The sequence below is a fragment of the Acidocella aluminiidurans genome, assembly GCF_055383125.1.
Map to the genome: position 1 here is coordinate 2,070,777 of NZ_AP031589.1, position 56,937 is coordinate 2,127,713.

The following is a 56,937-nucleotide window of genomic DNA, read 5'->3' on the forward strand; positions in this document are numbered from 1 at the left end:
CGCCGAACGCCTCGATCAGCTGGTTGATCCGGCCAAGCGACGCCTGGATGCCCGGCACACAGAGCGGCGAGTCAGGCAGGGCGTAAATATTTTGAACGTCAATGACGAGCAGCGCGGTGTCGGACATAAAAACTCCCCGGAAGTGCGACCTTCCGGGGAGCCTAGCACTTAAGCGGCCTCGGCGAGATGACCGCCGATCACTAAACCATCCGGCGAGCCGGACACTTTCACGTTCTCGCCATCCTTCACCGCCCCTTCCAGGATCAGCCCCGCCAGCGGGTTCTGCAGGTTGCGTTGGATCACGCGCTTCAGCGGCCGCGCGCCATAGACCGGGTCATATCCCGCCTCGGCCAGCCAATCCCGCGCGGACTGGTCCAGCTCCAGCCGGATATTACGATCCGCCAGCAACGCCTCCAGCCGCTTCAGCTGGATGGAGACAATCGCCCCCATATCCGCCCGCTGCAGCCGGCCGAACAGCACGATCTCATCCAGCCGGTTGAGGAATTCCGGCCGGAAATGCTCGCGCACCCGCGCCATCACCCCGGCCTCGGCCAGGCGTACATCCTCGCCCTCGGTCTGCGCGGCCAGAATGTCCGAGCCGAGATTGGAGGTGAGCACGATGATCGTGTTCTTGAAATCCACCGTGCGGCCCTGGCCGTCCGTCAGCCGGCCATCATCGAGCACCTGCAGCAGCACGTTGAACACATCCTCATGCGCCTTCTCCACCTCGTCGAACAGCACGACCTGGTAAGGCCGCCGCCGCACCGCCTCGGTCAGCACGCCGCCCTCGTCATAACCGACATAGCCCGGCGGCGCGCCGATCAGCCGCGAGACCGCATGCTTCTCCATGAACTCACTCATGTCGATGCGCACCATCGCCCGCTCATCATCGAACAGGAACTCCGCCAGCGCCTTGGTCAATTCGGTCTTGCCGACACCGGTGGGCCCCAGGAACAGGAACGATCCAATCGGCCGGTTCGGATCCTGCAGCCCCGCGCGCGCCCGGCGCACGGCGTTGGAGACCGCGACCAGAGCCGCCTCCTGCCCCACCACCCGGCGGCGCAGATCATCCTCCATGCGCAGGAGCTTGGCGCGCTCGCCCTCCAGCATCTTTTCCACCGGTACGCCGGTCCAGCGGGAGACGACGGCGGCGATGGAATCCTCGGTCACCGCGTCATTCACCATCTGCCCGTCCTGCTGGGCGGCGAGCTGTTTCTCCAGTTCCGGAATCCGGCCATACAGCAGCTCGGATGCCTTGCCGAGATCACCCTTGCGCTGCGCCAGCTCCACCTCGTTGCGGGCCTGCTCAAGCTGCTCTTTCACCTTCTGCACGTCGGTGAGCTGCGCCTTCTCGGCCTGCCATTTGGCGGTCATCTCGGCGGAGCGCTCTTCCAGCTCGCCCAGCTCGACCTCCAGCTTCTCCAGCCGCTCGCGCGAAGCCGGGTCGGTCTCCTTCTTCAACGCCTCACGCTCGATTTTTAACTGGATCAGCCGGCGGTCCAGCTCGTCCAGCGCCTCGGGCTTGCTGTCCACCTGCATGCGCAGCCGCGAGGCCGCCTCATCCACCAGGTCGATCGCCTTGTCCGGCAGGAACCGGTCGGTGATGTAGCGGTTGGAGAGTGTGGCGGCGGCGACCAGCGCGTTATCCGCGATCCGCACGCCGTGATGCAGCTCGTATTTCTCCTTGATGCCGCGCAGGATGGAGATGGTATCCGCGACACTCGGCTCGTTCACGAAAACCGGCTGGAAGCGCCGCGCCAGGGCGGCATCCTTCTCCACATATTTGCGATATTCATCGAGCGTGGTGGCGCCGACGCAATGCAGCGCGCCACGGGCCAGCTCGGGCTTGAGCAGGTTGGAGGCATCCATCGCGCCGTCGGACTTGCCGGCACCGACCAGCGTATGCATCTCATCGATGAACAGGATGATCTCGCCCTCGGCGGATTCGATCTCCTTCAGCACGGCCTTCAGCCGCTCCTCGAACTCGCCGCGGAATTTCGCCCCCGCCACCAGCGCGCCGAGATCCAGCGCCAGCACGCGCTTATTGCGCAGGCTCTCCGGCACATCGCCATTGACGATGCGCAGCGCCAACCCCTCGACGATGGCGGTCTTGCCCACGCCAGGCTCGCCGATCAGCACCGGGTTATTCTTGGTGCGCCGTGCCAGCACCTGGATGGCACGGCGTATCTCCTCGTCGCGGCCGATCACCGGGTCGAGCTTCTGGTCGCGCGCCAGCTGGGTCACATCCTTGGCGTATTTTTTCAGGGCATCGAATTGCTGCTCGGCCGTGGCGCTGTCCACCTTGCGGCCCTTGCGCATGTCGGCCACCGCCTTCTCCAACGCCTGGGCGGAAACGCCAGCCGCCTTCAGGGCGCGGGCAGCGGCATTATCGCCACCAGCCAGCGCCACCAGCATCCGGTCCTGCGCCACGAAACTATCGCCGGCCTTCTGCGCCGCCTGCTGGGCGGCATCGAGCACGCGCACCAGATCCGGTGTCACGCTCGGCTGGCCGGCCCCGGCCCCCTGCACTTTCGGCAATTTCGCCACAGCGCTATCCACGGCCTGCTTCGCCGCCTGCGGATCCCCCCCGGCAATACGGATCAGCCCGCTGGCTGCTCCTTCCTCATCATCCAGAAACGCCTTCAGCAAATGCTCCGGCGTGATCTGCTGGTTATATTCACGCATCGCGATGGTCTGCGCCGCTTGTATGAAGCCCCGCGCCCGCTCGGTGAATTTCTCAAAATCCATATTCTTGCTCCTTCATCGTCCCTGCATCCCAGGCAACGTTCAGGTCCCGCCCCTCAATAGGCAACGTAACCTTGCCAACCCAATATGGGCAAAGCCATGATCTGTCTCAAGTGGATTTTTGGGGTCGTTCAATGCACATCGCCGCGCTCTATCGCTACCCGGTCAAGGGCCTGACCCCGGAGCTTCTGACCGCCACCCAGCTCTCGCCAGGGCGCTGCATCCCCTGGGACCGGGCCTTCGCGCTGAAACAGGGCGACGCCGTGCTGGACGAGGCGAACCCGGCCTGGATCTCCAAGATGAATTTCATGTGCCTGGCCAAGACCCCCAAAGCCGCCCTGCTGCGTACAAGGTTCGATGACGCCACCCGGATGCTGCATATCGAAGGCCCGGACGGCCCGCTCATCGCCTCGCCGCTCACCCCGGAGGGCCAGGCCGCGCTCACCGCCTATTTCACCGCCTTCCTGGGCGAGGAGGCGCGCTATGGCAGCGAGGGGCAGGCACCGCGCTTCCATTTCTTCCCCGGCCATAGTTTCTGTGACCACAAGACCCAGGTGATCAGCCTGATCGGCAGGGCCTCGCTGGCCGCATTGGAAGACGCTGTCGGCGCCCCGCGCGATGCCCGCCGCTTCCGCGCCAATCTCTATCTGGAGGGCACGAAGCCCTGGGAGGAATTCACCTGGCTCGGCCGCACCCTGGCCATCGGCGAAGTGGAGATGGTGGTGCGCGAGCGCATCGATCGCTGCGCCGCCACCATGGTCAACCCGGACACCGCCGCGCGGGACGCCAACCCGGTGAAAGAGCTGCGCACCCATTTCGGCCATATCGAGCTGGGGATTTTCGCGGAAGTGACCAAAGGCGGCGAAATCCGCACCGGCGACACGCTCAGGCTGATTTGAGCCGGGTTTCGTTCGGCGGGTAGAGGCGCAAAATCACCAGCAGCAGCGCGATGCCGGGTAGCGCCGCGAAGGCGCAGATGACGAAGAAGCTCACCAGCCCGGTGCGCGCCGCCAGGAAGCCGGAAGCGCCGGCGATGGTGTGCAGCGCCAGCGGCGCCAGCGAGGAGAGCAGCGCATATTGCGTGGCGGTATGCTCCGGATGGCACAGCCCTGACAGATAAGAGAGGAAGGCGGTATCCGAAAACGCGTCGGTGAACGCCTCCACCGCCGAGATGATCAGCAGAATATAGGGCAGATGCGGATAGAGTCCGAGCACCGGGTAGAGGCAGAGCGCGGCCACCTGCAGCAAGGCGGTGAACAGCAGCGCCCGCCCCACGCCGATCCGCATCACCAGCAAGCCACCCAACCCCGTTCCCGCAATGCCGCAGATGAGCGAAAGCGGCCCATTCGCCACCGCGATATGGGCGCGGTCGAACCCCAAAGCGGTATAATAAGGTGCCAGCATCGTCCCGCCCAGCGCGCCGCCGAGCCGGAACAGCACGATAAAGCCGATGATCACCGCAATCCCGCGCCGGCCGAGAAACTCCTGCAAGGGCTCGCGCACCGCCTGGGAGAAGCGCGCCGCCAGCCCTGCCGGATGCGCCTCCCGCGCCACCTCCGGCTCCGGCGCAAACAGCACCGCCAACGGCCCCAGCAGCGCCAGCACCGCCATCAGCCCGAACGCCCCATGCCAGCCGAGCCCGATGGAGAGCGCGATCACCCCGGCATTGGAGACCTGATAAGCCACCCGCCAGCCCCAAACCTCGCAGGCCAACGCCGCACCTTGCAAATTCGGCGCAAACGCCTCGATGCGCCAGGCATCGATGATGATGTCCTGGCTGGCGGAGAGAAACGCCACCAGCGCCCCCAGCCCCAGCGTCAGCCAGACATCCTGGCCAGGGTCGCTCAGCGCCAACGCCGCGATGGCCAGCGCCAGCGCGATCTGCACCGGGATCAACCAGCCGCGCCGCCGCCCGAAGAAAAACGGCTTCGCCTCATCGAAAAACGGCGCCCAGACGAATTTCAGCAGATAAGCGAGGCCGATATTCGCCGTCAGCCCGATCATGCCTAGCGGCACGTGCTCGCCGGACATCCAATAGCGCAAGGTCGGCCCGGAGAGCGCCCAAGGCAGGCCGGAAGAAAACCCCAGCACCGCCATGATGCCGAGCCGCCCGAACGCCAAGCGGCTGAACGAGCCCCGGCCGGCCTGTCCGCTCAAGGCGCGTGGTCGTTGATATTGCCCGCCTTGACGAAGACGCCGTCGCGCATGCTGCCTTCATCCCCCGGCGCCATCCCGGCCGGGCACGGGCCCTGCCATTGCAGGTCGGAGACCATCGACATCTCGCCTGAGCTGGTGCTGAAATCCGCTTTCAGCTGCACGGATTTATTACTGGCATAATCCAGCGTCTCATGAATCTTCACAGTCCCGGCCGGCTGCACGCAGGTGCCCGAAATCGTGTAGGTGGCGCCGGAACCGGTAATGCTGAGCTGGCTGCAGCGGCTCTGGCCGGAAAGCAGGAATTTCCGGTCGGTCGCCGGGTCCACGCAGGTCAGCGTCACCACCCCCTGGGCATTCGCCATTGGCGCGCCGCCCGGGCCGGTCACGTTGGTTGTGCTCTGCCACAGCCCCGCCGCGCGGGACGGCAGCTCCGCCGCCTGCGCCAGGCCGCCCAAGGAAAACGCCAGAACCAAGCCAAACGCCAGATTTTTCGTCATGGCCGGCAAATTACCGGGCCGCGCTGGCCGGCGCAATGGTCGGATGGAGCAGGGCTCACGACAAGCTGGGATAGATAATTTACCAAAACGATACTAATGTGAAACCAAATCTAAGGGGCGGAACAATGACCATCTGGTTCGATGTCGAAGATCTGATCAATTTCTTCCAAACCGCGCGCCGCCCCACCGGGATCCAGCGTTTCAGCTTCGAAACCTGCGCCGCCGCCGCCCAACTCCGAGGCAGCACTTTCGATATCGGCTTCTGCCGCCGCAATGAGCGCGGCACCCGCCTGCTGGCCGTGGATTTCGGCGCTTTGGAGGCACGTATCCGCGCCACTGCGGACCAGGAACCATCCGTCCCGGAAACCGCACCGCCCCCGCCCACCGTCAAGGCACCGAGACCCGGACGCCTATACCAGGCGGCGCGCCGCCTGCCGCCCGCCTACCGGCTCCCGCTTGGCGAACTCTACCGGGCTGGCCTGGCCGGTGCCAAAGCACTCAAAGCCCTCGCCCGGGCTGGCTTGGCGACACTCAGCCCGCCGGCGCAGACACCCCCAACGACGACACCCTCGCCTGCCCCGGACACACCGCCAATCACCCTTGGCGCTGGCGATTGGCTGATCCATCTCGGCGCCTCCTGGGAGCGCCCCTACGCACCTGGCTTTCTCAACAGCCTGACCGCCGCCGGGGCGCGCCTTGGCCTGTTCGCGCATGATATGATCCCGGACCTGTTTCCGGAATGGTGCACCCAATCGATGGTGCGGGATTTTTCCCTCTGGCTGGACGAGCAGGTTCCCCGTGCCGACGCCGTCTTCGCGATTTCCCAGAACACGCTGACGGATCTGCAATCCAGCCTGGAGCGCCGCAATCGCCGTGTTCCACCGCAATCACGCCTGCCACCCGGCGGCGCCGGCAAGATCATCGGCACGAGGCTGGCGCGCCCGCTGCCGGACCCATACATTCTGATGGTCGGCACCATCGAGGCGCGCAAAAATCATGGCGGCATGCTGCGGGTCTGGCGGCAATTGCTGCACACCCCCCCGGCCAATGGCGTGCCCCGCCTGGTGTTTGCCGGCAAGGAAGGCTGGTTGACCAAGGATCTGATGCAGCAGCTGGAGAATTCCGCCTATCTGGACGGCCGCATCCTGTTCGTCGATCAACCCAGCGAAACCCAGCTCGCGGCGCTCTATCAGCATTGCCTGTTCACCCTCTACCCATCTTTCTACGAGGGGTGGGGCCTGCCGGTGACGGAATCCCTTTGTTACGGCAAACCGGTCCTGGCCTCCGGCAGCTCGGCCATTCCGGAAGCCGGCGGCCCTTTCTGCGGCTATTTCGATCCCGACGATCTTGCCGCGGCGGAAGCGCTCATCCGCTCCTGGATCGATCACCCTGAACTCGTCGCCCAGGCACAGGCGCAGATTGAAGCGGACTTCATCCCGCCCGCCTGGCAGAACACGGCGGCGGCCTTATTGGCACGATGCCAGCCGCAACAGACTCCTGCCAGCGCGCAGATCCACATCCTCAACCGCCGCGGCGCCCCCACCGAGAGCAACATCCGATAAACGGCATCGTTTGATCGGATAACGTTGCTTGCCCAAACAAAAAGCTGGAGCATGTTCCGCCCGCCGATGGAAACGGAATAGGCTCTGGCGTCATGATTTCAGAGCGTCGGTGCAACTTGAACGCTCCGGCTTTGTTTCAGGCGCGCCTTTCCAGCCCTCATGCTGACGCCGGCACGTCGGACAGACAAATCTCTCGCCGGATTTTATCAGCCATTCTTATAACGGCCGCCACAAAGCGGACGCTTCGTCTTGGCACCGGTATCGCTAAGCAGCCGGCCGCAAACCTCTGATAAACCATATCCTCGCTATAACCCTCCACGAGCCGCAACCTGAGATTAATAATTTTATAAACTATGTCTTACTTTTTACACCCTGTGCGGGATTATTAAATAAATTTATTGACGATTACCCCTCTTGGTTGTATTCGTTCGGCGAACATAACGGAGGCAGCCATGAAGATACTCTCTTTTGAGACGATATCGAATAAAAAAGATCTTTTTACTGCCTTTCTCCGCTCGCGCATGGCCATCGTCGACGAGACCAGCGATCCGGAGGAGGCTCTCGATCTGGTCAAGTTTTATGATTACGACGCCATTCTGCTGCGCTTGTCGGAAACCAGGCTGGGTGACCTGGAATTGGTTCGCAAGCTGCGTCTGGCACGCGTGCGCGCACCGGTCATCGCGGTCGCCCGCGGCATGAGCGAGGCCGTGCGGCTGCGGGTGCTGCAAACAGGCGCGGATGATTTGATCGTCGATGCGCTGTCGCACGAGGAGGTTTTTATCAAGGTGCAAAATCTCGTGCGCCGTTCCCGTGGGTTCCAGGAAAACGCGCTGCGCATCGGCCAGGTCGAGATCAACATGAACGCGAAAAAAATCTACGCCAACGGCAAGCCGGTGACGCTGACCAAGAAGGAATATCAGATCGCCGAGATCCTCGCTCTGCGCAAAGGCGTGGTGCTGAGCAAGGAAGCCATTCTCGATCATCTCTATGGTGGGCTGGACGAGCCGAACCCGAAAATTATCGATGTATTCATCTGCAAGATTCGCAAAAAGCTGCAGGCGTTGGGGGTGGATGATTTCATCGAAACCAACTGGGGCCGCGGCTATATGGCGATCGACCACCGCCAGAGCGCATCCGTACAGGAGACCCTGCCAACCTCACCCAACCCGATGCAGCCGCGCGTTGTGGCCTGAGTCCCTTGGCCGGCAAAATGCCGCCAGTCTTTTCTAGTTCGCATGCAAAAATAGCATAACTCGCGCCGAGCCTAATGGCTTAGAGCATTGTTTGTTCAACCCCACTTGGGTTTGTCCGATGCATCGCACGTGCCGCGAACCTGGCAAGCCAGGTACAGTAACGACGAGACGCATCCTGGTAGGTCGAGAGTCGGTTTCCCCGGAAGCCGGGATCAATTGGGAGAGTTTTGATGTTGCTTTTAGAGCGGAATATCGTGATGCGAAGTCCTCAGACCAGCATCTGATCGAACCGTCTGAATTCAGGCGCTGACGGCTTTTAACCACTGCCGCTCCCTGGATTTTCTTTCGCTTCAATTTTTGGCGGGCCTATAATGCCTGCCGTCGCATGCCGGGGACTTTCCATAATGAGCCTAATCGAAAACCGCGCGGCCGTGGGCCCGCTGCACCGCCACATCTCGCTGCGTGGCGACGTGAAAATCCTGCCGACCGTCAGTGAGATGGTCAAAACGCTGCGCCCCGAGGAGCCGCTGCATTGCGTGCGCCCGAATGTGATCAGCGCCACCACCCGCTCCTTCGCCACCGCCTTCAATGGCGACGTGCTCTATGCCGTGAAGTGCAACCCGGAACCGGCCGTTCTGCGCGCCGTATGGGATGGCGGCGTCCGCCATTTCGACTGCGCCTCCATCTCCGAGGTGCAACTGGTCCGCCGCCTCTTCCCCGGTGCGGAGATTCATTTCATGCACCCGGTGAAATCCCGCACCGCCATCCGTGAAGCCTGGATGCTGCACAGCGTGCGCGATTTCGTGCTGGATTCGGAAAGCGAGCTCACCAAGATCATGGATGAGCTGAACCGCCCGGAGACCGCTAAGCCCGAGACCAAACCCGGCCTGTTCATTCGCCTCGGCCTGCCCGAGACCGGTGCCGCCATCAATCTGTCAAAGAAATTCGGAGCGGATGCTGACGCCGCAATCAACCTCCTGCGCGCCGCCCGGCCGCTGGCCGGCAAGCTCGGTCTGGCCTTCCATGTCGGCTCGCAATGCCTGGACCCGCTGGCCTGGCGCGATGCCATGCAGCTGGCCGGCGAGGTGATCCGCGCCTCTGGCGTGCTTGTGGATGTACTCGATGTCGGCGGCGGCTTCCCGGTCGCCTATCCGGACATGGACCCGCCGCCGCTTGGCGCCTTCATGGCCGAGATCGACGCCGCCTATGACGCGTTGGAGATGCCCTGGCTGAAGCTTTGGGCCGAGCCAGGCCGCGCGCTGGTGGGCGGGGGCGCCTCCGTGGTTGTGCAGGTGCAGCTGCGCCGTGGCGAGATGCTCTATATCAACGATGGCGTCTATGGCGCCCTTGCGGATGCCGGGGCGTTGCGCTTTCGCTTCCCTACACGCCTGCTGCGCGCCCGCGCCAGCCACGGCGCGCCGGACATGGCCTTCGGCTTCTTCGGCCCAAGCTGCGATTCGCTGGATGTGATGCATGGCCCCTTCCTGCTGCCCGGCGACGTGGCGGAGGGCGACTGGATCGAAATCGGCCAGCTCGGCGCCTATGGGGCCTGCCTGCGCACCGCTTTCAATGGCTTCGACCGCGCCGCGCTGGTCGAGGTCTGCGACCGCGCGATGCTGGAAACCGCAGGCTACGAGCCGCCGGAGGAGTAACCTCTCGCGCCTACGGCGGCTTGGCACCCATCTGTCAAGCCTTTCGCGTCTGCCCAAACTTTGCCACAGTCGCGTTACCATGCTTTGGCACGCCTCCTGTGCCGCCCGGCAAAGCCAGCCGGGTGGCGACGCTTTGCTGCTCCTCGGGCCATCCGGCGCGGGGAAATCCGACCTGTTGCTGCGTCTGATTGACCAGGGCTTTACCTTGGTCGCGGATGATCAGGTCATTGTGGAGGACGGCATGGCAAGCCCCGCACCGGGCCTGGCCGGTCTGCTGGAAGTTCGCGGCCTCGGCCTGTTTCATTTCCCCTTCGTCGCGCCGGCAAAGCTGCGGCTGGCGGTGACACTCGGCGCGGCACCGGCGGAGCGCCTGCCGGCGCCGCGCCGCCATGCCCAGCTGGACCTGCCGGAAATCACGCTGGATGCCTCCTTTCCCTCTGCCGCCGCGCGCGCCGCCTTGGCGCTGGAAGCGGCCTGCGGGCGCGTGAGCCAGCATAAAGGCGCCTTCGCGGCATGAGCACGGCGCCCGACAAGCTGCAGGTGGTGCTGGTCACCGGCCTTTCGGGCGCAGGCAAGAACTCTCTGCTGAGAACGCTGGAAGATCTTGGCTTCGAGACGGTGGACAACCCGCCGCTCGACACGCTGGAAACCCTCACCGGCCAGGCCCAACAGAATCTCGCCATCGGCGTGGATGCGCGCTCGCGCGGCTTTTCGGCCGAAAACGTGCTGGAGGCGTTGAAACAGCTACGCCAGCATGACCGGCTGGACCCATCACTCGTCTATACAACTGCCGGCGACAACATATTACTGCGCCGCTATTCCGAAACCCGCCGCCGCCACCCGCTGGCGCAGACCGGGGCCATCGCCGATGGCATCGCGCTGGAGCGCGAACTCACCGCCCCGCTGGCCCGCGCCGCCGACTGGCTGCTGGATACCTCAGCCCTGCCGCTGCCCAAGCTGCGCAATCTGGTGGAAGCTCGCTACGGCGCCACCAATCCCGGCCTTACCGTGGCGCTGGTCTCCTTCTCCTACGCCGCCGGCCTGCCGCCGGAAGCAGATCTGATCTTCGATGCGCGCTTCTTAAAGAATCCGCATTACATCCCACATCTGAAACCACTTTCAGGGCTGGACCCGGAAGTTGGCAGCTTCATCGAAGAAGACGCTGATTTTGCGGAATACTTCGAGAAAGTTCTGAACCTCATCGAATTTTTACTGCCGAGATTCGTGCAGGAAGGAAAGAAATATGCAACAATATGTGTCGGATGCACCGGTGGACAGCATAGATCGGTTTATATGGTCGAAAAATTGAATATTCCTTTGGCCCAGGCGGGCTGGCGGATCGGTGTCACGCACCGGGAAGCGCCGAAATTTCTCAGCCTGCGCGAAGGCTCGGTTGATCCGGGGAAGGGCTGAGCGAGAACCTATGATCGGTCTTGTTATCGTTACCCATGGCACATTGGCCCTGGCCATGCGCGACGCCATGGAGCATGTCGTCGGCAAACAGGCACAGCTGGCGACCGTCTGCATCGAATCCGATGCGGCGTTTGAGGGCCAGAAGGCGGAAATCGCCAAACGCATCGCCGAGGTGGATAATGGCGACGGCGTCATCCTGCTTACCGACATGTTCGGCGGCACCCCCTCCAACCTCGCCATGTCGATGTGCGCGCAGCCCAATATTGAAATCCTCGGTGGGGTGAATCTGCCGATGCTGGTCAAGCTGGCCAAGATCCGCGGCCAGATGACCCTGGCCGAGACGGTGCAGATCGCCGAGGCGGCCGGCAAGAAATATATTTGCAACGGCCATGATCTGCAGCCCCAGGCCCCGGCGGCCACCTGCAACGCGGCGGAGTAACAACAAAATGGACGGCTCCGTGATCACCGCCGAAATCGGCATCGTCAACCGGCGCGGCCTGCATGCGCGCGCCGCCGCCAAGCTGGTGACGCTGGCCGAGCAATATTCCGCCAATGTGGAAGTCGCGAAGGACGGGCAATCCGTATCCGCCCGCTCGATCATGGGGCTGATGATGCTGGGGGCTGGAATCGGCAGCAGCGTCACCCTCTCCGCCGAGGGTTTCGACGCACGGGAAGCGCTCGACGCCATTACGGCGCTGATCGAGGCCGGCTTCCATGAAAGCGACTAAGAAACCCGCCGCGCCCAAGGAAAAGCGGCTGCACGGCAAGCCGGTTTCAGCCGGCATCGCCATTGGCCCGCTGCATGAGGCGGCGGAACCGGCGCTGAATATCAGCCGCGACAAGCCCGCCCCGGAATCGATCCCGTCCGAGCTGGAGCGGCTGGACGAGGCCGTGGCGCGCTCGCGCAAGCAGCTGCAGAAGCTGAAATCCCGCCTGTCGGCGATGCCGAAGGACAGCCAGGCCGAAATCGCCCCGCTGCTGGACGTCTATCTGCACATGCTGGGCGCCTCGCGGCTGATGCGTGGCATCAAGGCCCGTATCCAGGAGGGCGAACTTGGCGCTGAGGCCGCTACCCATGAGGAAGCGGAGGCGCAGGCGGCATTGATCATGAGCCAGGCCGGCGGCGACAAGGCCAGCCGCACCCGCCGCGCCGACGAGGTGCAGGAGCTGGCCCGCCGGCTGATCCGCAACCTCACCCGCCAGCCTTTCCGGTCTTTCGAAGGGTTGCCGCAGGGCAGCATCCTCACCGCCCAGGATCTGCGCCCGGCCGAGGCGGCCTTGATCCAGCCGACGCGCTTCGCCGGTATCGTCACGTCCGAAGGCGGGCTGGACGGGCACACAGCGGTCATGTTGCGCGCGCTGGGCCTGCCCGCCGTGCTCGGCGTTGAAGGGCTGCTGGAAAAGGCCGCCCCCGGCTGCTTTGCCATCATCGACGGCGAGAGCGGCGATGTCATTCTCAACCCCAGCAAGGCCAGCTTCGATGCCGCGCGCAAAAAGCTCGCGGCGCAGACCCGTGCGCGGCGCAGCCTGGCCCGGCTGCAGCATCTGCCCGCGCAGACGCGTTGTGGCGTGCAGATCGAGCTGCAGGCCAATCTGGAACTGCCCTTCGAGCTGAAAATGATCGCCGAATCCGGCGCGCGCGGCATCGGGCTGCTGCGCTCCGAATTCCTGTTCATGAACCGCGAGAGCGCCCCGGACGAGGAGACGCAGTTTCGCATCTATCGCGACATCATCGAGGCGATGGATGGCGAGCCGGTGACCATCCGGCTGCTGGATTGGGGTTCGGACAAAGAGATCGACGTGCTCTCCCGCCTGCTGCCCGAGCATCCCGAGCCGAATCCGGCCTTGGGGCTGCGCGGGGTACGGGCCCTGCTACAATTCGAGGATCTGCTGGAAACCCAGCTCGCCGCCATAATGCGCGCCGCCATTGCCGGGCCGGTAAGGATCATGCTGCCGATGGTGACGGTCGCCCAGGAAATCATCGAGACGCGCGAGGTGATGCGCCGGGTCTGGCGGCGGCTGAAGCGGCGCAAGGCGGTGGCGTTGCCCGAGGCGATGCCGCCGCTCGGCATCATGGTGGAAACCCCCGCCGCCGCCCTGGCAGCCCCCTTGCTGGCCAAACATGCGGAATTCTTCGCCATCGGCAGCAACGACCTCACCATGTACACGCTGGCGGCGGACCGCTCCTCGCCTGGCGCGGTGAAGCTTTATGACCCGCTGGAGCCGGCGGTGCTGCGGCTGCTGCATCTCACCGCCAGCTTCGCCGCCGCCAGCAGCATTCCGGTCTCGCTCTGCGGCGAGTTGGCAGCCCGCCCGGCATTCACCCCCTTGTTGCTGGGGCTGGGGCTGCGCCAGCTTTCCATGCATGGCAACGCCGTACCGCTGGTAAAACAGGCCATCCGCGCCACCACCCTGCTCGCCTGCGAGGAACTGGCCAACCAGGCGCTGGCGGCGCCCGATGCCAAGTCGGTGCGCGAAATCCTCTCCCGCGCCCAAGGCGGCTGACCGGCCCCCGCTTGCAAAGCCGCCCCCACACGGTCATTTGAATCTCATGTCCGGCTTCCAACCCCGGGTGAAGGCCGTGCTCGGCCCCACCAACACCGGCAAGACGCATCTCGCCATCGAGCGTCTGCTCAGCCACGCCACCGGCATCATCGGCTTCCCGCTGCGCCTGCTCGCCCGCGAGAATTACGACCGCATGGTGAAAGCCAAGGGCATCAAAGCCGTGGCGCTGATCACCGGCGAGGAAAAGATCGTGCCACCCGGGGCGCGCTGGTTCTCCTGCACGGTGGAAGCGATGCCGCTGGACCGCAAGGTGGAATTCCTGGCGGTGGACGAGATCCAGCTCTGCGCCGACCCTGACCGCGGCCATGTTTTCACCGACCGTCTGCTGAACGCGCGCGGCCTGGTGGAGACGATGTTCCTGGGCGCCGACACCATCGCGCCGCTGATGCGCAAGCTGGTCCCCGGCGTTGAAATCGAAACCCGCCCGCGCCTGTCTCAGCTCACCTTCGCCGGGGCGGCCAAGCTCTCCCGGCTGCCGCCGCGCTCGGCCATCGTCGCCTTCTCCGCGGCCGAGGTTTACGCTATCGCCGAGGCGGTGCGCCGCCGGCGCGGCGGCTGCGCGGTGGTGATGGGGCGGCTTTCGCCCCGCACCCGCAACGCCCAGGTGGCGCTGTATCAGGATAAAGAGGTGGATTTCCTGGTCGCCACCGATGCGATCGGCATGGGGCTGAACATGGATGTGAACCATGTCGCCTTCGCCGGCATCCGCAAATTCGATGGCCGCCAGCCCCGCCTGCTCACCCCCTCAGAGGTCGCCCAGATCGCCGGGCGGGCCGGGCGCGGCATGCGCGACGGCAGCTTCGGCACCACCGCAGAGTGCCCGCCCCTCTCGGAAGAGGTGGCCGAACAGGTGGAATCGCATGAGTTCGAGAAGCTGGAGCAGATTTTCTGGCGCAACAGCGCGCTGGATTTCGCTTCCCCGCAGGCGCTGCTGGCCAGCCTCACTTTGCCCTCCAACCGCCAGGGGCTGGTGCGCGGCAACGAGGCGGCGGATGTGCAGACGCTGGACGCGCTGACCCGCGATGGCGACATCCAGCGCCGCGCCCAGGGCCGCGCCGCCACCCGTCTGCTCTGGGAAGCCTGCCAGATCCCGGATTTCCGCAAGCTCGCCACCGATACCCATGTCAAACTCGTCGCCAAGGTGTTCACCCACCTGCTGGCCAAGGAAAATCTGCCGGAGGATTGGGTTGCCCGCGAGATCGAAAATCTCGATCGTCTGGACGGCGATATCGATACGCTGATGCAGAGGCTGACGGACGTGCGCGTTTGGGCCTATATAACGGCGCGGGCGGATTGGATGAAGGATGCTGACACATGGGCCATGCGGGCCCGGGCGGTCGAGGATCGGTTATCCGATACGCTGCATGTGAAATTGATGACCCGGTTTGTTGATAAGAGGGCGGCACATTTGACGAGACGTTTGGAAGAGGCTGAGGCGGAGGAGCTGCAGGCCATCGTGGCACCGGATGGTCTGGTGAGCGTGGAAGGCCATGAGGTCGGCCGCATCGAAGGCTTTCTGTTCCATCCCGATCCCGCGACGCAGGGGCCTGAGAAGAAAATCCTGCTGCGCGCCGCCCGGCGGGTGCTGGCCCAAGAGATGCCCAGGCGCATCCTGGCGGCCGAGACCGCCGCCGACGAGGCGATCAGCCTCTCGGATGACCGGCATTTCGTCTGGGACGGGGTGAAGATCGCCCGGTTGAAAAAGACCGAGATCTTCCTCAAGCCCGGCGTCGAAGTGCTGCATTCGGAATTCCTGGACGGTCTGGCGCGCGAGCGCATCCGGACCCGTCTGGCCGCTTGGCTGGCGGCGGAGACTGAAAAGCGCCTCGGCGCGCTGCTGAAGGCCATGGAAAACCCGCCCGCCCCGCTGCGCGGCATCGTCCATCGCCTCTCGGAATCCGGCGGCGTGCTGCCGCCCGAGCCCTTCACCCCGGAGCTGCGCCAGGAGGCGAAGAAATTCGGCATCGATATGGGCCGCTTCGCCATGTATCTGCCGGCTGCGCTGAAGCCCGGCGCGGCGCGCCTGCGCGCCCTCTTCTGGGGTGTGTGGTACGACCGCAATCCGCCCGAGCTGCCCACACCCGGCCTGGTCTGCGCGCCGATGCCGGAGAATTGGAGCAATGAATTCGCCCTGGCCATGGGCTGGGTCCGTGCCGGGGACATCATGATCCGTCTGGACGTGGTCGAGCGTGTCACCCGCGAGCTGCATTATCTGATGCGCAAGAGCCAGATTTTGCTGCCGCCCAATCTGGGCAGCCGCATGGGGCTGAAGCCGGAGCAGCTGGGCCCGACCCTGAACGTACTGGGCTTCCGCCTCTTCCCCGCCGCCGAGGCGAACGAGAAATTCTACGGCCCGCCCGCCCCGGCAATGCTGGGCCGGCGCAAGCAGGACCATCACCAGGCCGCCCCGCAGCGCAACGCCCAAGCCGCACCGGCCGCGCGCCCGAACCGCGAGCCCAAGCGCGACGCCAAGCCGGAGAAACCAATGGAGATCGACGCCGACAACCCCTTCGCCGCCCTGGCGGCGTTGAAACTGGCCCGGCGCTGATTTGACGGACCCAGGAACAGACTGGCTGCGGCTGGACAAGTTCCTGGTTTTCGCGCGCTTCTGCAAAACCCGTTCGGTGGCGGAGGCGCTGGTGGACCAAGGCGGGGTGCGCATCAACCGCCAGCCCACCGACAAACCCCATGCCAAGCTCCGCCCCGGCGACGTGCTGACCCTGGCGTTGCCGCAAGGGGTAAAAGTGGTGGAAATTCTGTTCCTGCCTGAACGCAGAGGCCCCGCGACGCTGGCGCAGGCGCTGTATCGGGAGATTGGCTAATCCGCCGCCTTGACCACCCTCCCCTCCCACGCGCATAGGGGATCAAAATTCTTACGCGAGCTTTCAGGAGTACCCGATGACCTACGTGGTCACAGAGAACTGCATCAAGTGCAAATTCATGGATTGCGTCGAAGTCTGCCCGGTCGACTGTTTCTATGTCGGCGAGAACTTCCTGGCCATCAACCCGGATGAATGCATCGATTGTGGCGTCTGCGAGCCGGAATGCCCAGCCGAGGCGATCCTGCCCGACAGCGACGACCGCGCGATGGCCTGGCTGGAGCGCAACCGCGAGCTCTCCAAGAGCTGGCCGAACATCACCCGCAAGGGTACCCCGCCGGCCGATGCGAATGAGTGGAAGGACAAGCCGGGTAAAGAGGCGCTGCTTTCGCTGGAGCCGGGCACGCCCTGATCCGTTCCGCCCGGCGGGTGACGGGCGGCTGAATTTATGGTATGGATGTTCCATGTCAGCCGGGTGCGGGCGGCCGCGCCCGGCCTTCATATTTTGGCGGCGCCCCGTGGCGGGTGCCTCCCAGCGGAGTGGTGATGACGGATAAGCAGAAGAGCGGCGCTTCCAGGAAGGCCGCGAAACCCGACCAGGACGAAGCCGTGGCCGCGGCGCCCACCCCCGAAACCCCGAAAGCAGAGACCCAGCCCCCCGTGGTGATGCATGGCGGCGTGCCAGCCGGGCCGATCCGCCCGCTCGCCCCGCCCCGCGCCCCGGCCAAGGCGGAAATCTTCAAGGAAGGCGATTATGTCGTCTACCCGACCCATGGCGTGGGCAAGGTGGACCGGATCGCGGTGGAAGAGATCGCCGGCCATACGCTGGAGCTGATCTGCATCACCTTCGATGAAAACCGCATGACCCTGCGCGTGCCTACCACCAAGGCCCGCACCGCCGGCCTTCGCAAACTCACCTCCAAGAAGAGCTTTGACGAGGTCCTGGCGGTGCTGAAGGGCCGGGCGCGCATCAAGCGCACCATGTGGTCACGCCGGGCGCAGGAATATGAGGCGAAGATCAATTCCGGCGACCCGTCGGCCATCGCCGAAGTGGTGCGCGACCTGCACCGCAATGCCGGCCAGCCGGACCAGTCCTTCTCCGAGCGGCAGATCTATGAATCCGCGCTGGACCGCCTGGCCGCCGAATATGCGGCGCTCGAGCAGGTGGATAAGCCCACCGCGATCGAGAAGCTGCTGGCGCATCTGAAATCGGAATAAGAAAACAGGGCCGCGAGGCCCTTTTTTCTTGGCTCAGCGCGCGCCATCCAGGAATAACCTGACGATTTCCTTCACGCGGTCCTCAATCTCCTCGGGGCCAGGGGTTTCGCGCAAGCCCAGCACGCATTCAGTGTGCAAATTGCCGATCAGCATGCCGGCAAAGGCGGAGGCCGCGTAATCCGGCCGCGTCAGGCGCAGCGTGCCGCGTTTCACCTGCCCGGCGAAATAGCCTGTCAGCAGCCTGCGCAGCGCTTGCGGCCCGGCCCGCCAGAACGCCTCGCCCACCTCCTTCATCGCCGCGCTCTCAGCGAACACCAGCCGGTACATGCCCAAAGCCGCAGGGCAGGTGATGGTGGTCAGAAACCTCACCCCCAATGGTGGCAACACGTCTTCTGGTGGCCGCCCGTCCAGCTCATCGCCTTCGAAATCCCCGAAAATGGCGCGCACCCGCTCCGTCACCAGCGCCTCGAACAGCCCCTGCTTGCCGCCGAACAGCTGATACAGCGTCTGCCGCGAGCCGCCGGAGCGGGCGATCACATCATCGAGCGTGGTGCCGGCATAGCCTTTTTCCAGAAAGGTTTGGGCCGCGGCGTCCAGAAAAGCCCGCCGCCGCGCCTCCAGCCGGGGCCGCGCCGCCGCATCGTGAGGGTCTTTTTCAACGCGTTCGTCCTGCATCATCATCCCATAAACAGCGCATTACAGCATCGTAAAACCAGGCGGGGTTTCATGCAGGCCAGGGCTGCATATGTCTCATGCAGATCGCCACCAAGGCGGCTTCCCTTCATCGACAAGAAATGTACTGTCTGATACAGTACATTATTGTCAAAAGCTAGTGTCAAAGACCGTCTCGAAATTACGGAGCAGCAGGTGGCGAACGAAAATGGGCAGACGGATCAGGGCCAGGACAAACCGGCCCCCACGCAGCAGAATGACGCCAACACCGAGCAGAAGCCGCGCAGCAAACTGCCGCTGATCATCGCCGGCATCCTGCTGGTGGTGGTGATCATCGCCGGCATCATCTATTGGCTGGCGACGATGGGCGAGGTTTCCACCGACGACGCCTATACTGACGGCAACGCCGTCTCCATGGCCACCAACACCTCCGGCTACGTCACAGCGCTCTATGTCAACGACAACAGCTATGTGCATAAAGGTGATTTGCTGGCGGTGGTGGACCCGCGCGCGAACGAGGCGCAGCTGGCTCAGGCGCAAGCCAATCTGCAGCTCGCCAATGCCAACCTCACCGCCGCCCAGGTCAATCTAAGGGAAGAACAGGTTCGCGCCCCGGCGCAGCTTGAAACCGCGCAGGCGCAGCTGGCCCAGGCCAAGGCGCAGCTCTTGGACGCGCAGCGCAATTACCGCCGCCAGCTCTCGGTGGATCAGCGCGCCACCGCCCAGACCGATATCGACCAGAGCAACACCCAGCTCGCCAGCGCCGAGGCGCAGGTGAAGCAGGCCGACGCCAATTTGAAAACCGCCTCTCTGGTGCAGGACAATATCGACACCGCCCAACAGCAGGTGGCGCAGCGCGAGGCCGATGTGGCGCAGGCGCAGGCCAATCTGCGCGCCGCCAAAACCGCATTGTCCTACAATTATATCCGCGCCCCGCAGGATGGCTGGATCACCAAACGCAACGTCCAGCTCGGCACCTATCTGCAGGCGGGGACGCAGATTTTCTACATCGTGACCAAGGATTTCTGGGTCACCGCGAATTTCAAGGAAACCCAGCTCGCCCACATGAAAATCGGCGACAAGGTGACCATGGGCATCGATGCCTACCCGTCGATCACCCTGCACGGCCATGTGCAAAGCATCCAGCAGGGATCGGGGGCCGTGTTCACCGCCTTCCCGGCCGAAAACGCCACCGGCAATTTCGTGAAGATCGTGCGCCGGGTCCCGGTGAAGATCGTCATCGATAGCGGCCTGCCTGCCAACATGCCGGTGCTGCCCTACGGCATTTCTGTGACCCCCACGGTGCATGAATAATGCCCGCGGCCGCGCAGACGCGCCCGGCCAATCCGTGGGCGATCGCGCTCATCGTGACATTGGCGGCTTTCATGGAGGTGCTGGACACCACCATCGTCAATGTCTCGCTCACCCACATCGCCGGCTCGCTCTCCGTCTCCAACGATGACAGCGCCTGGGCGTTGACGACCTATCTGGTCGCCAACGCCATCGTACTCACTTTGTCCGGCTCGCTCTCACGCCGCGTCGGGCGCAAGCGCTTCTTTCTCATCTGCATCGGCGTGTTCACCCTCGCCTCGCTCGGCTGCGGGCTGGCGGTCAGCTTCACCCAACTACTGCTGTTTCGCGCCATCCAGGGATTTTTCGGCGGCGGCCTGCAACCTTTGCAACAGGCCATCATCCTCGATGCCTTCCCGCCGGAAAAACGCGCCGCCGCTTTCTCGCTCTCCGCTATCGCCATCGTCGTCGCCCCGGTGCTGGGCCCGCTGCTCGGCGGCTGGCTGACCGACACCTATAGCTGGCATCTGATCTTCCTCATCAATGTTCCCGTCGGCATCTTCACCTTTCTCGGCGTGATGAATTTCGTGCAGGATTCAGACGATGTGAAGCGCGACAAGGAAACCGCGCCACCCTTCGACTATATCGGCGCCATCTTCATCGCCTTGGCGCTGGGCTGCTTGGAAATCGCGGTCGATCGCGGCGAGGATTATGATTGGTTCGGCTCGCACTTCATCGCCATCATGCTGGGCATCTCCGCCCTCGCCTTCATCTTCGGCAGCCTCTATCTGCTTTATACAAAACATCCGGCAGTGGATCTGCGGGTGCTGAAGGATCGTAATTTCGCCTTCGGCTTCACCCAAATCGGCATCATGGGCCTGGTGCTCTATTCCTCCGCCGTGGTCATTCCGCAATTCGCGCAGATCGAGCTTGGCTACACCGCCACCCTCTCCGGACTGGTACTTGCCCCCGGCGCTGTCGTCATCATCATGCTGATCCCTTTGGTGCAGCGTTTAATGAAGGTGATTCCGGTAAAGTTCATCATCGCCTTTGGCGGGCTGGTGCTGGCGAGTTCGCTGTTCTACTCGATGCATCTGATCCCGCAGGAGAGCTTCGACCGGCTGGTGGAAATGCGCGCCGCGCAAACCGCCGGGCTTGCCTTCCTGTTCGTGCCTATCAGCACCGTCGCCTACTACACCTTGCCGCGTGAGGTGAATGGCGACGCCGCGGCCTTGTTCTCGATGAGCCGCAACGTCTTCGGTGGCATCGGCATTTCCATCTCAACCGCCATCGTCAGCGAACGCGAGCAGATCCATCAGAGCTATCTGGTCGATCATCTCAGCGGCGCTTCCACGCCCTACAACAATCTGCTCCGCCAGATCGCGCAATCGATGCAGAATCACGGCACCGCCTTCGCCCAGGCGCTGGCCGCCGCGCCGGGGCAGGTGGACCGGATGCTGGCCACCCAACGCGCCGTGCTCGCCTATAACGATTTGTTCTGGTATACTGGCCTGCTGGCCCTGCTGCTGATCCCCACGGCGCTGCTGATGTCCTCCCGTCAAGTCCGCAAGAAGAAGGCCTCATGAAACAGACCAAACGCCTCCCTCTGAGCCTCGCCTTGCTGCTCGGTGGCTGCACGCTGGGGCCGAATTTCAAGCCGCCGGCGCCGCCCGCCGGCACCGCCTACAATAATAGCGCCCCCGGCGTGGCGCAGAACGCCCCCAACCCGAACTGGTGGGCCGGCTTCAACGATCCTGTTCTCACCAGCCTGATGCGCGAGGCCATCGCCGGCAGCCCTTCCTTGCAGGAGTCGCTGCTGCGCGTCGAACAGGCGCATGAAAATGTCGTCACCAGCCGCGCCGCCGGCCTGCCGACTCTGGGCGCCACCGGCTCCTTCAAGCGCGAGCAGGAAGGGCTGAAAGGTCTGGCGGAATCTGGTGGCGCCTACAGCCAGCTGAACCAGCTCGCGCAGCAGGCCAACAGTATCTCGCCCGGCAGCGGCGCCACACTCAGCAATGGCGCCAGCAGCGCGCTGGATTCACTGGGCCAGCCGATCAATCTCTATTCCTACAGCCTCTCCTCGAGCTGGGAGCTGGATCTGTTCGGCAAGGTCCGCCGCCAGGTGGAAGCCGCCAAAGCCAATGCTGACGAGGCGACGGATGCGGCGCGGGAATCTCTGGTGATGCTGGAATCCCAAATCGCCCAGGCCTATTTCCAGCTGCGCGCCGCCCAGGCCGCGCTGGCGCAGCAGCAGCAGAACGTCCGGGCGACAGCGCTCACCTTGCAGCTCACCCAGAGCCAGGCCGCCCATGGTCTCGCGCCGCAAAGCGATGTCGAGCAGGCCCGCACCGCCTATCTCGGCCAGCAGGCGAAACTGCCCACCTACATCAAACAGGTGGCGCAGGATATGACGCAGATCGACATTCTCACCGGCAAGCCGCCCGGCGCGCTGGATGCACAGCTGGCGCAGGCAACGCCCTTGCCGACTCCACCCGCCTTGATCGGCACCGGCGTGCCCGCCAGCCTTGCCCGCCGCCGCCCGGATATTCGCGAGGCCGAAGACAATCTCCACGGCGCCACCGCGCAGATCGGCGTTGCCGTCGCCAGCTTCTATCCGGATATCTCGCTGACCGGCAGCGTCGGCTTCCATGCACTGGATGCCTCCTACCTCACCAACTGGGCCAATCTTTTCTACGCTTTCGGCCCCTCGATCTCGCTGCCGATTTTCGAGGGCGGCAAGCTCTCCTCCAATCTGCGGCTGGCGCGCATCTCCCAGGCCAACGCGGCGCTGCAATATCGCGCCACGGTGCTGAACGCCCTGGCGGAGGTGGAAAACGCCCTGGTCGCCTACCGGGAGGACCAGCAGGCCCTGGCGGATGCGCAAGGCACCGCCCAGGCCGCGCAAATTTCCTTCAACCTGGCGCAAAGCCGTTACCAGCACGGGCTCGCCAGCCTGCTGCCGGCCCTGCAGGCGCAGGACAGCCTGGTGTCCGCCAACCAGCAGGAAATCCAGGCCCAGGCGCAGCTCGATGTCGATGCCGCCACGCTCTACACCGCTCTCGGCGGTGGCTGGCAGGAGAGCGAGCAGGCGGTGACGCCGCCGCCGATCAACCCTGCCCCGCCGATCGCACCGGGTGCGGCGGATACGCTGGCAGACCCGCGCTAAAGCGATAGGGGTTTAGATTGACGCGCCAGCGTCAAGATAAACACCAGAAATTGCTCGCCAAAACAAAATTCAGAGCCTCAAGCTAAAAGCTTGAGGCGCTAAGCCTCCGGCACCGAGCCTGCCGGCGGCGCCGGTTGGCGCTGCGGTGACGTGCCTGCCTGCTGGGCCGCGGCGTTCAGCGCCAGCACCTCACCCAGCGCCTGGGTCATCGTCGTCGGCACCAGAATCGTCGCGCCGCGATCCTTGTTCATGTCGTAAATCAACCCCATCTGCCGGATCTGCAAAGCCACAGGATTTTCCTGATAGATTTGCGCCGCGTCGACAATCTGCTGGGCGATGGCGATCTCCGCACTCGCCAGCGTCACCCGCGCCTGTTTCTCTTTCTCCGCCTGGGCGTTGCGGCTCATCGCATCGTTCAGCTCACGCGGGATTTTCACATCCCGGATCTCCACCGCGATATCCCCCAGCCCCCAGCCATCGGATTTGCGGCGGATCAGCGCCTGCAGCCTCTCATCCATCGCCTCGCGGTTGGAGAGAATATCGCTCATCGTGGTGGCGGAGATCACCTCGCGCAGCGAGGTCTGCGCCACCTGGGCGATCATGTTCTGATAATCCGTCAGCTCGGTGGCGGCGCGTTTCACATCCACTACCCGCCAGAACAGGATGGAATCCATCGTCACGGACACCGCATCGGCGGTCAGCGTATCCTCGGCGGAAATGCGCGTGCTCTGCCGGCGCGTATCCACCACGGCATAGACGGTCTCGATCGCCGGGATCAGGAAATACAGCCCCGGCCCGCGCACCCCGGCAAAGCGGCCCAGCCGCAGCACCACCGCGCGCTCCCATTCCGCCGCCGTGCGCAGGGTCAGCGCCAGAATGACGGCAATGACGATGAAGACAGCGCCGATGCTGTAGGCATGCGAAACATAGCTGATGGCCACGCCAATCAGCGCGACGATAACGGCAATGACGGTCACGGCATTATTCATGTCCAGCTCCTCCAGCCTGGCCCCAGCCTAGCAGATATCGCCCTGGCCTGCGACTCGGCCGGCTTTGGTGCTAGCCTGCGCGCATGGATACCTTGCTTCCCGCCCTCGCTCTGCTCGCCGCCCTTGGCGCCCTGGTTTTCGCTGGCCTCGCCTGGCGCGCCGCGCATGGCGCGCCACTTCGTTTGAAGCTGGAGCTGGACAAGCTCCTCGCCGGCAGCCGTGCCGAGGCGGAATTCACCCGCTCGGCGCTGGCCGCCATGGAAGGCCGGCTGGCCCAGGCGATCCAGAGCGGCACCACCGACGCGCTGGCGAAATCCTTCGAGCAGATTTCGGTCGCCACCCAGAATGTCGCCGCCACCATCGATGGCTTGCGCCGCCAGGCGGGCGAAGAGGCGCAGAAGACCATCCAGACCATCGAAACCCGCCTCGCCGCCATCCAGACCAGCGTGAATGAAAAGCTGCATGAGGCGGTGGAGCAGCAAATGACCGCCTCCTTCGCCCGCGTGCTGGAGCAGTTCGCCCAGGTGCAGCAGGCGATGGGCGAGGTGCAATCCGCCGCCAAGCAGGTCGGCGACCTCAAGCGGCTATTCTCCAACGTGAAAACCCGTGGCGGCTGGGGCGAGGCGCAGCTGGCTGCCCTGCTGGAGCAGATTTTGCCCCCCGGCACCTACCAGCCGAATTTCGCGCTGAAGGATACCTCCCGCGAGCGGGTGGATTTCGCCTTGCGCATGCCCTCGCGCGAGCTGCTTTGGCTGCCGATCGACGCGAAATTCCCGACCGAGGATTATGACCGGCTGCTCACCGCCGCCGATGGCGCGGATGCCGAGGCCGAGCGCGCCGCCCGCGACGGGCTGGCCCTGCGCATCCGCGGCGAGGCCCGCAAGATCCGCGAGAAATATATCTGCCCGCCGGAGACCGTGGATTTCGGCGTGCTCTATCTGCCGTCGGACGGGCTTTTCGCCGAGGTGGCGCGCATTCCCGGCCTCATCGACGATGTCCGCGCCCGCGAGCGCGTCATCGTGCTCGGCCCGTCTCTGCTGCCGGCTTTGCTGCAGACCATCCATCTCGGCCATGTTACGCTCGACCTTGAAAAGCGCGCCGGCGAGATCGGCCAGATCCTCGGCGCCACCAAGACCGAGATGGTGAAGATGGACGACGCCCTGGCCAAGCTTGCCGCCAATGCCAGCACGATGAGCAATAATATCGAGAAGGTCCGCACCCGCACCCGGGTGATGCACCGGGTTCTGAAAACCGTGGAAGTGGTGGAGGCCGGCAGCGCCCAGGCGCTGCTTGGTCTCTCCGAAGAGAGCGAGGATTGAGCATGAAATTTTCAGATATTGAGGCGACAACCCCAACCCGCGAGAGCCTCGCCGCCACCTATGCGGCGCTGAATGCGCGGCTGGATGCCGGGGATCTCGCCGCCGCCATCGGCGATTGGGAAAATGCCCGCCGCGCGGCCGAGCAATGGAGCGCGCTCACCCATCTGCGCTTCGAGCAGGACACCCAGGACGAAGCCCGCAAGGCCGCCCAGGATTATCGCGACGAAATCGCCCCGGTCATCACCAACCACGAAACCGCCTTCAAAACCCGGCTGCTGGCGCATCCCGACCGGGCCAGCGTGGAAAAACTGGCCGGCGCGCATGCGCTGCGGCTCTGGGAGACGGATATCACCACCTTCTCCCCCGCGATCGAGGCCGATCTGCAGGCGGAAGCGAAATTGCAGGCCCGCTATGTGGCGCTGCTCGCCTCGGCGAAGATCGAGATCGACGGCAAGACCACCAACCTCTCCGGCCTCGCCCCCTACCAGCAAAGCCTGAACCGGGAGATGCGCCACGCGGCGGAGGCAGCGCGCTGGCGCTTCTTCGCCGAAAATGCCGCCGCCTTCGACGAAATTTACGACGAGCTGGTCAAGCTGCGCACCCAGATGGCGCAAAAGCTCGGCTTTTCCAGCTTCACCGAACTCGGCTATCGGCGTATGCGCCGGGTGGATTACAGCGCCGCCGATGTCGCCACCTACCGCGACCAGGTACGCCAGCATGTCACCCCGCTGGTCGCCCGGTTTTTCGAGCACCGCCGCGCGCAGGAAGGCTGGGAGCGGCTCTTCGCCTGGGACGAGCCGCTGGTGGACCCGCAAGGCAATGTCGAACCCGCCGGCGATGAAGCCTTCCTGCGCACCCAGGCACAGGCGATGTTCGAGGCGATGAACCCGGAGCTGGCCGCCTTCTATCGGCTGATGAACGAGAACGGCTTTCTCGACCTCGATAACCGGCCAGCGAAAGCCCCTGGCGGCTTCTGCACCTCGTTCCCCGTCGCCGGGCTGCCCTTCATCTTCGCGAATTTCAACGGCACCCATCACGATATCGACGTGTTCACCCACGAGATGGGCCACGCCTTCCAGAATTACCGCTCCCGCACCCAGCCCAGCTTCGACTATCTCTGGCCGACCTGCGAATCCGCCGAGATCCATTCGATGAGCCTGGAGCATCTCGCCTACCCCTATATCGGGCTGATGGTGGGGGAGGAAAATGCCGCGCGCTACCGGCGCATGCATCTGATCCAGTCAATCGCCTTCCTGCCCTACGGTGTCTGCGTCGATCATTTCCAGCACGAGATCTACGCCAACCCGCAAGCCACCCCCGCCGAACGCCATGCCATGTGGAAGCGGCTGGAAGCGCTCTACATGCCCTGGCGCGACTGGGGGGACCTCGCCTATCCGGCGCAAGGCGGGCGCTGGCAGGCGCAGGGCCATATTTTCGGCTCGCCGTTTTACTATATCGACTACACGCTGGCGGAATGCTGCGCCCTGCAATTCTGGGTGAAAGCAAGGGCGGATTATGAAGCCGCCTTGCAGGATTATGTCACACTCTGCGGGCGCGGCGGCTCGGAACCGTTTCTGGGGCTGACGGCCTCGGCCGGGCTCACCTCGCCCTTCCAGCCCGGCGCGCTGGAAGAAGCGGTGCGGGCGGCGCAGATGGTTCTCGATCTGTAGAGCGAGATGGGTTCACACCCACTCGCTCTACTCATCCTTTGGCGAGCAATTTCATGTGTTTATCTTGACGCTAACGCATCAAGATAAACACATATTGCTCTAAGCCTTGCCACTCGGCAGGGGCTGGCGCAGAACATGAGCATGCTGCGCCGGTCCCTGCTTCTCAGCCCCTTGGCCCTTGCCGCCTGCCATCATCAGCTCTCCGCCCAGGATGTGAATGTGCGCGGGCTGGTGCCCGACCTCGCCTTCACCATGACCGACACGAAAACCGGCAAAACCGTGACCGCGGCCGATTTCGCGGGCGATGTCGTGCTGCTTTATTTCGGCTACACCAACTGCCCGGATGTCTGCCCGACCACGCTCTACAACCTGCAACGTGTGCAGAAGGCGATGGGCGCATCGGCCGCGAAGGTGAAAATCCTGTTCGTCACCGTCGATCCGGACCGCGACACGCCGGGCGTGCTCAACCAATATGCGGCCTTGTTCGGTGATAACGTCATCGGGCTGCGCGGCAATGCGGACCAGCTCTATGATCTGGCGCGGCGCTATCGGGTGGTGTTCTCGGTGGTCAAGACGCCGGTCTATACCGTCACCCACTCCGCCGCCATCTATGTGTTCAACGCCAAGGGCGCGCCGGAATTCATCATCGCCGGGCTGGACACGGCGAAGCCGGATATCGAGGGTGTGGCGCGGGATCTGCGCGCGGTCGCGCAGGCTTAGTGCTGCGGCGTCATGCCAAGCTGGCCGCTCTCTGTTAGCTTGCCTTCATGGATGAAGATTGGCGCAAGATCAGCCTCTGGTGGGACGGGCTGGATGACCCCCTCACCCCGCGCCCGGCGCTGTCGGGTGACCTCACGGTCGACATCGCCATCATCGGCGCCGGCTATACCGGGCTCTGGACCGCCTATTACCTGAAAACCCGCGCCCCGCATCTCAACATCGCGGTGCTGGAGGCCAAGCGGACCGGCTTCGGCGCCTCGGGCCGCAATGGCGGCTGGGTGATGGGGGCGGTACTAGGCGAGGACCGGCTGGTCGGGCATCTGCCCGAACCGCAGCGGCGCGAAAGCTGGGCGCTGCTGCACGCGATCCCGGACGAGGTTGGCCGCGTCACCACCCAGGAAGCCATTGGCTGCGATTTCCGCAAAGGCGGCACGCTCTATTGCGCGGCGCGCTATCCAGAGCAGGAAACCCGGCTGCGCGGCTGGCTGAACGAGCTTTACGCCGAAGGCTATCAGGAGTCGGACGCCTGGTGGCTGCCGCCTGAGGAATTGTCCCAGCAGCTTCGGCTGCAAGGTGCGCTGGGCGCGCTCTACACCCCGCATTGCGCCACCATCCAGCCGGCCAAGCTGGCGCGCGGCCTGGCCGTGGCGGTGGAGCGGCTGGGGGTACGGATCTATGAGCATACGCCCGCCACCGGCTGGGCCCCCGGGCAGGTACAAACGGCGCAGGGCAAGGTGAGCGCCGATTGGGTGATCCCGGCGGTGGAAGGCTATGCCGCCAGCCTGCCGCCTCTGGGCGAGTATCAGCTACCGGTGCAAAGCCTGCTCATCGCCACCGAACCGCTGCCCGCCGATATCTGGGCCGGCATCGGCCTGTCCCACGGCCAATCCTTCAGCGAATTCTCCCGGCAAGTGACCTATGGCCAGCGCACGGCAGATGACCGGCTGGTCTTTGGCGCACGCGGCGGCTACCGCTTCGGCGGCAGGCTGCGCACGGATTTCACCCTCACCGAAGCCGAGGAAGGTTTGCGCCGGCATCTCCTCACCGATTTGTTCCCGCAGCTGCGCGATGTCAAAATCACCCATCGCTGGGGCGGCAATCTCGGCATGTCCCGCCGGTTTCAGCCGCATATGCTGCTGGACCGGCGCAACCGCATCGCACTCTCCGGCGGCTATGGCGGGGAAGGTGTCGGCGCCGCCAATCTCGGCGGCCGTACTTTGGCCGATCTGATCCTGGGGCGGGATACACCGCAGACGCGCCAGCCCTGGGTGATCCAGGACCGCCCCCTGCGCCAGGCCTTGCGCCGCTGGGAGCCGGAGCCGCTGCGCTGGCTCGGCTATAACGCCATCATCGTCAGCTTCACCCATGAGGACCAGGTGCTGGCCAACCCCTCCAGCCCGCCTTGGCGCCGCCAGCTGGCCCAGGCCCTGGCCGCGCGCATGGAAGCGCTGATGCGCTGAGCCGGTTACAACATCTCACAAAAAAGGCCCCTTCCGGGGCCCTTTTTCAGCTCCGGTAGGAGCCGTTAATGTCGATATAGCCGTGGGTGAGATCGCAGGTCCACACCGTGGCATGGCCCTCGCCCAGCCCGATATCGACCACCAGCTCGATCTCGCGGCCTTTCATATGCGCCACCACCGGGGTCTCGTCATAGCCCGGCACCACGCCGCCAGCCTTGGCCATCCAGACACCGCCAACCGCAACACCCAATTTGTCCCGGTCCGCCGGCTCGCCGGCCTTGCCGACCGCCATGACAATCCGGCCCCAATTCGCGTCCTCACCGGCGATGGCGGTTTTCACCAGCGGCGAGTTGGCGATGGCGAGCGCGATCTTCTTCGCCGAGGCATGGCTCACCGCGCCTTCGACCTTGATTGTCACCAGCTTCTGCGCCCCCTCGCCGTCGCGCACCACCAGCATCGCCAGCTCATGCAGCACCTCGTGCAGCGCCCGGCGGAAATCCGCCAGCTGGCCAGGGTCTTCGGTCGGCTTGTTGCCGGCGGCACCGGTCGCGAACAGCAGCACCGTGTCCGAGGTCGAGGTATCGGAATCGATGGTCACGCAATTGAACGTGCTGTCCACGCTCTTGCTCAGCATCGCCTGCAGGGCGCCGGCGGGAATGGCGGCATCGGTGAAGATGAAGCTCAGCATCGTCGCCATGTCCGGGGCGATCATCCCCGACCCCTTGGCGATGCCGTTGATCCGCACCTCCACCCCGCCCAGTTTCGCGGTGCGTGTGGCCCCTTTCGGGAAGGTATCGGTGGTCATGATCGCCTTCGCCGCGTCGGCAAAGCGATCCTCGGCCAGATCCGCCTTCAGCTGATCCATCACCGCGACGATCCGCTCCGCCGGCAGAGGCTCGCCGATCACCCCAGTGGACGCCAGGAAGACCTCGCCGGTCCGCGCCCCCAGCGTGGCGGCGGCGGCCTTCGCCGTCGCCTCCACCGCGCGGGCGCCGGCGGCGCCGGTGAACACGTTAGCATTGCCGGCATTCACCACCAAAGCCCGGGCGGTGCCGCCGGGCAGGACTTCCCGGCACCAGGTGACCGGCGCGCCGGGGCAGAGATTTTTGGTGAATACCCCGGCGACGGCCGTACCTTCCGCCAGCTCGGCCAGCAGCACGTCGGTTCGCCCTTTATAACGAACCCCCGCCTCCGCGGTCGCCAAACGCACACCGGCGATCGGCGGCAGCACAGGCATAGGGAGCGCCAAGGGCGAGACGGGCAGCTGGCCGGCCATCTCGGCTTACTTGCTCTTGTCGGCGCCGGCGGCGGGGGCGGCCGGGGTCTGCGGCACCGGCTTTCCATCCGGCCCGAAGACCTGGATCTTCACCTGGCCGCGCACCTGATCCAGCACGTTCTGCACCGCCTGGTCGGTCAGCTTCTGGCGGATATCCTGCTGCACATCGGCGAGCGCCGGGGTCGGCGCGGTGCGGTGGCCTTCATTCAGGATCACGTGCCAGCCGAACTGGGTCTGCACCGGGGTCTTGGTGTATTCGCCCTTCTTCAGCGCAAAGGCGGCATCGGCGAAGGCCGGCACCATCTCATCCTTGGAGAACCAGCCGAGCTCCCCGCCATTCTTGGCGCCGGGGTCGATGCTGTCCTTCTCCGCCAGCTTGGCGAAATCCGCGCCCTTGTTGAGCTGCTTGATGATGTCCTCGGCCTCGGCCTTGGTCTTCACCAGGATATGGCGGGCATCCACCTGCTCCGGGCCGGGCTTGTTGGCGTAATGCTGGTCGTAATAGGCCTGCACGGCGGTGTCGGTCACCTGCGCGGCGACGGCCTTCTGCACATAGGCGTTTTCCAGCTGGATATTGGCGGCATCCTGCATGCGCTTGGCCACCTCGGGGTCCTTCTGCAGGTCCTCCTTCTGGGCGGCGATCAGCAGGGCCTTGCGGTCGATTTCCTGGTTGACGAGCATCGGCAGCAGCTGCTCGGGCGGCAGTTGCTGGGCTTGCGGCGGCAGGCTCTGCGCGTCGGCCTGGATTTCGCTCATATGGATCGGCGCGCCGTTCACGGTGGCGACCACCGGGTTGGCATCGGCCGGCGCGGCGGGGGCGGCAGCCGGCGCGGCGGGCGCGGTGGTTTGCGCGTGCGCGGCCGGCGCGGCCAAGGCCAGCGCAAGAGCCAGAGCGGAGAGCGTGGACGAATGGCGCATCTATAAAAACCTTATTTTGCGATGTCGCTCCTATGAGCCAAAGCCCCGCGCCCGGCAAGACTGGCCCCGGCCAGGCGTCCGGTGTAGGAGGCCGGCCATGATTGTCCGCCCCCGGCCCACCGGCTTTGGCCTGATCTTCCTGCTGCGCGGCTCGGTGCTGCCGACCATCGCCCCCCGGCTCATCTTCGTCGGGCTGATCGCCATCCTCGCTGTGGGGCTGCACCATCTCTGGCCTGGCCTGATCGGCGTCCCCAGCCCGGCGCCGTTCACCATGCTGGGCATCACCGTGCCGATCTTCCTCGGCTTCAGGAACAATGCCTGCTACGATCGCTGGTGGGAGGGGCGCAAACAATGGGGGGCGCTGATCGCCGCCGCGCGCAATTTCCTGCGCGACCTCACCGCCTTGTTGCCGGAAGAAGACCCGCTCCACCGCCAGGGCGCGCGCCTGACCGCCGCCTTCGCCAGCCAGCTCCGCCACGAGCTGCGCGGCACCGCCCCGGCCAGGCCCGGCCGCCTGCTGACCGAACTGGCGCATAATTTCGGCGCCCGCCAGCGCGACGGGCGGATCTCCGACATCACCTACCGGCTGTTTTCCGACCATCTCGGCACCATGGCCGGCATCCAGAGCGCCTGCGAGCGGCTGCGCGGGGCGCCGATGCCCTTCGCCTATTCGCTGATGCTGCACCGTATGGTCTGGCTGTTCTGCATCCTGCTGCCCTTCGGCATGGTGGATACGCTGGGCATCTGCACCCCGATCCTCAGCCTGACCCTGGCCTATTCCTTCCTGGGGCTGGATGCGCTGGGCGAGGAGCTGGAAGCCCCGTTCTCCGACACCGCCAACGGCCTGCCGCTGGATGCGATGGTCCGCGCCATCGAGATTGCCGTCGCCGAGGCGCTGGGCGAAACCCCGCCGGAGCCCTTGGCGGCCAAGGATTTCGTGCTGCTCTGAGGCGCGGTTATTTGACCCTGCCAGCCCCCGCGACTATGTCAACGCTCGTCCTTTATCATCAGCCGTGCGGATTTTCTGTCCATCATGCTCTCCAGCCTCGCCCGCGCCGTTTTCGGCTCCAGCAATGACCGCGCCCTGAAAAGCTTCAAGCGCCGGGTCGCCGCCATCAATGCGCTGGAGCCCGCCCTGCAGGCGCTGGACGACGCCGCCCTGGCCGCCAAAACCGCCGAATTCAAAGCCCGGATCGAAGCCGGCGAGAGCCTGGACGATCTGCTGGAGGAAGCCTTCGCCGTGGTCCGCGAGGCCTCGCGCCGGGTGCTCGGCATGCGCCATTTCGATGTGCAGCTGATCGGCGGCATGGTGCTGCATGAAGGCCGCATCGCCGAAATGAAGACCGGCGAGGGCAAGACGCTGGTCGCCACGCTGGCGGTCTATCTGAACGCGCTCGCCGGCAAGGGCGTGCATGTCGTCACCGTGAATGACTACCTCGCCAGCCGCGACGCCCAGCAGATGGGCCAGCTCTACGGCTTCCTCGGCCTGTCCACCGGCGTCATCATCCCCGCCGTCGAGGAGCAGCACCGCCGCGCCGCCTACGCCGCGGACATCACCTACGGCACCAACAACGAATTCGGCTTCGATTATCTGCGCGACAACATGAAGTACCGGCTGGAGGACATGGTCCAGCGGCCCTTCTTCTACGCCATCGTCGATGAGGTCGATTCGATTCTGATCGACGAGGCCCGCACCCCGCTGATCATCTCCGGCCCCTCCGATGAGCCCACCGGCCTCTACGCCCAGGTGGATGCGGTGGTCGAGGCCTTCCTCGCCCGCGGCCAGCTCGCCGAGGACGGCAAGCACGAATATTACGAGAAGGACGAGAAAGCCCGCACGGTGAACATGACCGAGCTGGGGGCCGAGACGGTCGAAGAGATGCTCCAGCAGACCGGCCTGCTCACCGGCGGGCTGTATGACCGCAGCAATGTCGCCCTGGTCCATCACGTCCAACAAAGCTTGCGCGCCCGCACCTTGTTCGCCCGCGATGTCGATTACATCGTCCGCGACGGCAAAATCGTCATCATCGACGAATTCACCGGCCGCATGCTCGAAGGCCGCCGCTATTCGGATGGCCTGCACCAGGCGCTGGAAGCCAAGGAGCGGGTGGAGGTTCAGCAGGAGAACCAAACCCTGGCCTCCATCACCTTCCAGAATTATTTCCGCCTCTACCCCAAGCTCTCCGGCATGACCGGCACGGCGATGACCGAAGCGGACGAGTTCGAGCAGATCTACAAGCTCAGCGTCGTCGAAATCCCCACCAACGTACCGGTGGCGCGCGACGACCAGCATGACGAAGTCTATCGCTCGGCGGCCGAGAAATATGAGGCGGTTGCCAGCCTGATCCAGGAATGCCGGGAGCGCGGCCAGCCGGTGCTGGTCGGTACCACCTCGATCGAGAAGAGCGAGATCATCTCCAACCTGCTCACCGCCAAGGGCATCCAGCACAGCGTTCTGAACGCCCGCTTCCACGAGCAGGAAGCCAAGATCGTCGCCCAGGCCGGCGCGCCGGGCGCCATCACCATCGCCACCAACATGGCCGGGCGCGGCACCGACATCAAACTCGGCGGCAATTACGAGATGCGCCTGGCGCTGGAGCCGAATATCGACCCCGCCGCCCTGCGCGCCGAGATCGAGGCCAACCATGCGTTGGTGAAGGCCGCCGGCGGCCTCTTCGTCATCGGCACCGAGCGCCATGAGAGCCGGCGCATCGACAACCAGCTGCGCGGCCGCTCCGGCCGCCAGGGCGACCCCGGCGCCTCACGCTTCTTCCTCTCCCTGGAAGACGACCTGATGCGCATCTTCGGCTCCGACCGGATGGGCGGCATGCTGCAGAAGCTGGGGCTGAAGGATGGCGAGGCGATCATCCATCCCTGGATCAACAAGGCATTGGAGAAGGCGCAGAAGAAGGTCGAAATCCGCAATTTCGACATGCGCAAGAACGTGCTGAAATATGATGACGTAATGAACGACCAGCGCAAGGAGGTCTACGCCCAGCGCCGGGAGTTCATGCGCGCCGAGGATGTCTCGGACATCGTCACCGAGATGCGCAACGATGTCATTGCCGCGATGGTGGAAAACCGCGTGCCGGAAAAGGCGTTCGCCGAGCAATGGCAGACGGCGGAGCTGGCGGCGGACATTGCCCGCGTGCTGGGGCTGGATCTGCCGGTTGCCGACTGGGCGGCGGAAGAGGGCATCGACGAGGTGCATCTGCGCGAGCGCATCGAGCAGGCCGCCGCCGAGGCCGCCGCCGCCAAGGCCGCCGGTTTCGGCCCGCAGCTCACCGCCTATATCGAGAAATCCGTGCTGCTGCAGACGCTGGATACGGTCTGGAAGGAGCATCTGCTGGGCTTGGATTATCTGCGCCAGGGCATCGGCCTGCGTGGCTATGGCCAACGCGACCCGCTGAATGAATATAAGCGCGAAGCCTTCTCGATGTTCGCCGCCATGCTGGATGACCTGAAGGAACGCGTCACGGTGGCGATGGCGCATGTGAGCGTGCAGATGCCGGCCGAGCCGCAGGCCGAGGCGACGCAGGAGCTGCACCCGGCCCCCGGCGCCCCGGCGCTAAGCGACCCGGTGGTGGAAGGCTTCTCCTCGGACGAGGTGGACCCTGCCCGCCCCGAAACCTGGAACGCCACCCCGCGCAACGCCTTCTGCCCCTGCGGCTCCGGCAAGAAATACAAGCACTGCCACGGGCGCCTTTAAAACTAGCGCTTATCAATAGCTTACGTCGTAGGAAACGCTTCCGCTTGCCTATACAGTGCTTAGACAGTCCCTAAACTTATCAACGGGTTGTCTAGGCACTTCTAGGCAAAAGCTAGGCAAAATTGAACGAGAAAATACGTTTGGAAGGCGGCAGGCTTGTGCTGTCGCTGCGTGGACGAAATTATGAGGCGCGTATCAGCCTCGGTTCTGGTGAATATCTCTGGCGTGGCCTGAAGACGGGCGACCTTGATAAAGCCAAGCAAATTGCTCTGAAGTTGCTGCATGAGGTCGAGTTTAAGCAGCAGCATGGGTTGGTGATTCAGGATCGCACCCTCAACGAGGTCATTGATGAATATGTAGCGCTGCGCCAACGGCAACATGACGGTGCAGGGCTGAAGCAGAAAGACGAGCATTACACCTCCCCTGCTATGCTTAGGCAGATCAAGCGCGTGGTGAAGTTCTGGCGTGCCTATGCTGGCGATAAGCCCGTCAGCAGTATCGGAGATGCACAGCTCAAAGGCTACATTGATTGGCGTCGCGCCTATTATTCGAAGATGAAGGTGCTACCAAAGAACGCCAGGCTTCATCCAACAGATAAAACCATTCTTTGGGAAAGCACACTTGGGCGTACACTTTTGAGATTTGCGACTGAACGTGGTTATCGGGGCAAAGAGCCGATGCCATCATATCGCTTCAAGATGAAAACGCATCGTGTCAGGCCAGCATTTACACCTCATGAAATTGATATCTTGTTGAATAAACTGGAGTACTGGATTGAAGAGTGCAAAAACGATCAGTGGCGATACTCGAGGATATTGCTTCGTAACTATGTTCAAGTTTTGCTCAACAGCGGCATGCGAGTTGGTGAAGCGAACAATTTAAGGCGGCGCGACGTTTCGTCATTCATAGATGCAAATGGGCGGCTCAATTATCGCTTTCTTGTAAGGGGAAAGACGGGCGAACGAGAAGCCATTCTGCGGAGCATTGCTAGCCAGTACGTCGAAAGCTGCCCGACGGCTATCTAGATGGCAGCGGCAAAAGCAGGCTTTCTTCCTGGTAACCCCGAATTGCAATCCCCCCTCAAGCATAATATTATCATTTGACTAGATTGCCGATGCGGTAGGAATACTGATCATGCCCGAATGGACGTCGTACGGATGCAAAATTTCTTTATCGAATCGTCTACGCCCCGGTGATTGCGCTGCTTTAGAAGATGTGTGCCATGTTGCGCACGTTTCTGACGCTCGTAGGATCATTGAAGATAGGAAAGTCAAGGCTAGATTAGTATATGATGAAAGCAGGCTCAACAAAACACGGATGCATGTTTCTTGGGTCTCTGCCAATTATTGGGCTACGGGATCGATTTATGGCACGGTTTCGTTCAACTTCCGATGGGCCGATCTCGTAAAGGATAAGCAGATTTATTGGGTGGAAGCCATGGCCGCTTACCGCCCGCATGCATATCGTTTTCTTGTTACAAATCGCGACCCCAGCACTCTCAAACACGTCATCGCATATGATCCAGAGACCGAAGACGGCCCGTTGAGAAAACAGGGAAATGTTTGGCTTTGGAGAAGACGGCCCGTTGAGAAAACAGGGAAATGTTTGGCTTTGGAATGGCGATTACACTGCCGAATTTATGATAGACGACGACATACCACTAAAGCTTTGTAAGAATTTGGAATTTATTGCCCATAATAGGAATATATGCAGGCTTTTTAAATCGTCATGTGGAGAGCGAAGCCAAGATTGGACAGAGACTTCGGCTCAGCTGTTGGGATACCTAATCGGTACGGATAATAGAAGTATCAATGATGCTCTAATGCCAGACGTTGGGCTCCCCAACGGTAAACGCGCTATGACAATGGTAGAAGGAGGGTTAAATAGGTTGTGGTTGAAGCTGTCGAAAAATAAAGCCCACTTATTTTGCGGCCCTGTGAAATCAGTGGAATCCGCATTGCTTATTGTTCGGTCAGCGGTCCTGCAATATGGATTTGGAAATATTGCAGGTGCACACGATCTAGCGTGCATGTTAAGCAACATTCAACTATTCGAGACTGCTCTGGAGCGGATTGTCCAAGAGCATTTTAATATACCGGATTATAAATTTAACTAATGCAATTCAAAAAGCGACATGAGGAATTGAGATTTTTAGTTATATAGTTGACTTAACAATTTTTTGTAGCGGGTTTTTGTTGTTATAGTTTCGTGTTTTCGTAACAAATATCACTTCAAAATTCAGAAGGTAGTACATTCATGAGAATGTCTAAGTGAGACAAATCCGCCCAGCTTTGTGACCAGGAAGGGCGTAAATCTGCTACACTAGTAGCCCGCATCTTCCCATGATTAGAATGTCCGGTTTCGTGTATTTGACGAGAGCTCCGGAGCGGTGACGGCGCGTACCGTCCGTCTAATACTTTGGACGATTCGGACCTAGAACTGCCCGGCGGCTTTGAAGTAACCAGCGTTCACAAGCGGACATTCGTTCGGATCAGCTGAGAAGAACTGGAATGACGTCAAAATTATCGGGCAGGACACCGTTTGGTACGTTTCGGTCATATCTTATGAAAGAGAATAATCCTCTGAACTGCCCGGGCCAGCGAAGTTTGCAAAACTGTTGTGTCAAATAGGGGCTGGCGAGACTTATGTTTTCGTTATGTTGGTTTTCACCAGATCACGAACAAGCGTGAAGTCGGGTGCTTCTGGCCCCAACCCAGGATTAGGTGCTGCCAAGAGAGGCTTTTGGGCTACGTAAGGACGCCAGGCTGAAAATAGAGGAAGTTGCAAAAAATGTGATTGTTTCCAATACTCATGTGGGTTTGGTGGCTGTGGGAGTACATTTTCTAGCCGTTTGGCGTGCATCAAAGCCAACCTCAGAGGGTGAATACCTTTTGGCACGGTCAGGGGAGGAACAATTTGACCGGATCGAATCCCTTTGGCGGTGTCTTCTAAATCCGCGACCAACTTTATTTCATCCGGTGTCAGCGGATCTCCAAATAGATGAATATCAGCCACCAGATCGTCGATCTGCGCCGCGATAACCGGGAAATGCCGAGGCTTGAGCAAGCCAGGGCCTTGCAAGATACGCTTTAACTCCCCCAAGGCTTTGGCGATTTCCTTGGTGTCATCTACTTCGCAAGAGCCGAGAACATAGCAGAGCGTACTGATCCAGCTCTTATGCACGGGAACAGGCAAGCGCTGCGCGTCGATCTCCTGCTTGAGCCAGCGGAGCTGATAGACCACGCGGCCATGCGCAGTTTCGTTCGAGGCGGGGTAGTCCTTGAAGGCGTCGAGCAGGAAGGCGATGCGCTCCATGGCGTCGGCATATTCTTCTTCAATGCCAGGGCAAATGGCTTCTGGTCCTTTCAAAGCCCTCAAAGTGAGGTGTTTTTCTTTGGAGTCGGCCATAAATTCTCTGCGTCAATAATGCCTTCTGCTATTTTTTTTATATCCGTGATCGCGGTATCCACTTTCGGATAGTTATACCAATCAACGGTATCATATAGACCACGCGCCATTTGAACGATGCTCATCAAGGCACCAAATCTAGTGTTGGGCCCAGAAGCTTCGTAAAGGTTTTTTAGCTTGTTCTCAATGACATCAAGGTATTCCACGCAGTTCGTAACCGGCTTGTAGGGTTTTTCGAAATCAAATGTGGCAAGCATGAGTTTTTTAAGATTTTCGATTTTTATGCAAAGCTCTTGATATTGCAAGTTTTAGTTTCCCGCATCGTTCCAAGGCGTTGGAATCGGACTTGACGGAGAAGCCGAATCCCTTGGTATCCATATTTGTTGTCCATTGCCAAGCAGGACACTCGATCCATCACTTGACATTTGTGGCGCTGCTGGTCCTATCCATCCTCTCAAACCTTTAGTTGACGATATCACATATCCCCCATCGCCGTTCCAATCGTTCTTGACGGCAAAATCTGAGCGCCACTCAGCCTCGGTATTAGGCGCATCAATACCTTCTGCCCAGTAAGACCCATTGGCCGACTCTTCATCACCAATAACTCGATTAATAATATCATATCCGTTTTCTGGATCATCACCATTCCAAGGAACCGCGTCCGAGAAGGTCTGAGAAACGTTAGTGGGCAAGTCTGGATAGCCAGGTGCGGACTCTCTTGGTGGTCTTGAAGCTGTCCTCGATCTCCCCCGGTCGCATTCCACCTTCTGCGTAGGCAGAACCTTGACGACCTCCGCCCAACCCTGGTCTTCGACTTTGACCAGTGTCTCGATTGATGTGCCGACGGGACAGCAAGCCGCGTGTCCAGGGGCCGTGATTAGCGTCATTAAATTCTTCAGCGTCCAGCGTCGCCAACTCGAGATAGCACCAGTCAAAAAGGCCCGGCCCTTTGGTGGCGCCGCCACGGGCCGGAATCATCCGCCGCCTCCGTACGCATCCACCCCGTCTTGCGCGGCTCGCCATCCAGCAGCCTAGCCAAAAACAGCCCCCATTCTCCGCCGTCCGCGATTGCGCGAACAGCGGGCTAATACGAGCCTTCACATCTCGCAACGACGACGCCAGCAATTTCCACCTCGTCTCAACAGGCGCAAAACCGCTCTATGAAACCTCAAGCGGGGTAACAGGTGTGCAGCGCCTGAACCTTTCCGATAACCGCACGGGCCACATCAGATAAACAGCCTTTCAGACCCTCCAGGCTCTTCGTTTCACCCTTGATCGCCACCAGAAACCGGCAGCACACTGCCGGTGATATAGGCGGCTTCATCCGAGGCAAGAAACAAAATTGGTCCGGCCTGCTCCTCCAGCGTGCCGTAACGTTTCATGTAAGTGGAGGCCGTAACCTGCGCCACGGCTTCGGCCATCCAGCCCTGTTCCTGGTCGTTGTCACCATCCGGGTTGCGCGGCACGCGGCGCGACGGGGCCTGCGTGCCCCCCGGCGCTGCCGCCACAACGCGGATACCCAGCGGCCCATATTCCATGGCCAGAGAGGCCGTCATCGCGTTAATCCCCCCTTGGCCGCCGAATATGGCACACGCCTTATGCCGCAAGTCGCGGTGGACGATATATTCACAATGGTCCCACGCCTTTGCGCCAGCATCACCGGCAGCGCGGCATGGCAACACCAGAGCGTGGGCATTAAAGACCGCCGGATCTCCGCCTCAATCTGCCCGGGCTCAAACGCGTGGAAAGGCCGCATACGGATCGCGCCGCCAACATTATTGATCAGCACATCAACACCGCCCAACAAGGTTCGTGCCTTGTCCATAGCCGCTTCGGCCCCGCATAGCCTTCCAAGTCCGCGACCAGGCCATAGGCCTCGCCATCCGCCTCCGCTGCGGTTTCGCTCACAAATGGCGCGCGGTCCACCAGCAGCACCCGCGCGCCCTCTGAAGCGGCGCGCAGCGCCACCATTTTGCCAATGCCCTGCGCGGCGCCCGTCACCACCATGGCCTTGCCCGCGAAGCGTCCCGAAAAAATCATGCCGCCGCACTCACCGCAAATTTCTCATATAGGAACCGGGAGGGCGTGAAGCCGCGTACCGCGAAGCTCTGGCGTACCGCCTCCACCATCGGCGGCGGCCCGCAGAGATACACATCGCAATCTCCTGCCTCCACCGGTGTTCCGGCGAGATGCTCGGTGACATACCCCTTGCGCGAGTGCGTGCTCTGCGGGTCCGCAACGCAGCTTGTCCAGCTGAAGCTCGGCAGCCGTGCCGCCAGATCATCCAGCCGGTCGGTTTCCACCAAGTCTCCGTCGCGTGTTACGCCATAGATCAGATGCAGTTTCTGGTCGGTGCCGTTTTCGGCCAGCAGCTCCAGCATGGACAGCAGCGGCGCCAACCCGGTGCCGCCCGCCAGCATCAAAACCGGGCGCTCCACCGCGCGCAGGTAAAAGCTACCGAACGGACCGGTAAAGCTCATTTTATCGCCCCGCTTCGCCCCCGCGCTCAGCCAGCCACTCATCCTCCCGCCCGGCACATTGCGGATCAAAAACCCCGCCTCCTTGGTGCCAGGCTTCGTGCTGAAGGAATAAGCACGGCTCTGCGCCGTGCCGGGGATGTCCAGCTGCACATATTGCCCGGCCAGAAACTCAGCCGGCTGCTCGAGGGCCAGCTTCAGCAGAATGGTGCTGGGCGAAAGTTGCGCCACCTCCATAATGCTGCCGTGCTGCTGCGCGGGTTTGATCTTGCAGGCGCTGGAGGCCATCGGCACCGCGACCGTGCAATCGCTTTTCAGCACCATCTGACAAGTGAGCACCATACCCTGCGCCGCTTCATCCGCTGTCAGCGCCTCGTCAAGATACTCATCGCCCAGCTCGTACGCGCCGGTCTCGCATCGGCATTTACACGTGCCGCAGACACCATCTGAACAATCCATCGGCAGATTGATCTTATTCCGGTAGGCGGCATCGAGCAGTTTTTCATCATCTTTCACGTCGATAAATCGCGTGATGCCATCCTCAAAGTTCAATGCGACACGGTAGCTCATGGTTCGTTTCCTGAATTCTGGCTCTAAATATGATAGATATCTATGACCTGATGAATATAGTCGTTCTTCAGAACCACTTTCTTGTTTGCAATCTTTGGCGTGCCATCGCGCAGGGTCAGCGTGTAATAGCTGGCGCCAAAAAACTGATCGGTCTTTTTGTAGCGGTGGCTGAGCGTGTGCCAGTTGAAGCGCAGCTTAACCTCATCCTGCTGCAGGCTCAGAATTTCGATGTTGCTGATATTGTGGCTGGTGCGCGGCTCTGGGCTGGTGGCGCCGGAGCGCTCGGTCTTGATGCGGAACACGCGATCCTCCAGCCCCTCCCGGTTCGGGTAATAGATCAAGGAAATCTGGCTTTGCGGGTCGTCCACAAGCGTATCATCATCATCCCAAGCCGGCATCCAGTACACCGCATCCGGCGCATAGCATTGCAGCCACTCCTCCCAGGCGCGATCATCCAGCAGCCGCGCCTCACGGTAGAGAAACGCCGTCACCTCATCCTGGCTCATAATCTTGTCCAGCACCGCGCTCATGCCACCGCCTCCATCGCCGCGGCGCCGGTTTCAACGACCGCCTGGCGCAGCACGTGCGCCCAATATTCGTGCTGACGGACAAACAACCCCTCATCTTCGCTGCGTTCACCGCTCAATATTGGCTTTAGCCCCATGGCCAGGGCATTTTCATCCGCCCCGTCGATCCAGCGCGTCGCCCCGCGGCTCAGATCATTCCACAGCGCCCCGGCGCCTTCATAAGCACCCTGGCACGCACGGAATTCTTCCAGATCGTCCGGCGTCCCCATGCCGCTGACATTGAAGAAATCCTCATATTGCCGGATCCGCAACGCCCGGTCCTTGGCGTTTTCACCCTTGGGCGCGAAGCAGTAAATCGTCACCTCGGTCTGATCGACACTGAGCGGCCGCACCACGCGGATCTGCGTGGAGAACTGATCCATCAGATAGACATTCGGATACAGCCCCAGATTGCGGGTTTGCGAGACGATAAACTCAGCCTCCTTATCCCCCACACGTTCGGCAAGGGCCTGACGCTGCGCATAAATCGGCCTGACCTCAGGATTCAGCAATTTGGTCCAAAGCAGAATATGTCCGTGCTCAAACGCATAGACGCCGCCAACACTCTTCGACCAGCCATTCGCATCGACCGTCCGCGTGCCCTCCGCCTCATAATTCCGCCGCCCCATGGTCGCGGAATAATTCCAGTGCACGGAACTGACATGATAGCCATCCGCCCCGTTCTCCATCTGCAGCTTCCAATTCCCATCGTAGATATACGAGGAACTGCCGCGCAAAACTTCGATCCCTTCCGGGGCCTGTGCAACAATCTGGTCGATAATGCGCTTCGCCCCGCCCAGATGTTCCTCAATCGGCAACACAGTCTCGTTAAAGCTGCCGAACAGGAAGCCGCGATAATTGGCAAAGCGCGGCACGCGCGCCAGATCATGTGAACCATTCTGGTTAAAGCTGGCCGGATATTCCCCCGTCTTGCCGTCTTTTACCTTCAACAGCCTGCCGGTATTGCTGAACGTCCAACCGTGGAAAGGACAGGTGAAGCTGCCTTTCTGGCCATGCTTGCGGCGACACAGCGTGGCACCGCGATGCGCGCAGGCATTCACCATGGCGTGCAGCGCACCAGTTTTATCCCGCGTGATGACAACCGGCTTGCGCCCGATCCAGGTCGTGAAATAATCGTCGTTTTCCGGGATCTGGCTTTCATGCGCCAGATACACCCAGTTGCCTTCGAAGATATGTTTCATCTCCAGCTCGAACAGAGCCGGCTCGGTAAAGACATCCCGACGGCAACGGAACACACCGTTCTGCCTGTCGTCGACGATTGCATTGTCGAGATAGTCTAGAATTGCGTTGCCCATTGCCGCGCTCCTATATGATCAGGCTGCCTGGGCGCGGGCGCGGGATGAGAATTCCTCATCATCCTCGGATTTCGCCAGCGTCAGGGTAAAGTCGAACTCGATTTCCGCGAAAGGCTCGTTCAGCCCGGCTTTATGGATCGTCGCCGGGTCAGAATGACGCGTCACCGGCGGGATCAGCCCGTCGCGGGTCGCGAAGGCGAAATCGTCATGCACCAGCGGATCACCTTCGATATTAATCTGCGTGGTCAGCTGACGATGCCCATGCGCGGTGACGAAAAAATGGATATGGGCGGGACGTTTGCCATGGCGTCCAAGCGCCGCCAGGAACCGCTCAATGCCAGAACCTTCCGGGCAGCCATAGCCGGAGGGCATGATGCTCTGGAACCAATAGCGGCCATCCGCATCGGTCCGGATCCGGCGACGCATATTATAATCGCTCTGCGTCTTGTCAAAGTAAGAGTAATTGCCGAGCGTATTCGCGTGCCACACATCAACGATGGCATCCGGCACCGGCTTGCCATCTGTGTCGCGTACCTGGCCGCGCATCATCAGCACCTCTCCTTTGTCGGTGCCGTCATCCAGCCGGCCACCGCCTTCCAGCAGCGGCGCGCCGGCGACATAGAGCGGGCCTTCAATCGTGCGCGGCGTGCCTTCGGGAATCCCGGCAGCGCGGTCGCGGTTGTCCATCTCCACATCCAGGAAATGCTCAAGCCCGACGCCTGCCGCCCAAAGTCCGAATTCCGGCGCCGACGCGGCCATATAATTCAGCGCCTTCCAAAACTCATCCTCGGTGACTTGGAATTCGTGAATCGTATCGAACAGATCCCCAATGATCTTGGCCACGATCTTGTTCAAGCGGGCATCGGCATGCCCCTTGAGATTGGCGATCTTGCCGATGAAAGCTTCCATATCTGGCGTTTTTGAAATCTTGGTCATTCTGTTCCTCTTTTCAAGTTTTAACGTTCATTTTGCGGAAATTCAGCGGTCGTCAGCATAGGCTGAGGATGGGTGCCGACAGAGCGGCGTCACCCGCACCGTCATGAAAGGATAAAGCGGAAGCGTGGTCAGCAATTCATGTAAGGTCGCGTTATCGGGTACATCGAAAATGCTGAGATTGGCGTAGCGCCCCACAACCCGCCAGATATGCCGCCAGGCTCCGGACTTTTGCAGTTCCTGAAACCGCGCCTTTTCCGCCGCCTTCAATTTCGCGGCTTCCTCCGGATTAAACCCCAGAGGAATATTCACATCCATCTCAACCTGAAACAGCATTTGCCTCCCCTTTCTTGGCAACGGCATGCAGAAGCGGCGCCGTACGGTCACGGCGGAAATGCGCGACCTTTGCTTCGTCGAGTTGCACGCCCAGCCCCGGGCCGTCCGGCACCTGCAAGCTGAAATCCGCATAGCGGAGCGGCTCCGCGAGAATATCCTCCCGTACCAGCAGCGACCCAAAAAGCTCCGTGCCCCATTCAAGGCTTGGAAAGGTGGCGCAAAGCTGCGCGGAGGCGGCCGTCCCAACGCCTGCTTCCAGCATCGTGCCGCCATACAGCCCCAGCCCCGCCGCGTGGCCCATCCGCGCCACATCACTCGCCGGGAACAACCCGCCAGACTGGGCGATTTTAATCGCGAACACCCGCGCCTGCGCGCCTGCCGCCACCGCGAATCCGTCCCGCGCCCCGTGCAGGGATTCATCCGCCATAATCGGCACGTCATGCCGCGCGGAAAGCCGCGCCAGCGCGCCTGAGCCGCGCATAACCGGCTGCTCCACCAAATCCACACCGGCTTGCGCCAATAACCGCATCCCTAATTCCGCCTGCGTCTCGCTCCAGCCCTGGTTCACATCCACGCGCACGCTGGCCCGCTCACCCAGGGCTTTTTTTATCGCCTCCACATGCGCCGCGTCCGCGCGCACATCGCGCTTGCCAATCTTCAGTTTGAAAACATTATGCCGCCGGGCGGCCAGCATGGCTTCGGCTTCCTCAATGTCGCGTGCGGTCTCGCCGCTGGCCAATGTCCAGGCGACCGGCAGATGCGACCGCACCCGCCCCCAGCAATCAGCTCCGAAGCCGCCACGCCCAGCCGCCGCGCCTGCGCGTCCAGCAAGGCCGTCTCCACCGCGCATTTAGCGGTATTATTGCCCGCGACGTGTTTATTGATCTTCGCCATTACCGCGCCCACGCGGGTGAGATCCTCGCCTTCCAGCAGCGGGGCAATATAGCGGTCGATGACCAGCTTGATACCTTCCGGGCTTTCCGGCCCATAGCTCGCCCCGCCAATCGTGGTGCCTTCGCCAATCCCCTCCACGCCATCGCTGTTGGTCAGCCGGACCAGCACGATGCTCTGCACACGCATCGTCGCCATCGCCAGCACATGCGGGCGGATTGTCGGCAGGTCCAATAAGACCGTTTCAAGTCTGGCAAGTGTGAGCGCCACATCGTTTCCAATCATGCTTTCTTGCTATGACGAGACGGCTAAACCTCTCAAAAACCTTTTGCCAACACTAAATATATCTAATATTCATACCCAAGAGGTATAGTCATGGATTTGCGCCAGCTTCGCTATTTCATCACCGTCGCCACCGAGCGGAATTTCACTTCTGCCGCGCAAAAACTGCGGATCGCGCAGCCACCCCTCAGCCGGCAGATCCAGCAAATGGAAGAGGAGATCGGCGCCCCGCTGTTCGACCGCTCAAGCCGCCCCCTGCGCCTCACCCCGGCCGGAAAGCTGCTTTACGACCAAGCCAAACAGGTCCTCAACCGGGTTGAGGAAATGCAGGAGATGCTCAAGCGCGCTCTGGCGATGGAAAAACGCCGTTTCCGCATCGGCTTCGTTGCCTCCACAATCTATGCCCGCCTCCCGCCGTTGATCCGGGCTTTCCGCGCCGCTGCGCCGCATATCGAGATCACCTTGCAGGAACTCACCAGCCTGGAGCAGATCAACGCCCTGAAGGAGGGAAGGATTGATATCGGGTTTGGGCGCATCCGCTTCGATGACGACGCTGTGCGCCGCATCATCCTGCGGGAGGAGCCGCTCGTGGCCGCCATTCCCTCAGCCAGCCCGCTAAACGGTGACGGACCCGTATCGTTGCAGGATTTAGCCACTGTTCCGCAAATTCTCTATCCGCGCAGCCCCCGCCCCAGCTATGCCGACCAGGTTCTCGGCCTGTTTCAGGACCATGGCCTCAGCCCCGCCGTCGCGCACGAAGCCCGCGAACTGCAAATTGCCATCGGCCTTGTCGCGGCTGAGGAAGGCGTGTGCATCGTGCCGGAATCCGTCCAGAAATCGCAGGTTGATGGTGTGAGCTACAAAGAGCTTGTCGAGACCATCACCTCCCCCATTATTCTCAGCCACCGCACCGGCGATCATTCTCCGGAACTGGCCCTCATGGCGCAAATTATCGCGGAACGTTATGCGGAATGGGGCTATGGCGTGCCTGAAGGGCTCGAACGCCTCTGACCCAGATTATCACGCGGCCACGGAACAAACCTGCACGGTCTCACAAAAATACTTTAAAGGTATCAAGTGTGGCGCTTTTGCCGCAACCCGTAGCAACATCGCTCGGTTCAGTGGCTTTTCGGCTGCGTTTGGCTTTTCATCACTTGCGCTTCATCCTTAAAAAATCATAATCTTTTTAAGCATCGGGCAGATGTTAAAACCTCTGCCCCCATTCTGGAGCGCCCACAACAAAAGCTCCATACTTAAAACGGGGGAACAACTATACCTTGGTGAAATAGTAGATTTCGCTCGCCGCGCCGGCGTGCTGCTTCATCGGCGCCACAGCCAGGCCGGTAAGGCGCGGCTGATTTCATGGCGGCGAGCCTCCTACCCGCATCCGCCCGACACCACCGCGCCTCGGCCCCACGCCGGAGAGGCGCCGGCGCGCGGCGACGTCACAACATATTCAAAATTGGGGAGTATAAATGCGATATAATAAAAAACTGTCCGTTCTGTTTGGCATGACCGCACTCTATAGCTGCATGAATTTCGTCAGCGCGAAAGCCGAGGAATTATGGGACCCTTATCTGCGCGGCGTGTTTGAAGGCCTTCCCGCCGGCGCTCTGCCCCCGCCGGGTCTCTATGGCGAACTTGACAATTATTACACCAGCTACAGCAGCTTCGATAATAACGGCAACAAAATCTCCGGCACCAATCTCAGCGCGCTGGTGGAAGTGCCCATCCTACTCTGGGTTCCCGGCATTAAAATTCTCGGTGGCAACTACGCGGCGGGCATCGGCCAGCCTTTCGACTATAACAGCTATCAGCCTCTGCAACGCGATTTCGGCGGCGGCGGTGGCAATTTCGGAATCTACAACACCATCCTCATGCCAGGCGCCCTCTCCTGGTCGCTGCCGCATCATCTCTTTGTCCGCGCCGGCCTGACCATTTTGCTGGACGACGCCACAAATAAAATGTCTGACCTGGTACAAGGGAAACTCACCAATGGCGGCGCGCCGTCAGGCAATGGCTACACCACCATCCAGCCGGATTTCGGCGTCAGCTGGCTCTATCGCGATTGGAATATCAGCATCGGCACCCATTACGCCATACCTGTTACCAGCGAAACCGCGCCAAATTATAGTTACCGCTCCGCCCCTGAATTTTCCGCCGACTATACCTTCATGAAGGAAATCGGTGACTGGGGCCTGGGTCTAGGCGGCGAGCAGGAAATCCAGATCGGCAATGATACAATAAACGGGAAAAACAAGCCCGGTACGCGCAGCATCAATTACGGAATCGGCCCTATCGCATCTTATGAATTCCATAATGGCCTCAAACTAACGGCGCTATGGAATCACAATTTCGCTGTCAGAAACGACGTCGCCGGAGATTTTTTTGACCTCCGTCTGACCACGCGTTTCTAGCCTGAAGATTTTGATCCTTGCCGTGCTGGCCAGCGTGAATTCAGGTTGAGGTTTGCCGGCGTTATATTGAGCGGCAGGGCTGGGTGCTGATCTCTTCCAACACACCCAGCGGTGCCGTCGAACTGCCCTACCAGAGTGCGGTGACGTTGGGTTGATCCGCCTTGCGGGTAAATTCAACGTCTGAATCGCCCTCTCACTTATGATTTAAATATGATTTAAAGGTGGATTCAGCCATAAGATGCAATCACGCAGCGTTTCCATCTTATGCCATCCGGCTCCAGGGACCGCACAAAAAACCCTACCCCGGCGGTTGAGGTTTTGGTGCGTTCGAAATCGTCATTCTTCATGCCCCTCTCAGGACAATCAGCCCTCGAGATAATCCCGCACATAAATCTCCCGCACCAGCAAAATCACCGCCGCCGCCAAAGGGGTGGCCAATAACAGGCCCATGAAGCCGAACAGCTCGCCCAGTACCGCCATCGCGAGGATGGTCACGGCGGGCGGCAGCGCCACTGTTCGGCGTGAAACCAGCGGGGCGACCAAATAGCCTTCCACCAAATGGCAGCCGGTATAAAGCAGCACCACCCAGAGCATCGCCAGCTTCCCGACGGTGGAGGCGAGGATGACCGCCGGTATGCCGGCGAGGATGGCGCCGACATAAGGCACGAAGGTCAACAGTCCCGCCAGCACCCCCAACGCCAACGGCAGTGGAATGCCGAGCAGCGCCAAGCCGGTCATCGACAGGACGCCGACCACGCCCATGTCCACCAACTGCCCGAGCATCCAATAGCGCAGCGTCTGGCAGAGCTGGAAGGCGATGTCTTCCGCCCGGCGGCGGCGGGGCACAGGCAGCAGGCGGATGATGCCGTGCAGATAGAGATCCGGCGAAATCGCCAAATACAGCGTCGTGGCCAGCAGCAGCAGGATGCCGCCGCCAGTGCCGAACGTCATCGTCAGTACTTTCGGTGCCAGCGGTGCGATGGCGAAATCCCCCTTGGCCGCCATCGCCCGGCGCGCCAGCTGCCCCCAGAAGCCCTGATCCTGTTGCAAATGCCCGGCATAATGCTGGATCTGGAGGAGCAATTGCTGACCCTCGCTGACAAAGCGCGGCCCGAAATACCAACCGAACCCGCCGCACACGGAAACCAGCAGCAGGATGATCACCGCCAACGCGCCGCCAACCGGCAGGCGGGTGTAGCGGGCCAGAAGCAGCGCCGCGCCGCGCAGCAACACCGCGAGCAGGATCGCGGCAAAGACCAGCATCACCACACCCGACAACGTCCAGAGCAGCGCCGCGGTCGCGACGGCCGCCAGCAGCCATCCCAGCCCTCGCATGTCGGTGGCGGGCATCGGCTCAGGCCTCCTTCGTCCGCTGGCGCAAACGCCGCGCCTCCAACCCCTGCCAGATCGCCAATGCCGGCGCGCCGATCAGAATATCCCGCGCGCGGCGGATGAAGGAGAGGGCGAGGGAGAGATGCGGCGGCACGCCAAAGGCGCCGCCAATGGCGATATAGGCCAGTTCCTGCACCCCCAGCGCCGCCGGTACCAGAAAGGCCACCGCCAGGACGCTGCTCAGCAGGCTCTCAATACCCAGCGCCGCCACCGGGCTCACCGCTGCGCCAAGAAAATGATAAGCCAGCCAGATATTGCCGGCCCCGGCGCACCAGGCCAGGAAATGGATCAAGGCGGCCAGCGCCAGGCGCGGCCGGTCATGCAGCAGCTTGGTGGTCTGCGCTTGCATCGCCTCGGCCTCGCGCGGCGCGCTCTTGGTCCAGGGGCGCAGCAGCCGCGTCACCGCGCCGCGCGCCAGCCGCGCCAGCCGGCGACGGGCGAGATAGCCGCCCCCCGCCCCGGCCAGCAGCAGCACCAGCCCGCCCGCCAGCGGCCAGATCAGCCCGTCATGCGGGGCGCGCGCCAGCAGCAACCCGAGCCCGATCAGGATAAACGGCACCAGCCCCGCCGCTTCGCAGATCATGTCCGCGAGGCTGGAAGCAGCGGCGCGCGGCAGGCTGGCGCCGCCCAGCATCACCGCACGGGTGCCAAATACCAGCCCGCCAATCTCCGAGAATGGCAGGCACGTCTCGCCGCCCTCGCGCACCAGCCGGCCCCAGACCGTTAGCCAGAACGGCGCGCCGGGAAGAAGCACCCGCCAGGCGCCGGCCAGGATGATGAACACCGCCAGCTGCCAGAGCAGGATCGCCGCCAGCCCGCCCGGGCCGAGCGTGGACAAGGCATGCAGCACCTTACCGGCCCCCAGCCAAAGCACCGCCGCCGTGGCCAGCCCCAGCCCGGCGAGAAACAAGGCGATGACCAGGGCCCGCCTCATGCCCGCCCCGCCAGCCGGAGGGCAATCTGGTCGGCGAGGGCGCCGAGGGCCTGGCTCATGCACCGCGCCTCGTCAGCCGCCACCTGGCCGCTATCGAAGCGCTGCGAAAACCGGCCTTGCGCCAGTACCCGCTGCCCGTCAGGCGCCAGCGCGGTCCAGTCCGCGCGCAAGCGCACCTGGCCCGTCGCATCGGGCATGAAATCCTGCACCGTCACCTGCAGGCTGGCGGCGCCCTCTGGCGGCAGCGGGTCACCGGGCATCAGCACATCCGTGCGTGTCAGCCGTGCCGCCAGATCCTGCGCCAGCACGATCCGCGCCATCGGTCCCAGCGGCCCGGCCCATTGGGTATTGCCCGCGACATGCAGCACCCCAGGCGCCGCACCGGTGGTCAGATGCAGCCTGTCGATGGCCGGAGGAATGTCGATGGCGCTGACCGCGAGCGCTTGCAGCCCGAAGGCCGGCCGCGCCACGCCCGGCACCGGGACGAGTGTCAGATAGGTGGTCGGCTTGCCGGCGCAGGCGGAAAGCAGGAGCAGCAGAAGCAGTACGGTTCGTCGCATCGTCAATCCCTCCGCCCGGTCAACAGCGCGCCGGGATGGCTGGTGAGAAAATCAGACAGCGCGCGCAGCGAACGCGCCGCCTCGGACAGCTGGTAGAGCGTCTGCGGCAGGTCGCCGCTATCCGCCGCCGCATTGCCCTGGCGCTGCGCCGCCAGCAGGTTCCGCGCATCGCGCAGCGCGTGCTGGGCCTGATCGGCGCTTTGTTGAACCGCGCTGAGAAGGGCCGGCAGTTGCGCATCGGCCCGGCGGGTGATGTCGTCGATATGGCGCATCGTCTGGTCAAGATGGCGCAGCGTGCGCCGGGTCTGCGCCGAACCGGTGAGGCTGGCGATATGGCGGGTGGCGCTCTGCACATTGGCGGCGATCTGGTCCAGCCGCATGCCGTTGACGCTGGCCAGCACCTGGTTGAGCTGGGTGATGACGCCGCTGACATCGCCGCCGCCGGCACCGAAGCTGGGGATCAAAGGCGGCGTGCCGGGCTGGATGGCGGCCGGGGGTGCATCTTTGGCCATCTCCAGCTGGATAATCTTGCCGCCGACCACCGGCACGCTGCTGCCCATCTCAGCCCTCAGCCCCTTGCCCACCAATGTCGCCAGCATGGCGTTGAGCCCGGCCGCATCCGCCACCCCGGCGCGCTCGGGGGAGAGGCTGAAGGTCACTCGGGTCCGCAGCGCGCCCTGCCCCGCGTCATACTGCAAGGCGACATCGCTGACGCTGCCGGCCGACGCCCCCTCGATCTGCACCGGCGCGCCGGGCTTGAGCCCGTGCGGCCCGCCAGGAAAAATTGCCGCGTAGCGCACCGCGTCCTGCCCCGGGGCATCCTGCGCCTGCGTCTTGCTGGCATACAGCGTGAAGGTGGCGCCGCTTTTTGCCGGCGCGGCGCCCGGGACAGGCGGCGTCTCGAACGCCACCGCCCCCATCAGCAGCGCCGGAACGGATTGTAATTGCACCCCCGGCCCGCCGCCGCCCGTGGAGAGTCGCACGGCGCCAGCGTTCCAGAAGCGCGTCCGCGCGGTGACCAGCCCTTCCCAAGGCGCCTTGATGAACAGGGCAATGTTGAAATGCCCGCCATCCGGCGCCATCGCCACGCTGGTCACCTGGCCGACATGATAGCCTTTGAAGAAAACCGGCGAGCCGGCGGAAAGATTGTCCAGCCGCGCGGCGGTGAGGGTGAGGGGTAGGCCGGGCGGCGAGCCGCTCAATGCCGGGGGCGCCCCCAGCCCTTGGGCATGCGTGACCGTGGCGCCGGCATGCGGGTCCAGCATCACCACCGGGCCTGAGATCATATCCTTGATATTGCTGAGATGCGCCAGGCTGAAACGGGTACCGGCCAGCCAGTAACGCGTGCCCGGGCCCAGATGCCCGGCCATGCGATTGTCGAAATCCAGCGTCACCTGCAGCTTTTGCAGATCTTTCCCGAGCCGCACGGCACTGACATGGCCGACCACATAGCCCTGATACTCAACCTTTGTGGTGCCGGCCCGCAAGCCGCCAGTCACCGGAAATGCCACCCGCACACGCGGCCCGTGATGCACGAAGGCGCTGAGGCTCAGCCAGCCGATGATGCCCACCGCCGCCAGCGGCACCGCCCAAATCAGCCCTGGCCATTTCGAGGGGCGGAAGGCGGCCTGTTCGGGCGGCGGCGGTGGGGTTTCGCTCATGCCCGCCGCTCCGCGGCCAGCCACATCGCCCGCGGGTCGAACAGCGAGGCGGCCAACATGGTCAGCACCACCACCGCCAGGAAAGCGGGCAGCGCCTTGCCGACGAGAACGGCCAGCAATCCGGAAAGATGCATCAGCGGCAGGAACACCGAGACGGTGAAGACATCGATATGCGACCAGCGGCCGATCGTGTCGATCAGCCGGTAGAGCCGGGTTTTCAGCCGCAGCCGGGCACGGGAGCGGCGCTGGATGGAGAGCCCGAACCAGGCGAAGGCGAAGAGTTTCAGCAGCGGGATCAGCACGCTGGCGCTGAAGATGATCACGGCGAAGATCCACAAATGAGCCTGCACCAGCTTGAATACGCCGGTGAGAATGGAATAGCCGGTGAGGTCCCCCAGCACGTCGCTTGATTCCATCGGGTAGAGATAAGCGACCGGATAGAAGGCGAAGCCGGCCAGAGTGAGGGCCATGGCGCGCATCGGCGCATAGGGCCGGCAGCGCCACATCGTGGCGCCGCAGCGCGGGCAAGGTCGGCCTTCGGCCACCGGCGGCGCCGGATGGTCGCAACTGGTGCAGCAGATCATGTCCGGTGCGGCCTCGCGAGCGACGGGGCCGATGCGCCGCCAGATCTGCCGGCGCTCGAGCGCGGCGCGCGTTACCAGAGACAGGAAGGCCGCAGCAATAACGCAATAACCGCCGGGAAGAATCCGCACCGGCAGTTCCTGCACCACACGCTCATAGCCGATGAAGCCGCCAAAGACGAAAACATCCATCATCGCCCAGTTATCCAGCCACTCGGCCCAGCGAAACCCACGCCCGAGCCACGCCGCTGGCCGGCCAAGCCAAAGCATGCCCAGCACCAGGCTGAGCAGACCAAAGCGCAGAAAGGGCAGAGCGATGATCTCCAGCCCGATGACGATGGCGGCCACTGGCCAGTCCTGCGCCCAGATCCCGACTACGCCGGAAGCAATATAACTATGGTTGGTTGCGGCGAGAATATTGACCTGCAGGATCGGCAGCAGATTGGCAGGAAATAGCAGCAGTAAGGTCGCCAGGCTACAGGCGAAGGCCAAAGTGAGGCTGCGCCCGTTCAATCGTTCCAGAGTGTAGCCGCATCGGACACAACGCAGTGAGCCGCCATAAGCCGCAGCGGCAATTGACTGGATTTGTCCGCAATCGCGGCAGCCAACGAACTCCAATTCGGATTTGCGCGCAGCAAATGACGACATGTTAGCATATTCCGTTAGACTTCCAGAGATTTTGGTGCTTTGGCGGCAATAAGAATGGCGCTAAAATTTAATTTTATGACACCCAACAAGCCATAGGTGCGAACTGGAAGGCATCGTCGACAAGAGCTGTGAGAAGCGGGACTATTCAGTGCTCTCCATAAGCAGAGAAGAGCCCGATGACCGTCCGAGGACCTAAAAGACAGGGTGAAGACCGTAACCGGAATCAACAAGAATTTGTTCCCTGAATATTCGAATTCATGAAATTTCTTTAAAATTCTCGGTTGCAAATAAACCAAAAGCAAAGGAAAATATCATACCCAAAGAGTTACCTTTGCTCGGAGGCGGATATGGCTATCGTATATGAACTGATAGACGTCCACGGCAACGTAATCATCCGGGAAGAATTCGACAAAATCTGCGACCTTAAGCACGTCAATCGCCGCTTCCGGCAAGCCAAGGCCACGGGAGCAGAGACGATACCGCTACGGATGGTTTGGTACGAGACGCCGCCAAAAGGCTAATATTTTACGTCTCGCATAGCTTTGGAGGCAGCAGAAAATTCCAAGGACGCATCGACAGTTCCAATTAAAGCCAGCCACCACGGGCCGGATATCCAACTCGCTTTTAAAGAGGCAGGACCGCAAACGATCATCAAGCCGAAATTGCCGGGTTAGGAGCGGTGGAAAAAATTCTTCATCATGCTCCAGCTACATGTGATTGAGCGGATCACTCGCTGGAAAACTGTCTTCACCAGCTTTCTCAACCATATGGTCCTGATTTTGCTTCGAAACGCGGCGGCTATATTCCGCTTCCGCCTGCTGCCAGAACTCAACGTCCCTGCCCGCAGGGCGGCCCGCGTCATTCCAAAAATGATAAGCGATTTGCTTGATGTCCGTCTCGCGGTCATTTCGATCATTTGACAAGACATATTCCTTTCAAGAGTGAGATATGGTATAATTATGTAGCTTGTGCCACCGAAAGACAAAGGCCGTGGTCCGGTCCCTACATAATGCGCCAAATATGATTTAGCGAAACATTCGTACAGAAAAAAGTTAATAGCGGGTCACGCGTTAAATAAAATAACCATCATGCTTTTAACAGGAGTAACAGATGTATGCCGATGAATTGATCCTTCGTCTGGACGGCCATTTTGGAACAAAATGGCGCCAGGGAATGCAAGAGGAAACGCTGGAATCACTTATCAATAAATGGGCAAGCGAATTGGTTGGAGCTGCTTTGGACCGCGCCATGGAAGATCTTCCGGAAGAAAAATAGCCGAAATGCATAGGCCCTTTCTGTGATCTTCCGCTTCGTTGATGCATGGCGGTTCACTGGCTTCAGTGTAAATGATTGAAGCGATACCCTCCCCTTCCAGGTGCCGTTGATGACTAGGATTGGTATGTTAAACGCCGCACGACCAGCCATGAACGAAGATAACGGATTGGCCGAATCTCCGTGATGGCAATAAAGCTGTGTTCCGCCTTCGGCTCGTTCTTCCTTTTCGTGTGAGTTCAGTTGGAGGGCTTGATGACCCTGATCGGAATTGATTTTGCCGCTGGCGTGAAACTTCCCACGGCATAATGTGACAAGGGTAACAACGCATTGGATTCTGGATAGTAAGTGGCGCAGCAGCCCGGCGGAATATCGTAACCGGTGGCACGAAATCCGCCCTTTTTACGCTCAAGCCCGTCATCCCAAACCGTCTCAAGCATCAATATGTTGCCTTTTTCGATGCCAATCCGGATCATGTCGTCACGGTTCAATAGCACCACCATGCGGGTACCCTTGATGCCGCGAAGCCTGTCATTATAGCCATATATGGTCGTATTGAATTGATCATTGCTGCGTAACGTCATCATCCGAAATACGTCACGGCGTTCATCCTGCGGATGAGGATCTTCCTTAAGGCTCTCGGGCGTGATGAAATTCGCCCGTTGACTCTCGGTCTGCCAAATACGTTCGCGGGCCTTGATCGGCCTCGGAAAACCACCTGGCAGCCACATACGCCGCTCCATGTCGTGAAAAATCTCCGGGTAGGTTTCGCCAAGTGCTCTGCGGATTCTGGAATAATCGTCGGCCCAGCCCTCCCAGTCCATAAGTGGATTGGGCGCCAGGGTGGCTTTCGCCAAAGCGGCAATAATCCTTGTTTCGGAAAGCAAGGTTGGGCTCGCCGGCAGTTGGCGCCAGCGCGAGCCATGGATGCAGGCGGTACTGTCCTCGACAGATACAGCCTGCGGGCCAGAAGGCTGGATATCCTCCTCGCTCCGACCGAGGCAGGGCAGAATATATCCAAGCTTGCCATGAATGAGATGATTGCGGTTGAGCTTGGTGGCAATACTGACACTGAGGGGCAATTCCCGCCAGGCGGTTTCAATTCGTATGCGGTCTGGTACGGAGCGGACAAGATTGCCGCCAAGTTGAAATACAGCCTGCAGCTTACCGTTCACCAATGCCTCGCATGCCTCAACAATATTCAAGCCTTTTCCTCGTGGCGGCGCAAATCCATATTGAGCTTCGAGCCGGTCTAGCGGGACCAGTTCCGGCTTCTCGCTAATGCCGACAGTGCGTTGGCCTTGCACATTGGAATGGCCCCGCACCGGACAGATTCCCGTACCCCGCCGGCCGATATTGCCACGCAAAAGCAGCAGATTGACAAGAAGCTGAATTGTCTCCACGCCGTTTTTGTGTTGGGTGAGGCCCGTGCCATAGCACGCCATGGCGCGCGGGGCGCGCGTGTACACTGCTGCGGCAGCCTCGATGGCGGTGCGCGACAAGCCGGATCGGCGGACGATATCGTACCAATCATGTCCACGCGCCGCAGCGGCAAACTCCTCAAAGCCTGCGCAATGCTCTTCAACAAACGCACGATCGATCACGCCAGCATGGCCCATAGCCTGCGCATTATCATCCATCTCAATGACCGCCTTGCATAATCCCATAAGTGTGGCGGCATCT

General features: G+C 62.1%; 53 protein-coding genes and 3 pseudogenes (2 of these 56 running past the window's edge). 27 read left to right on the top strand and 29 right to left on the bottom strand.

The genetic code is table 11. The annotated features are described in order from the left end of the window. Positions 1-127 carry the 5' portion of a cysteine hydrolase family protein gene (locus tag ACZ46S_RS10275; RefSeq protein ID WP_464061645.1) on the bottom strand. Its footprint begins 464 nt before the window's first position, so the window shows 127 of its 591 coding nt (coding positions 1-127); its start codon is at positions 125-127; its stop codon lies off the left edge, out of view. 41 nt (positions 128-168) lie between these two features. Further along, on the bottom strand, positions 169-2,748 hold the full coding sequence (gene clpB, locus ACZ46S_RS10280; protein WP_464061646.1) for an ATP-dependent chaperone ClpB: 2,580 nt from the start codon (positions 2,746-2,748) through the stop codon (positions 169-171). 131 nt (positions 2,749-2,879) lie between these two features. On the opposite strand from clpB, the gene ACZ46S_RS10285 reads away from it, so the two are divergent. Further along, entirely contained in the window at positions 2,880-3,644 is a 765-nt protein-coding gene (locus ACZ46S_RS10285; RefSeq protein WP_464061647.1) for an MOSC domain-containing protein, read from the top strand. Here ACZ46S_RS10285 and ACZ46S_RS10290 read toward each other — a convergent pair. Further along, positions 3,631-4,902, bottom strand: a complete 1,272-nt coding sequence (locus ACZ46S_RS10290) for an AmpG family muropeptide MFS transporter (RefSeq protein ID WP_464061648.1) — start codon at positions 4,900-4,902, stop codon at positions 3,631-3,633. The two genes, ACZ46S_RS10285 and ACZ46S_RS10290, sit on opposite strands and share 14 nt — an antisense overlap. Next, positions 4,899-5,399, bottom strand: coding sequence for a DUF3617 domain-containing protein (locus ACZ46S_RS10295; protein WP_464061649.1), 501 nt, complete (start codon positions 5,397-5,399; stop codon positions 4,899-4,901). The genes ACZ46S_RS10290 and ACZ46S_RS10295 overlap by 4 nt, the downstream gene beginning before the upstream one ends. A 125-nt stretch (positions 5,400-5,524) precedes the next feature. Here ACZ46S_RS10295 and ACZ46S_RS10300 point away from each other — a divergent pair, with 125 nt between their 5' ends. The 12 genes from ACZ46S_RS10300 to ACZ46S_RS10355 all read left to right on the top strand — a co-directional run bounded on the left by ACZ46S_RS10300 (position 5,525) and on the right by ACZ46S_RS10355 (position 17,821). Next, positions 5,525-6,961, top strand: a complete 1,437-nt coding sequence (locus tag ACZ46S_RS10300) for a glycosyltransferase family 4 protein (RefSeq protein WP_464061650.1) — start codon at positions 5,525-5,527, stop codon at positions 6,959-6,961. Positions 6,962-7,413: 452 nt separating this feature from the next. Continuing rightward, a complete protein-coding gene (locus ACZ46S_RS10305) occupies positions 7,414-8,154 on the top strand; it encodes a response regulator transcription factor (RefSeq protein WP_464061651.1) in 741 nt (246 codons plus the stop codon). Positions 8,155-8,558: 404 nt separating this feature from the next. Continuing rightward, positions 8,559-9,806 carry a type III PLP-dependent enzyme gene (locus ACZ46S_RS10310; RefSeq protein WP_464061652.1) on the top strand — a complete coding sequence of 416 codons (1,248 nt, stop codon included), beginning with the start codon at positions 8,559-8,561 and terminating at the stop codon, positions 9,804-9,806. Between the two features lie 79 nt (positions 9,807-9,885). Beyond that, a complete protein-coding gene (locus tag ACZ46S_RS10315; RefSeq protein WP_464061653.1) occupies positions 9,886-10,323 on the top strand; it encodes an HPr kinase/phosphorylase in 438 nt (145 codons plus the stop codon). Further along, complete coding sequence (gene rapZ, locus ACZ46S_RS10320; RefSeq protein ID WP_464061654.1) at positions 10,320-11,219, top strand: RNase adapter RapZ; 900 nt, start codon at positions 10,320-10,322, stop codon at positions 11,217-11,219. Before ACZ46S_RS10315 ends, rapZ begins: the two co-directional genes overlap by 4 nt. Positions 11,220-11,229: 10 nt before the next feature. Next, positions 11,230-11,658 (top strand): PTS sugar transporter subunit IIA, encoded by a 429-nt coding sequence (locus ACZ46S_RS10325; RefSeq protein ID WP_008495237.1) that lies wholly within the window; start codon positions 11,230-11,232, stop codon positions 11,656-11,658. Between the two features lie 7 nt (positions 11,659-11,665). Then, entirely contained in the window at positions 11,666-11,947 is a 282-nt protein-coding gene (locus ACZ46S_RS10330; protein ID WP_008495236.1) for an HPr family phosphocarrier protein, read from the top strand. Next, complete coding sequence (gene ptsP, locus ACZ46S_RS10335; protein ID WP_464061655.1) at positions 11,934-13,724, top strand: phosphoenolpyruvate--protein phosphotransferase; 1,791 nt, start codon at positions 11,934-11,936, stop codon at positions 13,722-13,724. Before ACZ46S_RS10330 ends, ptsP begins: the two co-directional genes overlap by 14 nt. A 46-nt stretch (positions 13,725-13,770) precedes the next feature. Beyond that, on the top strand, positions 13,771-16,332 hold the full coding sequence (locus ACZ46S_RS10340; protein ID WP_464061656.1) for a helicase-related protein: 2,562 nt from the start codon (positions 13,771-13,773) through the stop codon (positions 16,330-16,332). A gap of 1 nt (position 16,333) precedes the next feature. Then, a complete protein-coding gene (locus ACZ46S_RS10345; RefSeq protein ID WP_295741008.1) occupies positions 16,334-16,606 on the top strand; it encodes an RNA-binding S4 domain-containing protein in 273 nt (90 codons plus the stop codon). Between the two features lie 76 nt (positions 16,607-16,682). Then, positions 16,683-17,015 carry a ferredoxin FdxA gene (fdxA, locus tag ACZ46S_RS10350; protein WP_008495230.1) on the top strand — a complete coding sequence of 111 codons (333 nt, stop codon included), beginning with the start codon at positions 16,683-16,685 and terminating at the stop codon, positions 17,013-17,015. Positions 17,016-17,149: 134 nt separating this feature from the next. Next, complete coding sequence (locus ACZ46S_RS10355) at positions 17,150-17,821, top strand: CarD family transcriptional regulator (protein WP_464061657.1); 672 nt, start codon at positions 17,150-17,152, stop codon at positions 17,819-17,821. A 33-nt stretch (positions 17,822-17,854) separates the two neighbouring features. Here ACZ46S_RS10355 and ACZ46S_RS10360 read toward each other — a convergent pair whose 3' ends face one another. Further along, the gene (locus tag ACZ46S_RS10360) at positions 17,855-18,499 is read right to left on the bottom strand and encodes a TetR/AcrR family transcriptional regulator (protein ID WP_464061658.1); all 645 of its coding nucleotides are present in this window, start codon (positions 18,497-18,499) and stop codon (positions 17,855-17,857) included. A 189-nt stretch (positions 18,500-18,688) separates the two neighbouring features. Between ACZ46S_RS10360 and ACZ46S_RS10365 the strand changes: the two genes are divergently transcribed. Genes ACZ46S_RS10365 through ACZ46S_RS10375 form a run of 3 tightly spaced genes read left to right on the top strand, consistent with a single transcriptional unit; the run spans position 18,689 to position 22,949 of the window. After that, a complete protein-coding gene (locus ACZ46S_RS10365; protein WP_295741000.1) occupies positions 18,689-19,807 on the top strand; it encodes an HlyD family secretion protein in 1,119 nt (372 codons plus the stop codon). After that, complete coding sequence (locus ACZ46S_RS10370; RefSeq protein WP_464061659.1) at positions 19,807-21,369, top strand: DHA2 family efflux MFS transporter permease subunit; 1,563 nt, start codon at positions 19,807-19,809, stop codon at positions 21,367-21,369. Before ACZ46S_RS10365 ends, ACZ46S_RS10370 begins: the two co-directional genes overlap by 1 nt. Next, entirely contained in the window at positions 21,366-22,949 is a 1,584-nt protein-coding gene (locus tag ACZ46S_RS10375; protein WP_464061660.1) for an efflux transporter outer membrane subunit, read from the top strand. The genes ACZ46S_RS10370 and ACZ46S_RS10375 overlap by 4 nt, the downstream gene beginning before the upstream one ends. 98 nt (positions 22,950-23,047) lie before the next feature. Here the strand turns inward: ACZ46S_RS10375 and ACZ46S_RS10380 are convergent, their stop codons facing one another. Further along, the gene (locus tag ACZ46S_RS10380; RefSeq protein WP_464061661.1) at positions 23,048-23,938 is read right to left on the bottom strand and encodes an SPFH domain-containing protein; all 891 of its coding nucleotides are present in this window, start codon (positions 23,936-23,938) and stop codon (positions 23,048-23,050) included. A gap of 83 nt (positions 23,939-24,021) precedes the next feature. Here ACZ46S_RS10380 and ACZ46S_RS10385 point away from each other — a divergent pair, with 83 nt between their 5' ends. The 4 genes from ACZ46S_RS10385 to ACZ46S_RS10400 all read left to right on the top strand — a co-directional run bounded on the left by ACZ46S_RS10385 (position 24,022) and on the right by ACZ46S_RS10400 (position 29,107). Then, on the top strand, positions 24,022-25,257 hold the full coding sequence (locus ACZ46S_RS10385) for a DNA recombination protein RmuC (RefSeq protein WP_464061662.1): 1,236 nt from the start codon (positions 24,022-24,024) through the stop codon (positions 25,255-25,257). A gap of 2 nt (positions 25,258-25,259) precedes the next feature. Continuing rightward, entirely contained in the window at positions 25,260-26,927 is a 1,668-nt protein-coding gene (locus tag ACZ46S_RS10390; protein ID WP_464061663.1) for a M3 family oligoendopeptidase, read from the top strand. A gap of 135 nt (positions 26,928-27,062) precedes the next feature. Continuing rightward, a complete protein-coding gene (locus tag ACZ46S_RS10395) occupies positions 27,063-27,647 on the top strand; it encodes an SCO family protein (protein ID WP_464061664.1) in 585 nt (194 codons plus the stop codon). Between the two features lie 47 nt (positions 27,648-27,694). Then, on the top strand, positions 27,695-29,107 hold the full coding sequence (locus ACZ46S_RS10400; RefSeq protein WP_464061665.1) for an NAD(P)/FAD-dependent oxidoreductase: 1,413 nt from the start codon (positions 27,695-27,697) through the stop codon (positions 29,105-29,107). A 46-nt stretch (positions 29,108-29,153) separates the two neighbouring features. On the opposite strand, the gene argJ is transcribed toward ACZ46S_RS10400, so the two are convergent. Together argJ and ACZ46S_RS10410 are read right to left on the bottom strand one after the other, a co-directional pair. After that, a complete protein-coding gene (gene argJ, locus ACZ46S_RS10405; RefSeq protein ID WP_464061666.1) occupies positions 29,154-30,383 on the bottom strand; it encodes a bifunctional glutamate N-acetyltransferase/amino-acid acetyltransferase ArgJ in 1,230 nt (409 codons plus the stop codon). A gap of 6 nt (positions 30,384-30,389) precedes the next feature. Beyond that, the gene (locus tag ACZ46S_RS10410) at positions 30,390-31,301 is read right to left on the bottom strand and encodes a peptidylprolyl isomerase (RefSeq protein ID WP_464061667.1); all 912 of its coding nucleotides are present in this window, start codon (positions 31,299-31,301) and stop codon (positions 30,390-30,392) included. A gap of 97 nt (positions 31,302-31,398) precedes the next feature. Here ACZ46S_RS10410 and ACZ46S_RS10415 point away from each other — a divergent pair, with 97 nt between their 5' ends. From ACZ46S_RS10415 to ACZ46S_RS10425, 3 genes are all read left to right on the top strand, one after another. Further along, on the top strand, positions 31,399-32,250 hold the full coding sequence (locus tag ACZ46S_RS10415; RefSeq protein WP_464061668.1) for a bestrophin family protein: 852 nt from the start codon (positions 31,399-31,401) through the stop codon (positions 32,248-32,250). An 84-nt stretch (positions 32,251-32,334) separates the two neighbouring features. Beyond that, entirely contained in the window at positions 32,335-35,010 is a 2,676-nt protein-coding gene (secA, locus tag ACZ46S_RS10420; RefSeq protein WP_464061669.1) for a preprotein translocase subunit SecA, read from the top strand. A 122-nt stretch (positions 35,011-35,132) separates the two neighbouring features. Beyond that, positions 35,133-36,035: a hypothetical protein gene (locus tag ACZ46S_RS10425; protein ID WP_464061670.1), complete on the top strand. Its 903-nt coding sequence runs from the start codon at positions 35,133-35,135 to the stop codon at positions 36,033-36,035. 1,618 nt (positions 36,036-37,653) lie between these two features. Here ACZ46S_RS10425 and ACZ46S_RS10430 read toward each other — a convergent pair. From ACZ46S_RS10430 to ACZ46S_RS10495, 14 genes and pseudogenes are all read right to left on the bottom strand, one after another. Beyond that, complete coding sequence (locus ACZ46S_RS10430; RefSeq protein ID WP_464061671.1) at positions 37,654-38,418, bottom strand: hypothetical protein; 765 nt, start codon at positions 38,416-38,418, stop codon at positions 37,654-37,656. Next, complete coding sequence (locus ACZ46S_RS10435; RefSeq protein WP_464061672.1) at positions 38,385-38,723, bottom strand: hypothetical protein; 339 nt, start codon at positions 38,721-38,723, stop codon at positions 38,385-38,387. Before ACZ46S_RS10435 ends, ACZ46S_RS10430 begins: the two co-directional genes overlap by 34 nt. A gap of 3 nt (positions 38,724-38,726) precedes the next feature. Next, a complete protein-coding gene (locus ACZ46S_RS10440) occupies positions 38,727-39,110 on the bottom strand; it encodes a hypothetical protein (protein ID WP_464061673.1) in 384 nt (127 codons plus the stop codon). A gap of 138 nt (positions 39,111-39,248) precedes the next feature. Then, positions 39,249-39,381: pseudogene (locus ACZ46S_RS10445) on the bottom strand (IS701 family transposase); the annotation flags it as partial. After that, positions 39,359-39,543, bottom strand: a pseudogene (locus ACZ46S_RS10450) (IS701 family transposase); the annotation flags it as partial. The pseudogenes ACZ46S_RS10445 and ACZ46S_RS10450, both read right to left, overlap by 23 nt. 140 nt (positions 39,544-39,683) lie before the next feature. Further along, positions 39,684-40,243: pseudogene (locus ACZ46S_RS10455) on the bottom strand (SDR family oxidoreductase). Next, a complete protein-coding gene (locus ACZ46S_RS10460) occupies positions 40,201-40,458 on the bottom strand; it encodes an SDR family NAD(P)-dependent oxidoreductase (protein ID WP_464061674.1) in 258 nt (85 codons plus the stop codon). The pseudogene ACZ46S_RS10455 and the gene ACZ46S_RS10460 overlap by 43 nt, the downstream one beginning before the upstream one ends. After that, positions 40,455-41,465, bottom strand: a complete 1,011-nt coding sequence (gene benC / locus ACZ46S_RS10465; RefSeq protein WP_464061675.1) for a benzoate 1,2-dioxygenase electron transfer component BenC — start codon at positions 41,463-41,465, stop codon at positions 40,455-40,457. The genes ACZ46S_RS10460 and benC overlap by 4 nt, the downstream gene beginning before the upstream one ends. A 23-nt stretch (positions 41,466-41,488) precedes the next feature. Then, a complete protein-coding gene (gene benB / locus ACZ46S_RS10470; protein ID WP_464061676.1) occupies positions 41,489-41,995 on the bottom strand; it encodes a benzoate 1,2-dioxygenase small subunit in 507 nt (168 codons plus the stop codon). Beyond that, complete coding sequence (locus ACZ46S_RS10475) at positions 41,992-43,347, bottom strand: Rieske 2Fe-2S domain-containing protein (RefSeq protein ID WP_464061677.1); 1,356 nt, start codon at positions 43,345-43,347, stop codon at positions 41,992-41,994. The genes benB and ACZ46S_RS10475 overlap by 4 nt, the downstream gene beginning before the upstream one ends. Positions 43,348-43,365: 18 nt before the next feature. Beyond that, on the bottom strand, positions 43,366-44,256 hold the full coding sequence (gene catA, locus ACZ46S_RS10480) for a catechol 1,2-dioxygenase (protein ID WP_464061678.1): 891 nt from the start codon (positions 44,254-44,256) through the stop codon (positions 43,366-43,368). 69 nt (positions 44,257-44,325) lie between these two features. Continuing rightward, entirely contained in the window at positions 44,326-44,598 is a 273-nt protein-coding gene (locus tag ACZ46S_RS10485; RefSeq protein WP_464061679.1) for a muconolactone Delta-isomerase, read from the bottom strand. A gap of 1 nt (position 44,599) precedes the next feature. Beyond that, the gene (locus ACZ46S_RS10490; protein ID WP_464061680.1) at positions 44,600-45,310 is read right to left on the bottom strand and encodes an enolase C-terminal domain-like protein; all 711 of its coding nucleotides are present in this window, start codon (positions 45,308-45,310) and stop codon (positions 44,600-44,602) included. Then, on the bottom strand, positions 45,274-45,741 hold the full coding sequence (locus tag ACZ46S_RS10495; RefSeq protein ID WP_464061681.1) for a hypothetical protein: 468 nt from the start codon (positions 45,739-45,741) through the stop codon (positions 45,274-45,276). The genes ACZ46S_RS10490 and ACZ46S_RS10495 overlap by 37 nt, the downstream gene beginning before the upstream one ends. A 141-nt stretch (positions 45,742-45,882) precedes the next feature. Between ACZ46S_RS10495 and ACZ46S_RS10500 the strand changes: the two genes are divergently transcribed. Next, complete coding sequence (locus ACZ46S_RS10500) at positions 45,883-46,800, top strand: LysR family transcriptional regulator (RefSeq protein WP_295740958.1); 918 nt, start codon at positions 45,883-45,885, stop codon at positions 46,798-46,800. A 464-nt stretch (positions 46,801-47,264) separates the two neighbouring features. Then, on the top strand, positions 47,265-48,206 hold the full coding sequence (locus tag ACZ46S_RS10505; protein ID WP_464061682.1) for a SphA family protein: 942 nt from the start codon (positions 47,265-47,267) through the stop codon (positions 48,204-48,206). A 363-nt stretch (positions 48,207-48,569) separates the two neighbouring features. On the opposite strand, the gene ACZ46S_RS10510 is transcribed toward ACZ46S_RS10505, so the two are convergent. Genes ACZ46S_RS10510 through ACZ46S_RS10530 form a run of 5 tightly spaced genes read right to left on the bottom strand, consistent with a single transcriptional unit; the run spans position 48,570 to position 53,847 of the window. Continuing rightward, positions 48,570-49,556: an AI-2E family transporter gene (locus ACZ46S_RS10510; protein ID WP_464061683.1), complete on the bottom strand. Its 987-nt coding sequence runs from the start codon at positions 49,554-49,556 to the stop codon at positions 48,570-48,572. A 4-nt stretch (positions 49,557-49,560) separates the two neighbouring features. Then, positions 49,561-50,532, bottom strand: coding sequence for a lysylphosphatidylglycerol synthase domain-containing protein (locus tag ACZ46S_RS10515; protein WP_464061684.1), 972 nt, complete (start codon positions 50,530-50,532; stop codon positions 49,561-49,563). Beyond that, the gene (locus ACZ46S_RS10520) at positions 50,529-51,092 is read right to left on the bottom strand and encodes a PqiC family protein (protein ID WP_464061685.1); all 564 of its coding nucleotides are present in this window, start codon (positions 51,090-51,092) and stop codon (positions 50,529-50,531) included. Before ACZ46S_RS10520 ends, ACZ46S_RS10515 begins: the two co-directional genes overlap by 4 nt. A 2-nt stretch (positions 51,093-51,094) precedes the next feature. Continuing rightward, a complete protein-coding gene (locus tag ACZ46S_RS10525; protein ID WP_464061686.1) occupies positions 51,095-52,753 on the bottom strand; it encodes a PqiB family protein in 1,659 nt (552 codons plus the stop codon). Next, the gene (locus tag ACZ46S_RS10530) at positions 52,750-53,847 is read right to left on the bottom strand and encodes a paraquat-inducible protein A (protein ID WP_464061687.1); all 1,098 of its coding nucleotides are present in this window, start codon (positions 53,845-53,847) and stop codon (positions 52,750-52,752) included. The genes ACZ46S_RS10525 and ACZ46S_RS10530 overlap by 4 nt, the downstream gene beginning before the upstream one ends. A 482-nt stretch (positions 53,848-54,329) precedes the next feature. Between ACZ46S_RS10530 and ACZ46S_RS10535 the strand changes: the two genes are divergently transcribed. Continuing rightward, positions 54,330-54,503: a hypothetical protein gene (locus tag ACZ46S_RS10535; RefSeq protein ID WP_464061688.1), complete on the top strand. Its 174-nt coding sequence runs from the start codon at positions 54,330-54,332 to the stop codon at positions 54,501-54,503. Between the two features lie 186 nt (positions 54,504-54,689). Here ACZ46S_RS10535 and ACZ46S_RS10540 read toward each other — a convergent pair whose 3' ends face one another. Continuing rightward, positions 54,690-54,905: a DUF2934 domain-containing protein gene (locus tag ACZ46S_RS10540; RefSeq protein ID WP_464061689.1), complete on the bottom strand. Its 216-nt coding sequence runs from the start codon at positions 54,903-54,905 to the stop codon at positions 54,690-54,692. Between the two features lie 187 nt (positions 54,906-55,092). Between ACZ46S_RS10540 and ACZ46S_RS10545 the strand changes: the two genes are divergently transcribed. Beyond that, complete coding sequence (locus ACZ46S_RS10545; RefSeq protein ID WP_464061690.1) at positions 55,093-55,257, top strand: hypothetical protein; 165 nt, start codon at positions 55,093-55,095, stop codon at positions 55,255-55,257. A 236-nt stretch (positions 55,258-55,493) separates the two neighbouring features. Here ACZ46S_RS10545 and ACZ46S_RS10550 read toward each other — a convergent pair whose 3' ends face one another. Then, positions 55,494-56,937, bottom strand: the 3' portion of a protein-coding gene (locus ACZ46S_RS10550; RefSeq protein WP_464061691.1) for an FdhF/YdeP family oxidoreductase. 848 nt of this gene lie beyond the right edge of the window; the window shows 1,444 of its 2,292 coding nt (coding positions 849-2,292); its start codon lies off the right edge, out of view; the stop codon is at positions 55,494-55,496.

Excerpts from the sequence above, each read along its gene's own strand:
- ptsP (WP_464061655.1), top strand. The coding sequence starts at position 11,934 with ATGAAAGCGACTAAGAAACCCGCCGCGCCCAAGGAAAAGCGGCTGCAC.
- ACZ46S_RS10360 (WP_464061658.1), bottom strand. The coding sequence starts at position 18,499 with ATGATGCAGGACGAACGCGTTGAAAAAGACCCTCACGATGCGGCGGCG.
- ACZ46S_RS10355 (WP_464061657.1), top strand. The coding sequence starts at position 17,150 with ATGACGGATAAGCAGAAGAGCGGCGCTTCCAGGAAGGCCGCGAAACCC.
- ACZ46S_RS10330 (WP_008495236.1), top strand. The coding sequence starts at position 11,666 with ATGGACGGCTCCGTGATCACCGCCGAAATCGGCATCGTCAACCGGCGC.
- clpB (WP_464061646.1), bottom strand. The coding sequence starts at position 2,748 with ATGGATTTTGAGAAATTCACCGAGCGGGCGCGGGGCTTCATACAAGCG.
- ACZ46S_RS10525 (WP_464061686.1), bottom strand. The coding sequence starts at position 52,753 with ATGAGCGAAACCCCACCGCCGCCGCCCGAACAGGCCGCCTTCCGCCCC.
- ACZ46S_RS10545 (WP_464061690.1), top strand. The coding sequence starts at position 55,093 with ATGTATGCCGATGAATTGATCCTTCGTCTGGACGGCCATTTTGGAACA.
- ACZ46S_RS10520 (WP_464061685.1), bottom strand. The coding sequence starts at position 51,092 with ATGCGACGAACCGTACTGCTTCTGCTGCTCCTGCTTTCCGCCTGCGCC.
- ACZ46S_RS10325 (WP_008495237.1), top strand. The coding sequence starts at position 11,230 with ATGATCGGTCTTGTTATCGTTACCCATGGCACATTGGCCCTGGCCATG.
- ACZ46S_RS10380 (WP_464061661.1), bottom strand. The coding sequence starts at position 23,938 with ATGAATAATGCCGTGACCGTCATTGCCGTTATCGTCGCGCTGATTGGC.
- catA (WP_464061678.1), bottom strand. The coding sequence starts at position 44,256 with ATGGAAGCTTTCATCGGCAAGATCGCCAATCTCAAGGGGCATGCCGAT.
- ACZ46S_RS10535 (WP_464061688.1), top strand. The coding sequence starts at position 54,330 with ATGGCTATCGTATATGAACTGATAGACGTCCACGGCAACGTAATCATC.
- ACZ46S_RS10510 (WP_464061683.1), bottom strand. The coding sequence starts at position 49,556 with ATGCCCGCCACCGACATGCGAGGGCTGGGATGGCTGCTGGCGGCCGTC.
- ACZ46S_RS10370 (WP_464061659.1), top strand. The coding sequence starts at position 19,807 with ATGCCCGCGGCCGCGCAGACGCGCCCGGCCAATCCGTGGGCGATCGCG.
- ACZ46S_RS10375 (WP_464061660.1), top strand. The coding sequence starts at position 21,366 with ATGAAACAGACCAAACGCCTCCCTCTGAGCCTCGCCTTGCTGCTCGGT.
- ACZ46S_RS10500 (WP_295740958.1), top strand. The coding sequence starts at position 45,883 with ATGGATTTGCGCCAGCTTCGCTATTTCATCACCGTCGCCACCGAGCGG.
- benB (WP_464061676.1), bottom strand. The coding sequence starts at position 41,995 with ATGAGCGCGGTGCTGGACAAGATTATGAGCCAGGATGAGGTGACGGCG.
- ACZ46S_RS10285 (WP_464061647.1), top strand. The coding sequence starts at position 2,880 with ATGCACATCGCCGCGCTCTATCGCTACCCGGTCAAGGGCCTGACCCCG.
- ACZ46S_RS10485 (WP_464061679.1), bottom strand. The coding sequence starts at position 44,598 with ATGGATGTGAATATTCCTCTGGGGTTTAATCCGGAGGAAGCCGCGAAA.
- ACZ46S_RS10300 (WP_464061650.1), top strand. The coding sequence starts at position 5,525 with ATGACCATCTGGTTCGATGTCGAAGATCTGATCAATTTCTTCCAAACC.
- ACZ46S_RS10340 (WP_464061656.1), top strand. The coding sequence starts at position 13,771 with ATGTCCGGCTTCCAACCCCGGGTGAAGGCCGTGCTCGGCCCCACCAAC.
- ACZ46S_RS10400 (WP_464061665.1), top strand. The coding sequence starts at position 27,695 with ATGGATGAAGATTGGCGCAAGATCAGCCTCTGGTGGGACGGGCTGGAT.
- rapZ (WP_464061654.1), top strand. The coding sequence starts at position 10,320 with ATGAGCACGGCGCCCGACAAGCTGCAGGTGGTGCTGGTCACCGGCCTT.
- ACZ46S_RS10475 (WP_464061677.1), bottom strand. The coding sequence starts at position 43,347 with ATGGGCAACGCAATTCTAGACTATCTCGACAATGCAATCGTCGACGAC.
- ACZ46S_RS10515 (WP_464061684.1), bottom strand. The coding sequence starts at position 50,532 with ATGAGGCGGGCCCTGGTCATCGCCTTGTTTCTCGCCGGGCTGGGGCTG.
- ACZ46S_RS10390 (WP_464061663.1), top strand. The coding sequence starts at position 25,260 with ATGAAATTTTCAGATATTGAGGCGACAACCCCAACCCGCGAGAGCCTC.
- ACZ46S_RS10490 (WP_464061680.1), bottom strand. The coding sequence starts at position 45,310 with ATGCTGGCCGCCCGGCGGCATAATGTTTTCAAACTGAAGATTGGCAAG.
- ACZ46S_RS10395 (WP_464061664.1), top strand. The coding sequence starts at position 27,063 with ATGAGCATGCTGCGCCGGTCCCTGCTTCTCAGCCCCTTGGCCCTTGCC.
- ACZ46S_RS10305 (WP_464061651.1), top strand. The coding sequence starts at position 7,414 with ATGAAGATACTCTCTTTTGAGACGATATCGAATAAAAAAGATCTTTTT.
- ACZ46S_RS10415 (WP_464061668.1), top strand. The coding sequence starts at position 31,399 with ATGATTGTCCGCCCCCGGCCCACCGGCTTTGGCCTGATCTTCCTGCTG.
- argJ (WP_464061666.1), bottom strand. The coding sequence starts at position 30,383 with ATGGCCGGCCAGCTGCCCGTCTCGCCCTTGGCGCTCCCTATGCCTGTG.
- ACZ46S_RS10310 (WP_464061652.1), top strand. The coding sequence starts at position 8,559 with ATGAGCCTAATCGAAAACCGCGCGGCCGTGGGCCCGCTGCACCGCCAC.
- ACZ46S_RS10410 (WP_464061667.1), bottom strand. The coding sequence starts at position 31,301 with ATGCGCCATTCGTCCACGCTCTCCGCTCTGGCTCTTGCGCTGGCCTTG.
- benC (WP_464061675.1), bottom strand. The coding sequence starts at position 41,465 with ATGAGCTACCGTGTCGCATTGAACTTTGAGGATGGCATCACGCGATTT.
- secA (WP_464061669.1), top strand. The coding sequence starts at position 32,335 with ATGCTCTCCAGCCTCGCCCGCGCCGTTTTCGGCTCCAGCAATGACCGC.
- ACZ46S_RS10295 (WP_464061649.1), bottom strand. The coding sequence starts at position 5,399 with ATGACGAAAAATCTGGCGTTTGGCTTGGTTCTGGCGTTTTCCTTGGGC.
- ACZ46S_RS10505 (WP_464061682.1), top strand. The coding sequence starts at position 47,265 with ATGCGATATAATAAAAAACTGTCCGTTCTGTTTGGCATGACCGCACTC.
- ACZ46S_RS10460 (WP_464061674.1), bottom strand. The coding sequence starts at position 40,458 with ATGATTTTTTCGGGACGCTTCGCGGGCAAGGCCATGGTGGTGACGGGC.
- fdxA (WP_008495230.1), top strand. The coding sequence starts at position 16,683 with ATGACCTACGTGGTCACAGAGAACTGCATCAAGTGCAAATTCATGGAT.
- ACZ46S_RS10430 (WP_464061671.1), bottom strand. The coding sequence starts at position 38,418 with ATGGCCGACTCCAAAGAAAAACACCTCACTTTGAGGGCTTTGAAAGGA.
- ACZ46S_RS10315 (WP_464061653.1), top strand. The coding sequence starts at position 9,886 with ATGCTTTGGCACGCCTCCTGTGCCGCCCGGCAAAGCCAGCCGGGTGGC.
- ACZ46S_RS10385 (WP_464061662.1), top strand. The coding sequence starts at position 24,022 with ATGGATACCTTGCTTCCCGCCCTCGCTCTGCTCGCCGCCCTTGGCGCC.